This is a genomic window from Pseudomonas sp. HP_12 (assembly GCF_055283955.1).
Genome location: NZ_JBTOQG010000025.1, coordinates 1 through 50,702, shown reverse-complemented (window position 1 = coordinate 50,702; position 50,702 = coordinate 1). Strand labels below are relative to the sequence as shown.

The window sequence follows — 50,702 nt, the reverse complement described above, 5'->3', positions numbered from 1 at the left end:
AGACATCAAGCTTGAAGGCTGCATCGAATTTTCTGTATTTCTTGGTCATGATCGTTCCTCAATGGGTACAGTTTCCCCCATTGAGGTGTCCGGGGTCATTAGGCCAGCTCAGGCGTCGGATGGCGAGCGGCAGAATTAAGGGTGAATGCACGGGCCTATTCCCGGCTGAAGCCGGTCCCACTAAAAAGCATTGCGTGCATTCAGAAGGATCGCGTGCGCCGCGAATTGTGGGACCGGCTTTAGCCGGGAAAGCGTCGGGTGGCGCGCTGCAGAATTGTGGGTGAATGCACGGGCCTCTTCCCGGCTGAAGCCGGTCCCACTAAAAAGCACTGCATGCATCCAGTGCGGTGAGCTGCAGACTCGCCCGAGCATGCTTCATGTTCAGCTCCGATTAAGTATCCGGGCGCTAACTTAGCGGAACGGGCATCTGTGAGTGCCAAATAACTTGGATGGAGCGGTTAAAAAACATTGGCCAATTCGGCTGTTTATAGCCCTCTGTCGACAACTATCGAAATGCTGAACCCAAGCTGTCTGAACATTAAATAACAGCCCGTTTGTTAATACATCAGCCGAAACAAAAACAATACTCGAACAACCGTCACATTCAGCTGATAGCCCCGTAGCGACTGGCTATGACGTACTGAAGAACACACACGGAAAACTGACGCAGCGCCCACGTTATTTTCATATTGGCGAGATTAACCTCCGGATAACGCAATACCCGAACTACTTGATCAGATCTGGTCATCTGATGAACAAGTCGTCTATGTGACGCGGTGCCCATTACGGCACTGTGATGAATACCTGCACGCGATTTAAATGACTTTCCAGCCGGTGCACAGTGGCGCCAGCGGACGGGTGTGTTCAAAACTTGAACTTCAGTGGGACGTCCTCTTTATGAATGAGGCTTTTCTTCCTTTTTCCCGCCCCAGTATCGGCGATGAAGAAGTGGCGGCGGTGACCCGCGTGCTGCGCTCCGGCTGGATCACCACGGGCGCCGAATGCCAGCAGCTTGAAGCGCAGTTCGCCGAACGGGTCGGTGCCCGGCATGCCGTCGCGGTTTCATCGGCGACAGGCGCCATGCACATCGCCTTGCTCGCCCTGGGCGTCGGCCCCGGTGATGAAGTGATCACGCCCTCGCAAACCTGGGTCTCGACCGCCAACATGATCTGCCTGCTGGGCGCCACCCCGGTGTTTGTCGATGTCGACCGCGACACGCTGATGACCGACGCGACGCTGATCGAACAGGCCATCACCCCACGCACCAAAGCCATTGTCCCGGTGCATTACGCCGGCGCGGCCTGTGACCTCGACCCGATTTATGCCCTCGCGGAGCGCCACGGCATCGCCGTCATCGAAGACGCCGCCCACGCGGCGGGCACGGCCTATAACGGCCGGCCGGTGGGCAGCTGTGGCACGGCGATTTTTTCCTTCCATGCGATCAAGAACATGACCTGCGCAGAAGGCGCGATGTTCGTCACCGATCTGGCCGTATTGGCAGATCGGGTGCGTCAGCTGAAATTCCACGGCCTCGGCGTCGATGCCTACGACCGCCTGACCCTGGGCCGCAAACCCCAGGCCGAAGTCATCGAACCCGGCTTCAAATACAACCTGGCGGACATCAACGCCAGCCTGGCCCTCGTGCAACTGCACCGGCTCGATCACATGAACGCGCAACGCCGTCGGCTCGCCGAGCACTATCTGCAGCGACTGGGAAACAGCCCGGTCATGCCGCTCTCTCAGCCCGTCTACCCGCAACAACACGCCTGGCACCTGTTCATCCTGCGCATCGACCCCGAGCGCTGCGGTCTGGACCGCGACGGGTTTATGAAAGCCCTGCAAGAGCGCGGCATTGGCACCGGCATTCACTTCATCGCTACCCATCTGCACCGCTATTACCGCCAGCGTTTCCCGGACGTGCATTTGCCGAACACCGAGTGGAATTCGTCGCGGCTGTGTTCGATTCCGCTGTTCCCGGACATGACCCGCGACGATATCGAGCGCGTCGTCGGTGCCATTGAATCCATCGTCGGAGCGCGCCCTTGAAAGCCTATCCCGTCCGCTGTGTGTCCGTTGTGATCCCGGTCTACAACGAGGAGCAGAGCCTGCCCGAGTTGCTGCGCCGCACCGAGGCCGCTTGCGCCCTGTTGACCTGCGCCTACGAAATCGTCCTGGTCGACGATGGCAGCCGCGACGCCTCGGCCGAGCTGCTTCAAGAGGCCGCCGAGCGACAAGGCAGCCACGTGGTGGCGGTCATTCTCAACCGCAATTACGGCCAGCACGCGGCAATCATGGCGGGGTTCGAGCAGTGCAAGGGCGACGTGGTGATCACCCTGGACGCCGACCTGCAGAACCCGCCCGAAGAGATTCCGCGTCTGGTGCGCCTCGCCGAACAGGGCTACGACGTGGTCGGCACGGTGCGCAACCAGCGGCAGGATTCCGCCTGGCGGCGCTGGCCGTCGAAACTGATCAACCTGGCCGTGCAGCGCTCCACCGGCGTGGCGATGAACGACTACGGCTGCATGCTCCGCGCCTACCGACGCAACATCGTCGACGCCATGCTCGCCTGCCGGGAGCGCAGCACTTTCATTCCGATTCTGGCCAACAGCTTCGCCCGGCACACCACGGAAATCCTGGTCGAGCACGCCGAGCGCGAGCACGGCGACTCCAAATACAGCCCCATGCGCCTGATCAACCTGATGTTCGACCTGATCACCTGCATGACCACCACGCCCCTGCGTCTGCTGAGCATCGTCGGTTTCGGCATGGCGCTGCTCGGCGTGCTGTTCGCTTTGGCGCTGGTCGCCCTGCGGCTGATCTTCGGCGCGCCGTGGGCCGGGCACGGCACTTTCGTCCTGTTTGCGGTGCTGTTCGTGTTCACCGGCGGGCAGTTCATCGGCATGGGCCTGCTCGGCGAATACCTCGGCCGCATGTACAGCGACGTGCGCGCGCGGCCGCGCTTTTTCATTGAGAAAGTCGTCCATGGATCCCCCGTGATTGCGCTCGACGCCCCCGCTTCTGCCCCCGCTTACGCCCACAAGGTTGCGCCATGAACAAGAAAGCTGTCGTTTTCGCTTACCACGATATTGGCTGCGTTGGCCTGCAGGCCCTGCTCGACGCCGGGTATGAGATCGCTGCGGTGTTCACCCACGCCGACGACCCCAAGGAAAAAACCTTCTTCGGCTCGGTGGCCCAGCTGTGCGCTCGACACGAGATTGCCGTGCACGCCCCGGAAGACCCCAATCACCCGCTGTGGCTTGAGCGCATCGCCCGGCTTGAACCCGATTTCATCTTCTCCTTTTACTACCGCCAGTTGCTCAGCGAACCGCTGCTGGCCTGCGCGAAAGATGGTGCGTTCAACCTGCACGGTTCGCTGCTGCCCAGGTATCGGGGCCGGGCGCCGGCCAATTGGGTGCTGGTGAACGGCGAAAGCGAAACCGGCGTGACCTTGCATCAGATGGTCAAGCGCGCCGACGCAGGGCCCATCTTCGCCCAGCAACGCATCGCCATCAGCCCGACAGAAACGGCGCTGACCCTGCACGGCAAGTTGCGTGAAGCCGCGGCGGACCTGCTCTCGGAAACCCTGCCATTGCTTGCCCGGGGTCAGTTGTCGGGGACACCCCAGGATGAATCCGCCGCCACCTGTTACGGCCGGCGCACCGCTGCCGACGGTTTGATCGACTGGTCGCTCCCCGCAACCCGGCTGGGCAATCTGGTGCGGGCAGTGACCCAGCCCTACCCCGGCGCCTTTTGCCCGGTCGGCGAACACAAACTGATTGTCTGGGCCGCGCGAGCAGACACCGGTTACACCGGCGAGGCGCCCGGTACGGTGCTCGGTTGCGAGCCGTTGCGCATTGCCTGCGGCGAAGGCTCTCTGGTGATCAGCGCCGGCCAGCGCGGCGACGACGGCCTGTACCTGAGCGGCGCGCAACTGGCTCGCGAGTTCGGTCTGGTGGAGGGTTCGCGCTTGCAGGGCGTCGACCCGCGTCGTCCGGTTCGGCGCACCCGCGTGCTGATCCTCGGGGTCAACGGCTTCATCGGCAATCACCTGTCCGAGCGTTTGCTGCAGGACGACCGTTACGAAATCTATGGCATGGACATCGGTTCGGACGCCATCGAACGCCTGCGCGCCAGGCCGAATTTCCACTTCATCGAAGGCGACATCAGCATCCACTCCGAGTGGATCGAGTACCACATCAAAAAGTGCGACGTGGTGCTGCCGCTGGTGGCCATCGCCACGCCCATCGAATACACGCGCAACCCGCTGCGGGTGTTCGAGCTGGACTTCGAAGAAAACCTGAAAATCGTCCGTTACTGCGTCAAGTACAACAAGCGCGTGATCTTCCCCTCGACGTCCGAGGTGTACGGCATGTGCCAGGACGCCAGCTTTGACGAGGACACCTCGAACCTGGTGGTCGGCCCGATCAACAAGCAGCGCTGGATCTACTCGGTGTCCAAGCAGTTGCTCGACCGGGTGATCTGGGCCTACGGGCAGAAGGGTTTGCAGTTCACCCTGTTCCGCCCGTTCAACTGGATGGGGCCGCGGCTGGACCGCCTGGACTCCGCGCGCATCGGCAGTTCGCGGGCCATCACTCAGCTGATTCTTCACCTGGTCGAGGGCACGCCGATCCGGCTGGTGGACGGCGGTGCGCAAAAGCGCTGCTTCACCGATGTCGTCGACGGCATCGAAGCCCTGGCGCGGATCATCGAAAACAAGGGCGGCCACTGCAACGGCCAGATCATCAACATCGGCAACCCCGACAATGAGGCCAGCATTCGCCAATTGGGAACCGAGTTGCTGCGCCAGTTCGAGGCCCACCCGCTGCGCGATAACTTCCCGCCCTTCGCCGGGTTCCGTGAGGTTGAAAGCCAGTCGTTCTACGGCAAGGGCTACCAGGACGTGAGCCACCGCAAGCCGAGCATCGCCAACGCCCAGCGGCTGATCGGCTGGACGCCGACCATCGAACTGAGCGAAACCATCGGCAAGACCCTGGACTTCTTCCTGCGGGAAGCCATGGCCGAAAAGGCCGAACTGACCGTCACCACCGGCGCGCGCGGCTGATGAAGGCCGGCCTGCGCATCGACGTCGACACTTGGCGCGGCACTCGCGACGGTGTGCCGCGACTGCTGGACCTGCTCGACGAAGCGCAGGTCAAGGCGACGTTTTTCTTCAGCGTCGGCCCGGACAACATGGGCCGCCATTTGTGGCGCCTGGCGCGTCCGCAATTCCTCTGGAAAATGCTGCGCTCCCGGGCGGCCAGTCTGTACGGCTGGGACATTCTGCTGGCCGGCACCGCGTGGCCGGGCAAACCGATTGGCCGCGACCTCGGGCCGCTGATGCGCCGCGCCCGGGACGCCGGTCATGAAGTGGGCTTGCACGCCTGGGATCACCATGCCTGGCAGGCCAATGCCGGTCGCTGGAGCGAGGCTCAACTGAGTGATCAGATCCAGCGCGGCGTTGACGTTCTCAGCGATATTCTCGGCCACCCGGTGACCTGCTCCGCCGCCGCCGGCTGGCGCGCCGATGAACGTGTGGTGCAGGCGAAAGAGGCCTTCGGTTTTCGCTACAACAGCGACTGCCGGGGCACGTCGATTTTTCGCCCGATGCTGGCCGACGGCATCCTGGGCACGCCGCAGATTCCGGTGGACCTGCCGACTTACGACGAACTGGTTTCGCCCCAGCTGGACGCGCGGGCGTTCAATGACGACATCCTCGGGCGCTTCGCGGCATCGAAGCTGAACGTCTACACCGTTCATGCCGAGGTCGAAGGCATCGTCATGGCCCCGGCTTTTCGCACGCTGTTGAGTGAGGCGAAAAACCGTGGGATCGACTTTCAGCCCCTCGGCGAGCTGCTGCCGAATTCACTGGATCACCTGCCTTCAGGCCAGTTGGTGCGTGGCGCTTTGCGCGGGCGCGAAGGCTGGCTGGGGGTGCAGCGATGATCAAAGCCGAACAGCGCAACATCGCCCTGCTGGTGCTGGCCTTCGCCGCGTTCTACCTGCTGCCGCTGGGGTTCCACGGTTTGTGGATTCCCGATGAGACCCGCTACGCCCAGATCAGCCAGGAGATGCTGCACAGCGGTCACTGGGCCGCGCCACATTTCATGGGCCTGCGCTATTTCGAAAAACCCGCTGCGGGCTATTGGCTGATTGCCGTGGGTCAGGCGGTTTTTGGCGAAAACCTGTTCGGCGTGCGCATCGTGTCGGCGTTGAGCAGTGGTCTGAGCGTGGCGCTCGCGTACTGGCTCGCCGCGCGGATGTGGAACGAGCCACGCAAGAGTTTCGCCAGTGCGCTGCTGTTCATGAGCTTTGCGTTCATTGCCGGGCAAGCCGGTTACGCCAACCTCGATCCTCAGTTCACCCTGTGGGCCAACCTGACGCTGGTGGGATTCTGGTGCGCCGTTCACAGCAGCGGGCGTGCGCGACTGGGCGCCTGGGCCGTGGTCGGTCTGGCCTGCGGCATAGGCTTCATGACCAAAGGGTTTCTTGCCTGGGCGCTGCCGGTGATGATCGCCCTGCCCTACATGCTCTGGCAGCGACGCCTCGGCGAGCTGCTTCGCTACGGGCCGCTGGCGGTGTTGATTGCCATCGTCGTGAGCCTGCCGTGGGTGCTCGCGGTGCATGTTCAGGAACCCGATTTCTGGCGGTTCTTCTTCTGGCACGAGCACGTGCGGCGATTCGCCGGGGCCGATGCCCAGCACGCCGAACCCTGGTGGTTTTACCTGCCGCTGCTGGTGGTGTCCTGCCTGCCATGGGCCGGGTTGTTGCCGGTCACGTTCCGCCAGGCCTGGCAGCACCGGCGTCGACCCGACATCGGCTTCCTGCTGTTGTGGCTGCTGGTGCCACTGGCGTTTCTCAGCGTCAGCAACGGCAAGCTGCCGACCTACATTCTGCCGTGCCTTATGCCGGTGGCATTGTTGATGGCCGATGGGCTGATCGAGCGCCTCAAGCAAGGTCAGCTCACCGCGTTGCGCGTCAACGGATGGCTCAACGCCGCCGTTGGTCTGCTCGGATTCGGGGCGCTGCTGTACCTGCAAATCAAACAGCCGCTGTACGACCACGAACCGCTGCACCTGCTGCTGGCGCTCATCGTCCTGACCGGCTGGTGTGCGAGCAACGCCCTGCAAGGCCTGCGACCGGTGAAGTATTGGACGGCGCCGGCATTGGGCGGTTGGCTGCTGGTGGCGCTGTTGCCGGTAGCACTTCCCTATGACGTCGTGCACAACAAGACGCCTGACCCGTTCGTGCTTGCCCATCAGGCGCAATTGGCGGCCAGCACCCACCTGTTGAGCAATGACCTGGGCGCTGCCTCGGCACTGGCCTGGCGCCTGAACAGGACCGACGTGTCGTTTTTCAACACCTGGAACGAGCTGGAATACGGCTTGGGTTATCCCGGCGTGAAGGGTCGCGAAGTCACTCTTAAGGGGGTTGATGAGTGGATGACCCAGGCCCGGCGAGAGGGTCAGGTGGGTGTGGTCATGCGCGGCAGAAGCGACGAGGAGCTGCGCGAGCTTGAGCTGCTGCCCAAGGACGCCGAGCGCTTCGACGAAGGCAATCTGATCATCCTCATTTACGCGAAGACGGCGCCATGACTTGGCTGCTGCTGTTGGGCACCTGCGGGCTGACGTGTCTGGGCCAGGTCGCGCAGAAGTGCGCGGTGGAGCGTTGGCACGGCACATTTCCGGGGGTGCTTGGCGCATTGCGCTCGCTCTGGCTGTGGCTGGCAGTGGCGTGTCTGGGCCTGGGTTTGCTGAGCTGGCTGCTGGTGTTGCAGCGCCTGGAGGTCGGCATCGCCTACCCGATGCTGGGGCTCAACGTGGTGCTGATCACTTTGGCCAGCCGCTTTGTGTTCAAGGAATCCATCGACGCCGTGCACTGGCTGGGTGTCGCGCTGATTCTGGCCGGCGTTGTGCTGCTCGGGCGCCAGGCATGAGCCGGCAGAATGCGACCGTCTGGGCAATGGGCAGCGTGCTGCTGGTGAGTTCGGCGCAGTTGGGCATGCGCTGGGGCATGAGTCGTCTGCCCTCGCCTGCGCTTTGGTTTGAGCCGGAGAGTCTGGCGCGGTTCGAGCCCGCAGCCGTGCTGGTGATCGGCGCCGCGATCATCGCTTACGCCCTGTCGATGCTCGCCTGGCTGCTGGCCCTGCGCGACCTTCCGCTGAGTCGTGCCTATTCACTGCTCAGCGTCAGCTACGGGCTGGTGTATGCGCTCGCCGCGGTTCTGCCATTTTTCCACGAGACGTTCACGGGATCGAAAACTTTGGGCGTCATGCTGATCGTGATGGGCGTGCTGACCATCAACCTTCGGCGCATTTCCAGCACTCCTCCACAGGGCTTTTCTTCATGAAAATCAGCGTTTTCGGTAGCGGGTATGTCGGGCTGGTGCAAGCCACCGTCCTTGCTGAAGTCGGCCACGACGTGGTCTGCATGGACATCGATCAGGCCAAGGTCGAGCAGTTGCGGCAGGGTCAGGTGCATATTTTCGAACCGGGGCTGGCCAGCCTGGTGCGGGAGAATCTGGAAAACAAACGCCTGCAGTTCACCACCGACACCCGGCTGGCGGTCGAGCACGCCGAGGTGTTGTTCATCGCCGTCGGCACCCCGTCCCGCGACGATGGTTCCGCGGACCTGAGGGGCTTTTTCGCGGTTGGCGAGGCCATCGCCACTTACCGCTCCGAACCGCTGATCATCGTTGAAAAGTCCACCGTGCCAGTGGGCAGTGGCGATGCCCTGCGTGCACACATCGACAAAGCCCTGCGCCAGGCCGGGCGCTTGCTGCAGTTCGATATCGTCTCCAATCCCGAGTTTCTCAAAGAGGGTTCGGCGGTCAACGACTGCCGACGCCCGGACCGGATCGTCATCGGCTGCGACAGCGATGCCGTACGCAGGGTGATGCGTGAGCTGTACGCGCCGTTCAACCGCAACCATGACCGGATCATGTTCATGGACCTGCGCAGCGCCGAGCTGACCAAGTACGCGGCCAACTGCATGCTGGCGACCAAGATCAGCTTCATCAACCAGATCGCCGAACTGGCCGAACACCTGGGCGCGGACGTTGAATCGGTGCGGCTGGGCATCGGCGCGGATTCACGGATCGGCTACGACTTCATCTACCCCGGCTGCGGTTACGGTGGATCGTGCTTCGGCAAGGACATCCGCGCCTTGATCCACAGCGCCCGGGAAGCCCACTGTTCCAACGACCTGTTGGCGGTGGTCGAAGCCATCAACGAGCGGCAGAAGAACAAACTGTTCGAGCGGGTCAAAGCGTTTTACGAAGGGGATCTGCGCGGCAAGACCTTTGCCCTGTGGGGCCTGGCGTTCAAGCCGAACACCGACGACATGCGCGACGCGCCGAGCCGGGTGCTGATGGAAGCCTTGTGGGATGCCGGCGCCACGGTGCGGGCATTTGACCCCGAGGCCATGCAAGAGACGCAGCGCCTCTACGGCAACCGCAAGGATTTGATTCTGATGGGCACGCCGGAGTCAACGCTGAACGATGCCGACGCGCTGATCATCTGTACCGAGTGGCAACAGTTCAAGGCCCCGGATTTCGAGCTGATCCAGCAACGCCTCGCCGCACCGGTGATCTTCGACGGCCGCAACCTGTACGACACCGAGCGGCTGGCGCGCAGCGGATTTCACTACTACCCGATCGGGCGTGGGGACTCCTGCGAATTGCCGATCCCGCAGAAGCAGTGGCTGCCATACAAAAACGTCGCGGGTGGAGCGATGGTGTAGCGGCCGACGCCTTCCCGGCTGAAGCCGGTCCCACACTAGGGCCCGGCGTCAGTCCCACGAGTTCTTCACACCCCTCAGACCAATTTTTGACAATCGCGGCCCTACTATCCCGCCACTGTCGCGAGGGTGGGATCATTTATATGCTGGTTGTTGAAGATCTGGTGCTGGATACCGGGAAGTACCGGGCGTTCCGCGCGGACAAACACCTGAAACTCAACCCGACCAACATCGACATACTGGCGCTGCTGATGCTGAGAAGTCCCGCCATTGTCAGTAAGGAAGAAATCGCCGAAATGCTCTGGGGCGAACAAGGCGCTCACAAGAGCACCGGCCTCGGCACTCGCGTGCATCAAATCAGAAAAGTAGTCGACGACGGTTTTGCCTTCCCGCTGGTCCATACGGTGTATGGCGTCGGCTATCAGCTTTGTAAATAGCCGCACACGTCGGCTTACTTACCTTCCTTCATCGCCAATTGCTTCCAGTCCTCGGGATTAAGCACACCCCGGATAACCGGCCGACTGCGCTTATCCAGCGATATAAATACCGCACTGTCATATTCGCTGTTATCGGCATGGGGATAACCCTGCTCTTTTTCTATCTGGCCGATACAACCGCTGTGGGTCACCACCACCAGATTACGGTCGTTTGCCTTGTGCGCCATGACCCGGCCAAGGTTCATCTTCTCGCAGTCAAACAGCCAGTCCTGTGACGCAACCGGATGACCGAACAAGGCTGCGGCGGTTTGCTCCGTGCGCGTGGACGGGCTGGCGATGACATCGGTCTGGCCCAGCCCCAACTGGCTTAACGATCGTCCCACCTCGGCAGACACCTGGTTGCCGTTGCGGGTGATCCCGTCTTCTGGCCCGAAGCATTCCTTGTCAGAGCGGTCGCAGCGCTCGCCGTGGCGCACCAACACGACCACCTCGCCTTTCTTCCAGCTTGCGTAAAGCCCCGCCCTGTTCATGTTCTCACCGCTGGCGAGGGCAATCGGCGAACGCGGCCAATAGGTGTAACCCGTCAACAGCAGGAGCGACACGCCGATGGCCGCAGCGGTCAGCAGCACTCTAACTGTGTGACGGCTTCGAGGTAACTTGCCCGCCCTGAGTGCAAGCAGAACATTGGAATGATCGCGCATCGTGTTACTCCGACTATGAGCCCATCGGCAGATGGAAGTCTGTGTCCTTGAATGGGAGCAAGCGTAAACAGCGATGCATGATTGTTTGGTTAACGGCAGGTGAAAAAAACAGTGGCATTAAGAAGTCATTCATTCCGGGCAGATAGTTAAATCTTCACGCTTACGCGCGCGCTTCAACTAACGAATTACACATTCCTCAAATCTGAATAGAGTTTTCACATTCCCTTCACTGCCGCTTGACCTGCATGTGTCTATGTTCCACCAGCGGCCGGCAATAGCCGGGCAAAGTTAATAATCACGCTTATCGGGACATTCCAACGTGCGAAGTGAACGATCACGATTTTATGCCTGGAACCTGGGTTTACCGATCGCCATTGCGCTGGCGATATTCGTGGTCTTCGACCTCACTTCCCTGGACGAGATGATCAGCAACTGGCTGTACTACCCCAATCACGAGTTTCCCTACGGCCACAACCGCCTGTTCGAAAACCTGACCCACCGCTGGCCGCGGATCATTCCCGACCTCACCGGGGAAGCCGCGATCATTGGCTCAATCCTGTCGTTTATCTGGCCACTGTTCAAACCCGGGCGGCACGACCGGCTGATCAGGTCGCTGGAGACATTGCGCATCGCCCCGGTGCTGCGCTTCACGGCTCGCCACCGGCGGGACTTCCTGTACATCGTCGTGTCGTTTGCAATCATCACCGGCATGATCCATTTCTTTAAAAGCCACACCAGCATCTACTGCCCCGTGGAAACCACGCTGTACGGCGGGACGATGGAGAAAAGGGAGTGGTTCGAGAATTTCAGCCTGTTCCATGAAGCTGGCGCCGGTCGCTGCTGGCCGGGTGGGCATGCTTCCGGCGGCTTCACCATGGTCGCGCTGTACTTCGTCGCGCGGCGTCATCAGTGGCGCCACGCCCGGGCGATACTTTACGCGTCGATGGTTCTGGGCGCGATCTACGGCACCACGCGCGTCCTGCAGGGCTGGCACTTCATGTCGCACACGTTCTGGGCCGGGGTGATTGTGTGGGTAGGTGCGCTGTTCACCGCCCTTGCCTTCTATGGCTGGCGACAGCTCGCCCCTGCGCCCGTCGACGAGGTCAGGCCCGCGCTACGGAAGCGGCCGGTGCCTGGCCCCAATCAGGTCACTGATCTGTAAGTGTGGCATGAGCGCGTCAGCCAGCCAGGCGTCGATCCAGCCGCGCATCAGCGTCGCGGGCATTGGCTTGGCGATCCCGAACCCCTGGATGACCTCACAACCAAGCTGCAAAAGGCGTGAGGCCTGGGCGGGGCTGTTGACGCCCTCGGCGATGACTTCGCGACCGAACGCACTGGCCAGGCCCAGTATCGCCTGCAGGATCGAGATATCACCGGGGGCGTCGAGCATGCCGTGAATGAACGTCTGGTCGATCTTCAGTTGCGCCACCGGCAAGCGCTTCAAGTAGCTAAGGGATGAATACCCTGTACCGAAATCGTCCAGGGCAAAGCGCACGCCCAGTTGTTCGCAGGCACGCAGCGTGCGCGAGACCCCTTCGACGTCTTCCAGCGCGCTGGTTTCGAGAATCTCGATCATCAGCATTTCCGGCCCGACATCAGGGTGAGCCGCGAGCCGTTCGGTCAGGTTGGCCACGAAATCAGGGTGTTGAAGTTGCCGTGCCCCAACGTTGATGCTCACGGGCAGACGAAGCCCCTCCCGCTGCCAGCACTCGATCTGGCTCAAGGAACTTTCGAGCACCCACTCCCCGACCACTTCCGCCAGTGAGCTGCTTTCGATCAGCGGCAGAAAACTGCCCGGCAACAGCAGTCCGCGCTCCGGATGCTCCCAACGCAGCAAGGCTTCCGCACCGACGACCGCGCCCGTGCGCAGGTTGACCTTGGGCTGAAAATACAGGCGCAGTTCCTTCTCGCGAATGGCCTGATCGATACGGTCCAGTCGCGCGTTGTGCCCACGCATCTCCTGGTCATGCTGCGCATCGAACACGCGGAAGCGATTCTTGCCCTCGAGTTTCGCCTGATACATCGCCTGATCGGCCTGGCGCAGCAACTGATCGGCGCTGATCTCGTTGTCCTGCGGGTAGTAACTGACGCCGATGCTCGCCGAGAGCGTCAGGTTCAGCGCGCCCACCTGCACCATTTCGCTGGCGGCCGCCAGCAGTCGCTCAAGCATCGGCGCGCTGTCGCAGACTTGATCGAGATCGACAACCAGCGCCACAAACTCATCTCCGCCCAGGCGTGCCAGCGTGCAGGCATCGCTTAGCGCTTGCTGCATACGTCGCGACACGCTGGACAGCACCCGATCACCCACGTCATGCCCGTGCAGATCGTTGATCGCCTTGAAGCCGTCAAGGTCCAGGTAGCCCAGCGCCAGCCGGGTGCCGTTTCTCAAAGCATCGGCCATCGCCTGCTGCATGCGCGAGGCCAGCAGGACGCGGTTCGGCAAATGGGTCAGCGGGTCGTAATGGGCCACGTATTCCAGCTGACGCTGATAGCTGTGCAGTTCGGTGACGTCGGTGAACAGCGACACATAATGCTGAGTGACGCCACGGGCATCGACGATGGCGGTAATGGTCTGCCGCGCGGCGTACTCCGATCCGTCACGTCGACGGTTCCACAAGTCGCCCTGCCAGTAACGCTCCGAGAGCAGGCTGTGCCAGAGGCTGACGTACTGCGCACGCGGGGTCCTGCCGGAGGCGAGGAAGCGCGGGTTCTCGCCCATCGACTCCTCGCGTCCATAGCCGGTGATGGTAGTGAAAGCGTCGTTGACTTCGATGATCGCACCGGCCGGGTCGGTGATCATGATGCCTTCCCGCGCGTGGGTGAACACGCTGGCGGCGAGGTTGAGTCGCTGCTCGATCTGGCGGCGCGCGGTGAGGTCGGTGAGGGTCACCCGAATGCCACTTGACTCGCCGCCGGGGCGCGCGCAGTTCAGCCGCGCCTGCCAGTGCGTACCGTCGGTGCGCTCCAGGCTCAGATCGCACTCTTGCGCCTGGCCGGTGCGACAGACCCGGGCGAATACTTGCTGCCAATGGTCGCGGTCCCGGCTGACGACACGGCCGGCAAAACGGCGCTGCAGCAGGCGATGACGCGGGTAGGTCAACAGTGTCTCGCCGGTGCGGTTGACGGCTTCAATGACCCCTTGCGGGGTCAGCGTCAGGTAGCCCACCGGCGCGTTCTCATACAAATCCAGATAGAGATCGCGCGAGGCTTCCAGAGCGGATTGCGCAGCGCGCAGTTCCTCGTTCTGAGTCTGCAATTCAACCTGATGCAATTGCAGGTCAAGCAGCAGCCGGGCGTTGTCATCTAGGTCGTCGAGCGGGTCGGCGGATTGGGCGATATGGGGCGCAGAGGGCGGCGTCTTCATGGTCCTCCCGCGCCTCAGGTCTGCGAACGTTCAGGCTGCATCGCCAGCAGAATCAGGTGCGGACGCGTGCCGTCCCCTACCACCCGACGGGCATTCAGGGTGATCGCCCGCGGCCCTGAGCCGGTCAGCTCATGCTCCACGACGAAACCGTCGAAGCTGGTGTCACTTTCCAGAATCGTGCCGAGCTTTTGCCGCAGCGCCGGGATATCCCACTGTCGGTTGTTGAGTTCGAAGAGCTTGCGGCCGGTGGTCAACGGCTCGGTCGTCGGGAAGGTGCGGTAATAGGAACGACTGGCGGACACGACGCAGAGGTTTTCATCCAGCACCAGCAACGGCTCGATCACCGTGTCGACGATGGCCTCCGCCAGTTCCCGCGCAGCCTGCACAGCCTTCTGGTTAGCGATGCGGCTGTTGATGTCGTGAAAGGTCATCACCACGCCGTCGATGACGTTGTCCAGCGTGCGGTACGGTGCCAGCCGCGCCAGGAACCAGTTGCCCGAGACAGTGCACAGCTCGATCTCTTGCGGGATCAGCATGTCGAGCACCTCCTGTGCGGGGACCAGCAGGTCCAGGGAGTGAATGTACGAAGAGATATCGGCCAGTGGCCGCCCCACATCCTTGGGAATCAGGCGGTAGATCTTCACGGCATCGCGCGTGAAGCGGCGAATAATCAGCTTTGTGTCAAGAAATATAGTCCCGATATTGATGCTGTCGAGGAGGTTCTTCATGTCGTTTTGCATGTCGCCGAGCTGCTCGATTTTCGCCTGCAGCTCGGCATTCACGGTGACCAGTTCCTCATTGACCGATTGCAGCTCCTCGCGGGAGGTTTCCAGCTCCTCGTTGGATGACTGCAGCTCTTCATTGGTCGATTGCATCTCTTCGTTGGCCGCGCCCAGCTCCTCGTTCAGGTGCTGCAATTCATCGATGGTCGCCTGCAGATTCTCCCGCGTGTAAGCCAGGTCGTGCTCCAGCAGCCTGACCCGTTCGGGCGCCAGATGTGCGGCCGTGGCGGGCAATGCGTCCGGCGGGATATCTACGCCGCTGGCCGGTTCCTGGAACGTGATCAGCAGCAATTGCTCGCCCTGAGCCGTGTTGCCCATCCGACGCACGCTGAGGCTGACCCAGCGCGTCGCGCCATCGCTGCTGACCTGCAACGGCTGGGTCGAGGTCGGTTCGGCGCTGAGGGCGGCACGTTGCACCGCACCGCGCAGGTCCAGCTGCAGGCCTTCGCGGGCCATTTCAACCACGTTGAGGCTGGCCTGCCCCGGCGCCGGACGCAGGTAGCGTCCCGTGTCGCCGTGGACGTACAGAATGTTGCCGGTCAGATCGGTGACCACCGAGGCAGGGCCGAAGTCCTGCAGCAGCGCCCGGCGGGTCAGTTCGGCAATGTTGGTTTCCTTGGTCATGGTCGCAGGGCGGTCCGCAGGTCGGCTGATGGGTTTGGGCAGCCACGACAGCGTGCTGTCCATCGGCATGGATTTGGGGGTTCGGGTCTTCACGGCCCGGTAGAATTTCCATTTGCGCTGCAACGGCGTGAACAGCGTGGCATGGCCGCCGATGCTCTCGGAGGGTGACAGAAACAGCACGCCGTCAGGCTTGAGCGCGTAGTGAAAGGTCGGAATCAGGCGGTTCTGCAGCGCATGCCCCAGGTAGATCATCAGGTTGCGGCAGCACAACAGATCGATGCGGGTGAAGGGCGGATCCTTGATCACGTTCTGCACCGCGAAGACGATCATCTCGCGGATTTCCTTCTTCACCCGGTAGCCGCCTTCAACGGGGCTGAAATAACGCTCCAGGCGTTCGGCGCTGACGTCACTGGCGATGGTCTGCCGATAAAAACCGGCGCGGGCGGTACTGATGGCGTCGGCGTCCAGGTCGGTGGCGAACACCTGAATGCCCGGCAACACACCGGCGGCCTGCCCCTGCGCGTGCAGCAGTTCATGCAGAACAATGGCCACCGAGTAAGCCTCCTCGCCGCTGGCGCAACCGGCGATCCACACTCGCAGCGGCTCATTGGGAGCCTTGGCGTCGATCATCGGCTGGAGGATCTGCCGTTGCATGACCGTGAACGCAGCAGGGTCACGAAAGAACTGAGTGACGTTGATCAGCAACTCGTTGAACAGCGACTTGCACTCCTCTGCCGAGTTCTTCAGCAGCCACAGGTAATCATCCTCACCAGCGAGGTGCATGATCTGCAGACGCCGCTCGATCCGCCGGGCGATGGTGCTCTTTTTATACTGCGTGAAATCATGGCCGGTCATGCTGCGCAGGTGCAGAAGAATCTGCTGCATGGCGTCCCCCTGCCTGATCGACGGTGCAGGACCGTCCGGGTCCCTGGCGCCGGTAAGTACCCCAGGCATTTGCTCGACGCTCAGGACATGACTGGCGTTGCCCGCCTGGATCGCGCTGTTGGGCATGCCGCTGTAGGTCGCCTCCTCCGGCCATTGCACCAAGGTTCGGCCGCCATGGTCGAGGATTGCCCGGCAGCCGGCGGTACCGTCCGTACCGGTCCCGGACAGAATCACGCCGACTGCCCTCGCCCCGTGATGCTCGGCCATCGACGCGAAGCAGGCGTCGATGGGCAGATGGTGGCCGCGCTCGCCCTCGTAGCGGGTCAGGACCAGCGCATTGGCCGTGACGCTCAGGGCGTACTGCGGCGGGATCACGTACAGGGTGTCGGCGTCGAGGGTCGCGCCATGGGTGGCCTCGACGACTGTCATGGAGGTCGAACGGGCGAGGATTTCGGTGAGCAGGCTGGGCGTGGTCGGCGCAAGATGCTGGATGACCAGAAAGCTGATCCCGGAGTCGCTTGGCATCAATCGCAGGAAGCGCTGCAACACTTCCAGGCCGCCCGCTGACGCGCCAAGCCCGACGAGCAGGCGGCCTTGCGGGCGGTTGTGCAGCGCGGTGTCGGGCACGGGACGCCTCCATGTGTCGAATGGACGGGGATGATGCCCGCTGCCAGCCCACCCGGCAATGGCGGATATGCCACCATCGCCCGCCGGACACGCGATAGGCCAGACAGGCGAACGCATTGATGTCACACTGGCGCCCGCCCAGACCCTGATAGCTCAGTGCCATACTAGTGCAGCACGGGTCACGGCGTGGCGCCTGATTGCCGTTCATCCAGAAGCGGAAATCTCTTCCTGCGTCCCCAGTCCATCCATTCTCTGAACCACTGCGTCGAGACGTCACCCATGAAGTCGGACACCGTACAAATTGCCCCCCTGGATTTTCTCCTGGGCGGCGGCGAAATGGGGCAGCTGATCCGGGACTTCGACTGGGCGTCGACATCGTTGGGCGAGCCCGCGGGCTGGCCGCAGTCCCTGCGCTCGGCCATCAGCATCTGCCTGCATTCGAGTTTCCCGACGGCTATCTATTGGGGCGAGGATTTCTGCCTGCTGTACAACGACGCCTGGGCGCCGATTCCGGCAGACCGTCCTCCGGCCGCGCTCGGCCGCCCGGCGCGTGAAGTCTGGTCGGCCATCTGGGACGTCGTCGGCCCGCAGTTCGAGGCGGCCTACCGAGACGCCCAAGGCTTTTCGACGTTCGACCAACTGTTGATGATGGAACGCGGCGGGCGGGCGCAGGAAAGCTGGTGGAACTACAGCCTCACGCCCATTCGCGGCGAAAACGGCCGTATCGCGGGCATCCTCAATCAGGGCCACGAGGTGACTGACCGTATTCTGGCCGAGCGTCGCCGGGCGCAAGAACTCGTCCGCCAGCGCAAGATGTTCGAGCAGGCGCCCGGCTTCATCACCGTGCTCAACGGCCCCGAGCACCGCTTTGAATTCGTCAACCAGTCCTACACCCGGCTGTTCGGCGAGCGCGACTACGTGGGCAAGACCATTTACGAAGCGTTCCCGGAGCTGGTGGGCCAAGGGTTTTACGAATGGCTGGATGCGGTCTACAGCACCGGCGAGCGGCTGGTGCAGCAACGCACCCCGATCCAGCTCAGTCATCCCGACGCCCCGTGCGAAGTGCGTTATCTGGATTTCATCTATGAGCCGCTGCTCGATGAGACCGGTCAGGTCACCGGTATCTTTTGTGAAGGCTACGACGTGACCGAGGCGCATATCTCCCGAGCCGCGCTGGAGGCCAGCGAAGCGGCGTTGCGCGAGGAAACCCGCACCCTGGAAACGCTGAACCGGGTCAATACCGAGCTGGCCCTGGAGCTGGACCTCAAACGCCTGGTGCAGACCGTGACCGATGCCGGCCGCGAGATGACGGGCGCGGAGATCGGCGGGTATTTCCACAATGCCACCAGCGGTCATTTTGACCTCTTCACGCTGTCGGGCGCTCCGTCGTCCGAACTGGCGCACTTGCCAGGGCCACGGGCCTGTCCGGTGTTCGCACCGGCGTTCCTCACCGAGGGCGTGATGCGCTCTGACGACATCCTGCCGGACCCGCGCTATGGCGGCATCACGCCGCATTTTGGCTTGCCGGCCGGCCATGCGCCGGTGCGCAGCTACCTGGCGGTCTCGGTGGTGTCGCGCTCGGGTGACGTGCTGGGCGGCCTGTTCTACGGCCACACCGAGCCCGCTCAATTTACCCCACGCCACGAAAACCTGATGTCAGCCCTGGCCGCTCAGGCCGCCATTGCGATCGACAACGCGACGCTGTTCCAGCAGGTGCAGAGCGCCAACGAAACCCTTGAACAACGGGTGCAGGCTCGCTCGCAGGAATTGTCCGAAGCCCATTCGGCCCTGCGCCAGGCGCACAAGATGGAAGCCATCGGGCAGCTCACCGGCGGCATCGCCCACGACTTCAACAACCTGCTCGCCGGCATCATCGGCAGCCTGGAAATGATCGAGCGGCGCATCGCCAACGGCCGGGTCGACGGCCTGGATCGCTACGTCAATGCCGCCCACGATTCGGCCAATCGCGCCGCCACCCTCACCCAGCGGCTGCTGGCGTTCTCCCGTCGCCAGACCCTCGACCCCAAGCCCACCGACGTCAATCGGCTGGTGGCGGGCATGGGTCAGCTCATCGCGTCCACCATCGGCCCGTCCATCAGCATCAGCACCATTGCCAGCGGCGACCTGTGGCTCAGCAAGATCGACGCGCCGCAGCTGGAAAGCGCGCTGGTCAATCTGACGCTCAATGCCCGCGACGCCATGCCCAACGGCGGCGTACTCACCGTGCAGACCCGCAACGTCTCCGCTGACCACGTCGCCGGGATCGCGGCGCAACTGCCCTCGGGTGACTTCGTTGAACTCAGCGTGAGCGACAGCGGTACCGGCATCGCACCGGAGATCCTCGACAGGATTTTCGACCCGTTCTTCACCACCAAACCCATCGGCCAGGGCACAGGCCTGGGGTTGTCGATGATTCACGGTTTTGTGCACCAGTCCGGCGGCACCATTCAGGCGCGCTCCACCCACGGCGCGGGCACGACGATCTCGCTGTACTTGCCGCGCCATCTGGGTGACCGCGAACAAGCGACTGCCCGCTGCCCGTCGCAGCCCCACAGCCGTGGCGAAAGCGTGCTGGTCATCGACGACGAGCCCCACGTGCGCATGCTGATGTGCGACGCCCTGCGCGAACGCGGTTATCAGGTCAGCGAAGCCATGGACGGGCCGTCGGGGTTGCAAATGCTCCGCTCGATGGCATCGATTGATCTGCTGGTGACCGACGTCGGCCTGCCCGGCGGGATGAATGGCCGACAGGTCGCCGACGCCGCCCGCGCCCTGCTGCCCTCACTGGATGTGCTGTTCGTCACCGGTTACGCGCAAAACTCGGCGGTGGGCGGCGATCAACTGGAAACCGGTATGGCCGTATTGCTCAAGCCCTTTGGCATGAACGTCTTCGCGCAGAAGGTCGGCGAGATGCTCCAGGCTGGCGCTCTCGCTCACGACTGATCGGTCAGGTTTTTTCGCCCTCTCACGGAACTCACAGGCCCGGCATGCCCCTAAGCACGACGTCAGCGAACCGGCACAACGCCAGTTCCACGAGAGGTTTAGGTTTCCATGTCTTCCAGCACCCCATCCGCCGCCATAGGCCAACCAGACGAGCAGCGCACTTCGCCGCGTCGTCTGATCTTCATCTCGGTCCTTGTCGCCACCATGGGCGCACTCGCTTTCGGTTACGACACGGGCATCATCGCGGGCGCTCTGCCCTTCATGACCTTGCCGCTCGATCAGGGCGGTCTTGGCCTGAACCCCGTCAGCGAAGGGCTGATCACTGCATCGCTGATCGTCGGCGCTGCCTTCGGCTCGCTGGCCAGCGGTTACCTGTCCGACCGTTTTGGCCGACGCGTGACCCTGCGCATGCTGTCGCTGTTGTTCATCGTCGGCGCCCTCGGTACAGCCACTGCGCCGTCGGTGCCGTTCATGGTCGCCGCGCGCTTTCTGCTGGGCATCGCCGTTGGCGGTGGTTCGGCCACGGTGCCGGTCTTCATTGCCGAAATCGCCGGGCCCTCGCGCCGCGCGAGGCTGGTCAGCCGCAACGAGCTGATGATCGTCAGCGGCCAGTTGCTGGCCTACGTGCTGAGCGCCGTGCTCGCCGCGCTGCTGCACACCCCCGGCATCTGGCGCTACATGCTGGCGATCGCTATGGTCCCGGGCGTTTTGCTGCTGATCGGTACGTTCTTCGTGCCGCCGTCGCCGCGCTGGCTGGCCTCGAAAGGTCGTTTCGATGAAGCGCAAGACGTGCTCGAACAACTGCGTGACACCAAGGACGCCGCCAAGCGCGAAGTCGAGGAAATGAAAACCCAGGAAAAACAGGCCCACAAGCGCGTCGCCGCTCGCGAGTTGCTGCGTCAGCCGTGGGTGTTGAAGCTGTTGCTGATCGGTGTCGGGCTGGGGTTTACCGCGCAGTTCACCGGCGTCAATGCGTTCATGTACTACACGCCGATCATCCTCAAGCACACCGGCATGGGCACCAACGCCGCACTGACCGCGACCATCGGCAATGGCATCGTCTCGGTCATCGCGACCTTGCTGGGGATCTGGGCCATCGGCCGTTACGGGCGTCGTCACCTGCTGATGACCGGTCTGGTCATCGTGATCATGATGCAGGCGGCGCTGGGTTGCGTGCTGATGTTCATGCCGCAGAACCTGACCCAGAGCTATGCCGCGCTGGCGTGCATTCTGGTGTTCCTGCTGTTCATGCAGATGTGCATCTCGCCGGTGTACTGGCTGCTGATGTCCGAGCTGTTCCCGATGCAGGTCCGTGGCTTGCTGACCGGCACCGCGGTGTCGATGCAGTGGCTGTTCAACGCGACCGTCGCGTTCCTGTTCCCGATCGCGGTGGACACGATCGGCAACCCGACCTTCTTCGTGTTTGCGGCCATCAACATCGGCTCGCTGATCTTCGTATTCCTGTGCCTGCCGGAGACCAAGGGCAAGTCTTTGGAGCAGATCGAAAAGCACATGAAGAAAGAGCTTTAAGACGAGGTTTCGGATCCCGGGCCTTGCGTCCGGGACCTGAAACAGGAGGGGTGATACCGCGCACATTCAGCCGAGCAATTCGGTGATCCAGCGCACCTGCTGCGCGGTGTCGCGAAGCTTGTCTTCCGGCACCGCCTGCCGCGCACGTTGCAAGTTGGCCAACGTGCGCTGCCTGTAACGCAGCAGGCGCCGCCACTTGTCGAGAAACGCCGGGCTGCGCGCCGCCATCAACAACGGGCCGAAGTACAACGCTTCAGGGCTGTACACCACCGGCCCGCTGCGTTCGGCGACGATGATTTCGTAGTCGAAGCGGTTCTCCCGCAGCACGTCCTCATGGACGATGCGATAACCGTTGTCCATCAACCACCGGCGCAGTTCAGGCTCGCCGCCGTTGGGCTGCAGAATCAGTTGTTCCTTTCCATTCAGACGCGATTTCCCGGCCTCGAAGATGTCGCGAATCGTCTCGCCGCCCATGCCGCAGAGGCTGATCGCGGTAATGCCGTCCTCCGCTTCAATCGCCGCCAGGCCATCGGCCAGACGCACGCGGATGTGCTCCTCGAAGCCGTTCTCGCGCACCGTACGTTCGGCCGCCGTGAACGGCGTCGTCGCCACCTCCCCCGCCACGGCCATCGCGATGAGCCCACGGCGCATCAACGCCACCGGCAGGTACGCGTGATCGGAGCCGATGTCAGCCAGTCGCGCGTCGGCCGGCACCCGCGCCGCCACCCGCTCCAGGCGCCTGGACAATGTGTGTTCGTTCAACCTTGCCGCCCCTTATCTCGCCACCGCCCGGCACGACCTGCCGAAACGGGCCGTGAGTCTGTCGGGCTGTGGCGTGGATTTCAACTGCGGCGGCACTCGGCTGGCAGGTTGACCAGACAGCGCTAGGGCAACTTCGCGATGACCTTGATCTCGAAATCAAAGCCATACAGCCAGGTCACGCCTACGGCGGTGATGGTCGGGTGCGGCGCTTCGCCCCAGAACTCCGGCACCACTTCCCAGGCCTTTTCGAAGGTCGACTGCGGATCGACCATGAACACGGTGACGTCAATCACGTCATCGAAGGTGCAGCCGGCGGCATTGAGAATGGCATTGAGATTGGTGAACGCCAGGCGGACCTGGGCGCGCAGATCGGGCTCGGGCGAGCCATCTTCGCGGCTGCCCACTTGTCCCGAGACAAACAGCAAGCCGGCGGATTTGATCGCCGGCGAGTAGCGATTGCGCTCGTACAATGCGTGGCGGCCGGGCGGGAATACAACGTCACGAACAGTCATGGGCTTTCTCCTTCAGCGGAGCGGGATACTCCGTCGTTTCGATGGGCAGACTGTAGGGCGGCGGATTCGCTGGATAAACCAGCAGCCTTGATCAAGACTGTTTGCATTTCCCAAACAATCAGGTGGCGCGATGGACCGTTTCGACGCGATGCAGGCGTTCGTTCGAGTGGTGGAAACCGGCAGTTTCACCAAGGCCGCCGGCACGTTGCACATGAGCAAGACCACGGTGACGCAACTGGTGCAACAGCTCGAAGCGCGGTTGCGGGTCAAGCTGCTCAACCGCACCACGCGCAAGGTCAACGTCACGGCCGACGGCGCGGTGTTCTACGAACGTGCACTACGCGTGCTGGCGGATCTGGACGACGCGGAAACAGGGCTGTCCAGCGCCGCCAACGCCCCACGAGGTCGTCTGCGCGTCGACGTGCCTAGCCCCTTCGCCCGCATGGTGCTGATCCCCGCGCTGCCAGACTTCAATGCCCGCTACCCCGACATCCAGATCGACCTGGGCGTGAGCGACCGGATGATCGACCTCATCGGCGAGAACGTCGATTGCGTGGTGCGCGGCGGCGAGCTCACCGACCAGTCGCTGATGGCCCGGCACATCACCGACCTGAAGCTGGGCGTCTACGCGTCGCCGGCCTATCTGCAGCGCGCAGGCACGCCGGCTCATCCCCGTGACCTCGAAGACCCGCAGCACCGCATCATCGGTTATCGCTGGGCCCGCACCGGACAGCTGTTCCCGATGGTGCTGCAGCGGGACGGCGAGAGGGTTCAGGTGCAGAGCCGCTACTTGCTCTCGGTGGACGACGGCAACGCGTACCTCGCGGCAGGTCTCGCCGGCATGGGCGCCCTCTGGCTGCCGCAGTACATGGCCCAGCCGTCGGTGCTCAGCGGTGAACTGCTGGCGTTGTTCGACGACTGGCAGCTGGAATCGATGCCGATGTACGTGGCCTTCCCGCCCAACCGGCACATCAGCATCAAGCTGCGGGTGTTCATCGACTGGGTTGTGGAGTTGATGGGCGACGGGTACAAGAGCCGATCTTCCGCAACGGTTGTACAAGGAGCGACGCGCAATGGATGAAGTGATCAGTTATCGAAAAGCAACGGCCGAGGATGTGGCGGCGATCTGCGAACTGGGGCAGTTGCTCAACGCCATTCACCACGCGGAGCGTCCCGATATTTACACAGATGAAACCCTCGATCACACCCGCGATGCCCCTCACTGGCTGAGCTTTCTGAACAACCCGGAGCAGGTGGTTTTCCTGGCGTTCGTCGGGGATCGAGCGGCGGGGTTTGTCAGCGCGGGGATGTTTTCAGCAGGTGGGCCTTTGATGCAGCCGATGGCATTCGCGCGGATTGGCTCGGTGTGCGTGGCCCAGGTTTTCTGGGGGAAAGGCTTGGGCCGTGGGCTGATCGAGCACGTGCAAGCATGGGCGCTGGAACGCGGTGCCCAGGATATTCGGCTGACGGTGTGGGGCTTCAACACCCACGCGCGGCGGCTGTATGAAGAGCTCGGGTTTGAGACACGGGCTTATGAAATGGGGATGCGGTTGATGTGACTGCCGTTCATCGCACCGGACAGAGACCCTTGTAGACGACCGGTCAGTTTTGTCATAAGGTGCTGCGCATTATGAAGAAACCCAACCTGGAAATGCGCCAACACATCATCGACGTCGCCAAGTCGCTGATGACCCACAAGGGCTACACCGCCGTGGGCCTGGCTGAAGTAGTAAGCGCGGCGGGCGTGCCCAAGGGCTCGTTTTACTATTACTTCAAATCGAAGGAAGAGTTCGGCGCTGCGTTGCTCGATGAGTACTTCTCCGAGTACCTCGGCCGTGTCGACACCGTCATGACACGGTCGGGCACCGGAGCTGAAAAGCTGCTGGCCTACTTCGATTACTGGATCGAGACCCAGGGCACCGATCATCCGGAAGGCAAATGCCTGGTGGTCAAGCTGGGCCCGGAAGTCTGCGACCTGTCCGAGGACATGCGCAGGGTGCTGGAGGCCGGCACGGCGAAGATAATCCAGCGCATCACCGCCTGCGTGGACATGGGCCTGGCAGACGGCAGCCTGCACATCGAAGAAGGCAGCGAAGCCTTCGCCGAAACGCTGTATCAACTGTGGCTGGGCGCTTCCCTTCTGGTGAAAGTGAACAAGTCCACCACGCCCTTCGACACGGCCATGAGCCTGACCCAACGCCTGCTGCGGTAGCAGGCGCTTTTTTTTCAAAGATTGGTAGACGACCGGTCAAATATGCGAGTAATTATCAATGAGTGATATCAGTAACAGCACCGACTTGTTTTCTCCCGTACAGATGGGCGCCATCGAAATGGCCAACCGCATCGTCATGGCCCCCGTCACCCGCAGCCGATACGAAGAAGACGGCGTGCCCGGTGAACTGCACGCCACCTATTACGCCCAGCGTGCCACTGCCGGATTGATCGTGGCCGAAGCCACCAACATCTCGGCCCAGGGACGCGGCTATGCGGCGACGCCCGGGATCTGGGGCGAAGCGCAGGTCGCCGGCTGGCGCAAAGTCACCGACGCCGTGCACGCGGCCGGCGGCAAGATCGTCAGCCAGCTCTGGCATGTGGGGCGGTTCTCAAGCGTCGACCTGCAGCCCAACGGCGAAGCCCCGGTCGCGCCGTCCGCGATTCAGGCCGAGGGCAACACCTACACGGCCAACGGCTTCGTCCCGGTGTCGATGCCCCGCGCCCTGGAAACCGACGAAATCCCCGGCATCATCGAGCAGTACAAACACGCTGCCGAGAACGCCAGGCGCGCAGGGTTCGACGGCGTCGAGGTTCACTCGGCCAACAGCTATTTGCTCGACCAGTTCCTGCGCGATTCCACCAACCAGCGCACCGACCGATACGGTGGCTCGATCGAAAACCGTGCCCGGCTGACGCTGGAAGTTACCCAGGCCATCGTCGACATCTGGGGCAACGACCGCGTGGGGATTCGCCTGTCGCCGGTGACGCCGGATGCGGGCAACACGCCGCCGGACAGCAACGTGATGGCGTTGCACGGTTACCTGATTCAGCAGTTGAACCGCTTCAACCTGGCGTACCTGCACTTTGTCGAAGGCGCGACCGCCACCTCCCGTGAAGTGCCAGAAGGCGTCGACATGGATGGCTTGAGCGCCCAGTTCAACGGCCCGTTCATTGGTAACAACAACTACGACCTGGACATGGCCATCGAGCGCCGCGCCCAGGGCAAGATCGACGCCGTCGCGTTCGGTCGCCTGTTCATCTCCAACCCGGACCTGGTCGCGAGGCTGCGCCACGGCGCCGAGCTGACCATCGCCCCCCGCGAAAGCTATTACGGCGGCGGCGCCAAGGGCTACACCGACTGGCCGCTGGGCACTTACTAACAGCGCTGGCAACCGCACCGCTTTCAAGCACCGCATTCAATAACGGCTGAACGGCAAGGCTTTCCCAGGAAAGCCGACGCTGCCCGCACGCCTTGAATTTGAGGAAACATGAAGATGAATTATCTGGACAAGAAAACCGCCATTGTCACCGGGGCGTCATCAGGGATCGGCGCCGCGACGGCCAAAGCATTGGCCGCTCAAGGGGTCAACGTTGTGGCTGCTGCGCTGGATGAGAAAGGCCTCGCAGCCCTTGTCAGTGAACTCCGCGCGGCGGGCTTTGAGGCGTCCAGCTTTGTCACCGACGTCACCGACGCTGAACAGACCCGCGCCCTGGCGCAGTTCACCAAAGACACCTACGGCTCGGTCGACATCCTCGTCAACAACGCTGGCCTGATGCTGTTCTCCCACTGGGTCGATCTCGTGACCCAGGACTGGAACGCCATGATCGACGTCAACATCAAGGGCTACCTGAACACCATTGCCGCCGCCCTGCCCTTCATGCTCGAACAGAAATCCGGACAGATCCTCAACATGGATTCGGTGGCCGGCCACCAGGTCGGCCCCGGCGCCGGCGTCTACAGCGCAACCAAATTCTTCGTGCAGGCCATGACCGAATCCATGCGCAAAGAACTGGGCGTGCACCACGGCATCCGCGTCAACACCGTCAGCCCCGGCGTGATCAACACCGGCTGGGCAGACAAAGTCACCGACCCCGCCGGGCGCAAAGCCGCACAAGCGCTCAACGAAATCGCCATCGCGCCGGAAGACATCAGCCGCGCCGTGATCTACGCGCTGAATCAGCCGGCCAACGTCACCGTCAACGACCTGATCATTTCACCCACCCGACAGGACTGGTGATTGCGCGGCTGTTGGTCATTGAAGCTATCGCCTAACTAACTCAAACCCTGGAGTCATAAACATGAGCAAGAACATCAAAGCCGTTGCCACCCACGACTACAACGCCGTGATCGAGACCGCCAGCCGCTACGTTGAGGGTCTGCGCGAAGGCAGCGTTGCGACGATCAAGCAGGCCTTTCATGAAGAGGCGGTGATGTACGGTTTTACCAACGGCCAACTGCTGGGTGGGCCGATCAGCAACTTGTATGACTTTGTTGAGAGCAACGGTAAAGCGGCGGACATCACGACGCGTCTGGATGTGTTGGCGATTACACCGACCACGGCCGTGGTGCGAGTGGATATGGAGAAGGACGCGATTGGCGCGGATTACAACGACTACCTGACGTTGATCAAGATCGATGGGGACTGGAAGGTGATTGCCAAGGTTTATCACCAGTTTGAGGGGTAGGTTTTACAGCGAGGTTTTTTATGGGCGCAGGTCTTGGGTTTTGGCTTCGGGGCCTGCCTGCCGGGTTATAGCGGCTGGGTATTGAGCGTTTTTTGAGTCGTAGCGTTGCTTATTTTTGGAGTAAGACGTGATGGTTTTAGTGGAGTACAGCGCTGGTTTGCCGTGCAGTACGGATCAGGCGTGGAAGGTGCTTCGGGACTTTGGCGGGATCGCGGCATGGCATCCGGCGATTGTGAAGAGTGGCATCGAGAGTGAAGTTGGGATTTTACGGGTGAGTGCGGTCAGGCGGCTGGAGCTTGCGGACGGTGCGGTGTTGCGGGAGCGGTTGATTGCGTTTGATGATGGACTCAGGGCGTTGGTTTATGTGTTTGAGGAGTCGCCGTTGCCGGTGGATGGGTATCGGGCGGAGGTTCGGGTGGATGAGATTGCGGGGTTGGTCGAACGGTGTGTGGTGCGATGGAGTGCTGGGTTTGAGGTTCGGGAGGCTGGCACGGATGGGGCATTTGAGGAGTTGGTCAGGGGGTTGATTGTGCAGGGGCATGAGGGTTTGGAGAGGGTGGTTCGGGGTTGATGGTGGGCGTTCGGGAGTGAATTGGGTGGATGGGCAAGCCGGAACGCGATCAAGGCAAGGCGCGCCGGGTTCCGACGCCCATTGGGGATCGAGTGTGACTGGCCAGGCAGAATCCTGATTAATGGCGCCGGGAAGCAAGCCAGTTGAACAGCCTGCCCAGCCACCACCGGCTGCGTGCTGCGCGTATTTCATCGATCTGCATGAACGTGTAAGGCGTGAGCCTGCTCTTTTCTCTCTTGCGCAGTGTGCGTAAGCCCCTGATACGGTCGCGAGCGTGGATCAGCGTGCAAACGGTGGCAAACAGGAAAATCAGAATGATCAAAATGCCCGTGGTGAACGGAGTGACTGATTTAATCACTGCACCTGCGGCCAAGGTCCCAACACCGGCAATCAACCCTTCCGCTCCCGCGGATGTGGAAGATACGGAAAATGAAACCCTGTTATCGGATACGTCGAACGCGAACCCTCGAGGAGGCGTTAGATAAAGGCCAGCATACAGCGTCGCGATGATACCCAATAACAACCCGGCGATTATGCGTCCTTGAGTGGGAGATCCTCCCAAGTCATCAGTGACCACGGTGTAACTGACCCACGCGGGGGCAAGGGCCAAGAGAAAAATCATTAAAGTGAAGTAACTCAGGGCGAATGTCGTATAACGCTCACACCAATATCTCATGTACAGCGTGTAACCTGAGAGCAGGAAAAACAGCAGCCCGTACACCCATCCGTCTGTGGCTGAGCGCAAGAGACCAACGGCACCCAAGCCAATGGCAACTATGAAAAGCGTCCGTGTCAGCGAGTTGATCGTTCGCGCATCGGGATCGTAGATAGTGCTCATTTCGACGGTCGTTCCTGGCTTTTTGTAATCGAGTAGATAAACACGGGACATCGCACGGTGAGCTGATCTTTCCCACACCTATTCTGATGATAATGTCTTTGATGCTGATGCACAGAGCCAGCATGGCTAGCGGCCTATGAATGAGGCGGCACGCCGTGCGCGTATGCCCTCCACCTCCATGAACGTGTAGCTCACCCGCTCCTTGATTTCCTGCTCTTTCAAACTGCGAAGAGACGAAATACTGACCCGATGATAAAAGAGCATGAACAGTGAGATTGCGAAAAAGATACAGGCAAGCAATAAAGCGGGAGAGTCGTAGGAATGGACCATAGGGTAGATCACGGTCGAAAGCGCAGCCCCTATTCCGCCCTGCAAGGACTGGTTCTGGAACGGAGGCACGGTCACCTCGACGCGATTTCCCCGGGCAACCAGTACGGTCGTTCGACTTCTCCACCTGTCCAGCGCCAGGTAAATGACGAATGCGATGAGCAGTGGAATGCACGCCAATGAAAGTGATGTGACGGGTCCTAATTTCAACTGTTTAGACGCTGCGATCAATACCAGAAGAAATGTAAAACCTGGCGCAAAGCCGAGATTCAGAAAAAGCCTGAGATTGGCATATCGGGTGAATTTTTCGGTGCGGTAAGCGCAATCGAAGCACCACCAACTCAGCCACACCTCCGCCGCGCACATTGGGAAAAATAAAAGGCTGGGCAAAATACCTGCAGAAACAACCGCTTGCATCGTGAACAACAGCCAAGTGCTGAAGATGATGGACGTGAAACGGTGTGGATCTGTGTCAAACATCAGGTATTCCCTACTGCTTATTTGAGCGTCAATAGTCGGACGATACACTCACTGAGAAAGAGCCGAAGCCGGCACCTCAAGCCTGCGGTCTACTGCTGAAGCCGCTAGAGGGCTAGCACGACGCCTCCCGCCCGTCCTTTCTGCCTACCACGTAGCAATTCTCGGATCGCGTGTTCAAGATGTAAAAGGACTGCCCCAGAAACGCCAAGGATATGTTTCTCCGGCCGTGATGGTCGCCCACAAAAGGTTTCTCAAGGGCATAGTCAGTTTAGTCGCAGAGGACGTATCGAGTTTCGTTAGCAGCCTACTGATCAATGCATCAGATTCCTGATTCATTCAGGTCTCTAGATTGTCGGGCGGATACGGCGGGCTTGCGTGGCTGGAGGATGGCCCGGATGCAGCCCTTGGAATGACGACGTCAGCTAGGGCGCACTTCGACTTATACACGACTTACCATCAATTCCACCATATATTCGAGCAGGCTCGAAAAACTATCAAATTCTTCATATACGTTATCAAACGCTTGCTTATCTCTAACTTGGTAGCGTCCCTCAGCAAGGTCTAAAACGTAAGCGTCCTGATCGCTGTCTCCAAACAAAACATATTGATCCATCCATTCAAGTTCTCGCGATAACTTATTCATTTCGATGAAGGCCAGAGAGTATCCATTACCGCCGACAAGTTTTTTTGGTTTTGTTGAATAGAGAAAAACCCCTTCAACTACTAGACCATTAAATCTTTTTAGAATCTCAAGGTAATCACTCGGAGGGCTGAACCCCAGCTCTATCTCGCTAGACCTGACAAACGACTTGATTTCATGCTCGTGCGCACCTTCATTAAAGAAAAATCCGTCCACCTCATACGTCTTTTTTACATATGCTATCTTTTCTTCCAAGTTTTCCATGCAAACCTCTAGAGTAAGGGCGGAGGGTAGACATCAAGATCAATGATTGGCCAGTCCAACGTTTGACTATCACCGGGCTTCATGCTGCGGGTCACGGTGCTTTGGTAATTAGTAATAACTTTATGATAGGGATCGTTCTTAATGAGTGTCAGGTTATTAAAGCTATTTGTCCCACCGTCATCCAGAGGTAGATCATGGTGGACTTGCCAGTCACGGCTAGGCAGTTTGCCCTGTTGCATTCGCGAAATACCAGAGTCATGAATGCCGGCGTTTTTCAGTTGCTGGATATTCTCAGGATTCTCAGACAGTGATTTTAAATAATCGGGGCGCACCTTGCGATCAAACACATTCCTCAATTCTCTGGTTTCGGCGGGCGGACGTTTAGTGTAGACAATTTCCTCAGTGCGGACACCTGGAAGCCCGACAGCAATAGGGCGAGCATCATAGAAAAGGAAGCTATTAAAGAACACCACACCTGCTTTAACTTACAAAGCTAATTAAATGACCATACTCGGCCAACACTTTTCTATACTTATTAACATTAACGCCTTGAAGTAGCATAGAATTTTCGATGTCCAATCTTTCAGCTAATACCTTTATTGAAAAGTCTAGGCCAAGCCCTTTCTTAACCCCCAAAACTTCAGATGACTTAGCCTTGACTTTGGAAATAGACACAATATTTCCTATATCCGGATCATAGTCAGAATCCTCTCCTTCAATAATATTCTCGACCAAGCTTTCCATAGCGTGATATATTTCAGCATCGTCAATAAACGGATCGCCAGAATCTATAAAATAGAACTCACTCGAACCGACTTTTGGAATCAGGATCAAACCTCCTCCAGAGTCATCTCCTACTAGAACATGATCAGGAAAATTCATATTTATCTGGTAAGTTTCGTTACGCTCTGCTATGTGCGCAGTTGAATATATCAGCACACGGTCATTAAGCATTGCGCCATCGTGAACCTTCCAAAACTCAACGAGCCAACCACTCTTATCAATATTCAACTGACCACAAGCGACGGTAATATTATCGTCTGAAGCAGGCGGATTCGTTTCAGTATACGCAATCACTCGAAGGCTCCTAATGAGTCAAAATATTTATACGACCTGCTTGCAACTTTTTTCGCGGCATCAGGACTTACTCCCGCGTCCAACAGCTCCCTGTATGCTACTCCAAATTCATTTTTGATTGACCCTCCAAACCCACCAGCTCTACGCCTAACTGCTTGGAGCGCCGATACAGTAGCATGTGACTCTCCTGATGAGCTTTTCAACAAAATCGCCGGAGCCTTATTAGTACTGTAACCAGCTATATTCTTTTTCGCCCAAGCATCCTGAATAAAGTGGTGAGATTGAACTCGCTGATCATCAAATACATTTTTGTGACCGCTTGCGCGGTTGACGCCTGGCGACAAATTACCATGAGTGTCTACGTCCCCGGTCTTGTATCCGCCGGGGCGATTGCATACCCAGCCCCAAGGATCAACCCACCCATTAGTATTCGGAGCGTAAGCGTAAAGATTATCCCCACCCAACAACCCAATCGGATCCTGGGTAATAAACCGTCCCACCTCCGGGTCGTAGTATCGGAACGTGTTGTAGTGCAGCCCCGTTTCGTCGTCAAAGTACTGGCCTTGGAAACGCAGATTCTGCTCAACCTCACTGACGGCAAGTGTCTCAACTTCCCCCCATGACTTGTGCGTCGCCTGCCAAACAATCTGACCGTCGACATCCGTCATCTCAAGCGGCGTGCCGATCTGGTCGGTATGGAAGTAGTAAAGCTTCTGCTCTGCCTCACCTTCGTTTTGATCGACCCGTGCTAGCGGGGCGTAGCTACCTGGCTCGTAGATGTAGAGGCTGCTCTGTCCCGCCGACTCCTCGCGTAACATCCGCAGGCCTTGCCAGAGGAATTGCTTGTGGTCGATTCGCCCTTGAATCTCAGACGTCTTTCCAACCCGCCGACCTAGGCTGTCATACCGATACGTGCCGACGCTGTGCGTCTGGCTGTTGACCATTGTCTCCGCGCGAACAAGCCGGTTTTCGCAGTCGTAGGTAAACGTCTGCAGCTTGCCCAGCCCTACCCGCTTCTCAATCAGGTTGCCCCAAGCGTCATAGGTATATTCCTGGTCGCGCCATTGCTTGATTCGGTTGTCTTTGACCTGATCGAATTGGCTGGTGTTGAAGTTCAGCCGGTTGGCCGCAGCGTCATATCTGAACTCTTCGCTATCCACCAGTCGCCCAGTGTCCCGACTGTGCAGTTGGCCGTTGGCTTCATATTCGTACTTGATCTCGCCACGCAGCTTGTCGAGCGTGCGGGTCAGCTCTCCCGCCGGGTCGTATTCATAGCGCCGATGAATCGGGTTGTACGCATGATTGACCAGCAACGAGGTATTGATGCCTGGGTTCTGGATCTGCGACAGCTTCTCAGCAGGCAACGTCGACGCAAACTGCCAACTCTTCCGGCCCATCGCGTCGTAACCAAAGCAACTGGTGAGTTTGCCCTGAGACCGATAAACCTCCCGATGCAGGTCATCGCGCTCCATGTCGCTGATCAGCATTCCATCGAGGTTCAGCTGATGCAGGTGGCCGCTGCCGTAGTACAAGTGATTCAGGTGCTGGCCAGTCGGCAACGTCAGCGTGGTCAGGTTGCTTAGCGGATCGTACTCGTAGGCCAGCGCGCCTTGTGGCGTGGTCTCTTTGATCAGGCGACCCAACAGGTCATAACTGAAGTCGAGTGTCTCTTCCTCAACGCCCAGTTTCTTGCCAATACTCGAAGGCTGGCGGTGGATGCTGAGCAACCGGTCTGCTTCGTCATAACCGTAATCCTGCCGCGCATCCTGACTGACCTTGGCCAGCAGCCGCCCAATCACATCACGCTCAAATTCCGTGCTGCGTTGCGGCCGCTCTGCCCTGTCCCCGTAGCCGATTTCCTCAACCCGCGTCAGATGCCCGCCCAGGTTGTAGTTGAATCTGCGCGTCAGATTGTCGATTCGTTTCTCTTCGATCAGCCGATCCGAGGCATCGTAGGCAAAGCGATAAGCCGCGTTGTTTTCGTTGACGAGGGCAGTCAGGCGAATCGCCTTGTCGTACTCGTAGCTGATGCGCTGGCCCTTGGCGTCCTGGCGGCTGGCAGGCAGTCCGCGCGCAGTACGCAGCAGACGCGTAATCTGGCCCTTGCCATCAGTGTGCGTCAGGACCTGGCCAAGTGCGTTGTAGGTAAACCTCTCGGCTGTGCCATCGGGGTGCTCGATGCGCACCACTTCACCGTCGGGTTTGCGCTCAAGTCTTGTCGTCTGATTCAGCGCGTCGGTGACTGCGACCAGATGGGACCGATCATCGTAGGTGTAGAAGGTGTTTTTGCCCGAGCAATCCTGAAAGCGCTCAACCTGCGCCAGCTCGTTCCACCACAGGTATTTGGATTTGTATGTGGCGTCGATGATGGTGTGCGGCAAGCCGTCGTCGCTGTTGAGGTACTCCGTCTTGTGGCCGAGTGCATCAACTTCAGCGATAAGGTTGCCTTTATCGTCGTATCGGGCTTTCCAGACGCTGCCGTCAGGATAAGTCGCTTCGGTCACCAACCTCGTACCAAGGTGGTGTTTGTAGCGGATCTTGCGGCCCAGCGGATCGGTCTCTTCGATCAGGCGGGAGAAGTCGTCGTACTTGAAGGCCAGCTTATTGCCATCAGGTAGCGTGATGCCGGTCAGGTTACTGGCTTCGTCCAGGTCCATGGCGAACCGTTCACCGCCATAATCGCGGCTGGCGATGACAAGGCGATCCTCGTTGTAATGCACTTCAAGCTCACGGCCGAGGACGTCTACCGCCCAAGAAGTTCTGTTCTTGAAGTCGTAGCGGAAATGAAAGTGCTCGCCATCGCTAGTCCAGTGCTCGACCACCCGCGGCTGACCGTCGATAATTTCCCAGCGGTAATTGCAGCTCAAGCCCAGGGCATTGCTGTGGCTGATCATCACGCCTTCGGCATAACTGAAGCGGCGCATCGTATCGCCGTTGCGGTTGATCACTTCGCTCAACTGGCCGTCGTCGCTGTAGCGATACTGAACGAGGGTTTCGACGGCTTCATTGCCCACTACGCGCTTGACGTCGGTTAGGCGGCCAAGCGGATCGTCACGGTGCAGGTGCAGGTGCACGCCGCCAATCTTGCTGATATTGGCGGGCGTGCCGTAAGGAGTGTTATAAAAACTGCTAGTGGCTGAGACAAGGCTGGTAGCCGTCATGCCAACTAACCTTTTGAAAAGAATGCAACAAGTAACAAATCTGTCTAACCGCCACACCCCGAGTACTAGTTAAATTTATTCAAAACTCTTTTGGCTTTGAAGGAAAAAGCGTCCACCGGAAGCACTCTCAGGCTTCTCAACGAAAACTAAAATTCACCGCCATCATTGATCCATAATCTTCTTTAAACCTTCAGAAAGGCGTTTGATGTTATTCACATCCCCACCCTTATCCAGATAGGAGAACCAGCCGGGGATGACTTTCTTGAAGAGCTCAACGCAATCTGGCTTAGCATCATTTTTTTTCAAAATGAAATCCAGATCCAAACTACCGTCCGCTTTAAAGGGATCGACAGAAATAAGATCATTTTTTTTTAAAAACTCTAACAGCACAGTAAGCTTCAGCACTATCCGCTCTTGATACTCCTTGCTTTTATTCCGACTATACAGCATGGGAACACTACACAAGGTAAAATTTAGATCTTCCACAATAACTCCCCTATTTGGCTCGGATGACTGTTGACACATCGGTGACTTCGATCAGCTTCTTCGTCCCAGGCTCCCGCACAAATAACCCACCCGCGTCGCGAATTCTTTCCTCCTTAAGGAGTTGTCCAGTCTTATCTGCCGTGAGGCTGGTGATTTCTTTTGCGGTGCCGGTACCATCCGCATTTTTAATGACAAAATCGACTCGCCTTCCCTCACCAGTTAAAGGATCTTTAACGATTTTACCCTCGGCGTTGCGCAAGTACCTTTCGCTCAGAACATTCCGCTTGCCATATCGTTTCACGAACAGAGCCTTTGCCCTATTCTCACGCGCAGTCCCGGCCACTTTGTTAGGGATGCAGTTCCAACCCCACGGGTCGATCCAACCAAGCGGGCTGGGGGCGTACTGATAAAGATTATACCCACCCAACAATCCAATCGGATCCTGCGTAATGAACCGCCCAATTTCCGGATCGTAGTACCTAAACGTGTTGTAGTGCAGCCCCGTCTCATCGTCGAAGTACTGACCCTGGAACCGCAGGTTCTGCTCAACCTCGCTCACCGCAAGCGTTTCGACTTCACCCCACGCCTTGTACGTCGCCTGCCAAACGATCTGGCCGTCGACATCCGTCATCTCAAGCGGCGTGCCGATCTGGTCGGTATGGAAGTAGTAAAGCTTCTGCTCTGCCTCACCTTCGTTTTGATCGACCCGTGCTAGCGGGGCGTAGCTACCTGGCTCGTAGATGTAGAGGCTGCTCTGTCCCGCCGACTCCTCGCGTAACATCCGCAGGCCTTGCCAGAGGAATTGCTTGTGGTCGATTCGCCCTTGAATCTCAGACGTCTTTCCAACCCGCCGACCTAGGCTGTCATACCGATACGTGCCGACGCTGTGCGTCTGGCTGTTGACCATTGTCTCCGCGCGAACAAGCCGGTTTTCGCAGTCGTAGGTAAACGTCTGCAGCTTGCCCAGCCCTACCCGCTTCTCAATCAGGTTGCCCCAAGCGTCATAGGTATATTCCTGGTCGCGCCATTGCTTGATTCGGTTGTCTTTGACCTGATCGAATTGGCTGGTGTTGAAGTTCAGCCGGTTGGCCGCAGCGTCATATCTGAACTCTTCGCTATCCACCAGTCGCCCAGTGTCCCGACTGTGCAGTTGGCCGTTGGCTTCATATTCGTACTTGATCTCGCCACGCAGCTTGTCGAGCGTGCGGGTCAGCTCTCCCGCCGGGTCGTATTCATAGCGCCGATGAATCGGGTTGTACGCATGATTGACCAGCAACGAGGTATTGATGCCTGGGTTCTGGATCTGCGACAGCTTCTCAGCAGGCAACGTCGACGCAAACTGCCAACTCTTCCGGCCCATCGCGTCGTAACCAAAGCAACTGGTGAGTTTGCCCTGAGACCGATAAACCTCCCGATGCAGGTCATCGCGCTCCATGTCGCTGATCAGCATTCCATCGAGGTTCAGCTGATGCAGGTGGCCGCTGCCGTAGTACAAGTGATTCAGGTGCTGGCCAGTCGGCAACGTCAGCGTGGTCAGGTTGCTTAGCGGATCGTACTCGTAGGCCAGCGCGCCTTGTGGCGTGGTCTCTTTGATCAGGCGACCCAACAGGTCATAACTGAAGTCGAGTGTCTCTTCCTCAACGCCCAGTTTCTTGCCAATACTCGAAGGCTGGCGGTGGATGCTGAGCAACCGGTCTGCTTCGTCATAACCGTAATCCTGCCGCGCATCCTGACTGACCTTGGCCAGCAGCCGCCCAATCACATCACGCTCAAATTCCGTGCTGCGTTGCGGCCGCTCTGCCCTGTCCCCGTAGCCGATTTCCTCAACCCGCGTCAGATGCCCGCCCAGGTTGTAGTTGAATCTGCGCGTCAGATTGTCGATTCGTTTCTCTTCGATCAGCCGATCCGAGGCATCGTAGGCAAAGCGATAAGCCGCGTTGTTTTCGTTGACGAGGGCAGTCAGGCGAATCGCCTTGTCGTACTCGTAGCTGATGCGCTGGCCCTTGGCGTCCTGGCGGCTGGCAGGCAGTCCGCGCGCAGTACGCAGCAGACGCGTAATCTGGCCCTTGCCATCAGTGTGCGTCAGGACCTGGCCAAGTGCGTTGTAGGTAAACCTCTCGGCTGTGCCATCGGGGTGCTCGATGCGCACCACTTCACCGTCGGGTTTGCGCTCAAGTCTTGTCGTCTGATTCAGCGCGTCGGTGACTGCGACCAGATGGGACCGATCATCGTAGGTGTAGAAGGTGTTTTTGCCCGAGCAATCCTGAAAGCGCTCAACCTGCGCCAGCTCGTTCCACCACAGGTATTTGGATTTGTATGTGGCGTCGATGATGGTGTGCGGCAAGCCGTCGTCGCTGTTGAGGTACTCCGTCTTGTGGCCGAGTGCATCAACTTCAGCGATAAGGTTGCCTTTATCGTCGTATCGGGCTTTCCAGACGCTGCCGTCAGGATAAGTCGCTTCGGTCACCAACCTCGTACCAAGGTGGTGTTTGTAGCGGATCTTGCGGCCCAGCGGATCGGTCTCTTCGATCAGGCGGGAGAAGTCGTCGTACTTGAAGGCCAGCTTATTGCCATCAGGTAGCGTGATGCCGGTCAGGTTACTGGCTTCGTCCAGGTCCATGGCGAACCGTTCACCGCCATAATCGCGGCTGGCGATGACAAGGCGATCCTCGTTGTAATGCACTTCAAGCTCACGGCCGAGGACGTCTACCGCCCAAGAAGTTCTGTTCTTGAAGTCGTAGCGGAAATGAAAGTGCTCGCCATCGCTAGTCCAGTGCTCGACCACCCGCGGCTGACCGTCGATAATTTCCCAGCGGTAATTGCAGCTCAAGCCCAGGGCATTGCTGTGGCTGATCATCACGCCTTCGGCATAACTGAAGCGGCGCATCGTATCGCCGTTGCGGTTGATCACTTCGCTCAACTGGCCGTCGTCGCTGTAGCGATACTGAACGAGGGTTTCGACGGCTTCATTGCCCACTACGCGCTTGACGTCAGTCAGGCGGCCCAAAGGATTGTCGTAGTGCAAATGCACCCGCACGCCGCCGGGGGCGCTGATGTCGGTAAGCGTACCGTCGGCGGTTCGGGAGAAATGCAGGTAATGCCCGAGTGCATTTTCCAGACGATGCAAGGGTACGGAAGTATTGTCGTCCGGCACTTCGCCGAAGTAGAAGAAGGTGTTATCAAGGGTTTGCAGGAGGTAGTGACCGCCGGGCGATCGGACCAGATAAATCTGTTCGTAGGCGTTGTAGACACTTTCGCCAGGCTGGATGTCGACAAAGGGCACGCTGCGGCCCTGGTTGTCGGTGAGGTAAACAAAGCTGCCACTGCGGCGCAGGCTTTGCTCCCAGGGCAGCACCCAACCTCGTCCCAGAACGCTTTCAACCGCAAGATCGCTAGCATAGAAGCGGGACCACTCAATCGGCATCAGCCCTGGCAACACAAAATCAGTTTCGCCTGACTCAAACAGTAATTTTCGACCGCTGGTGAGGTCCACCGGATTGCCGGTCGCAGCACCTAGTGCGCCTCCAATCGCTGGCCCGGCGATGAAGCGACCGACCAGGTAAGTACCCGTCACCCAGCCCATAAATTTTAAAGCACAAGGGCCAGCAGCTTTCAGCCCCTTGGTCAGACCGAGGCGGAAAACATTACCCATTGCCCGCCACCCGCCCGCTGCAATGATCGCTATGTCGACACCAAAGCGCAGCTCGTCAGATATTTCCTCATCCACATCAAGATAACGCGTGGTGCCGCCGCCGATAAAGACGTTGTTTGACCCGGTTGCGATTCTCGCATCGCAGGTCACCTTATCGCCTTTACGCGAAGCCGCGACATTATTGATGAACACGTTACTGGAACCTTCAGCGACTTTCACTGGAGGCGGATGCTTGTCGCAGGTGGCCATGCTCAGTATGGCATGAGCGGCATTGCGGCTATTGATATACACATCTGTTGAACAACCTGCCAACAGGATGCCCCCGGCAGGAGATGTTCGCGAAGATCCCCACGCTTCTCCGAGAGCAGGCACTACGCCGGACCCCACCGAAAGTACGCCTATCAGGAGGATGGTGCCGAGGCCTAACGTGCAGGTCATCAACGCGCCAGCGGCAACTGCCATCGCGATCCCAATGACCGCACCCGCCAAGAAACCGCCCAAAGCCCCGGTATGTTCTATTCCGTCCCCCCAACGCGCCGCTTCGAACATGGGTTATTCCTGTTCGGTGTTGGTTGAGGCAACAATGCCCTCACGCGGCTGAAAGCTCGTAAGGAGCTTCAGCCAGTTTTCATCCTGCACAGCGCTGAAGTCGGCCTGGCTGGTCGTGGAAAAAACAAGAATGCGCCTTGGCTGAATCTCGAACGCTGCCTGCCGCTGGTACACCGGCCGACCATCGTTCATGTAATAGGCATCGACCTGAATTCCGGCAAATGTCTGGCCGGTGGATAGTTCCGCCGCCTTCTTGCCCAGTAAGGTGTAACCGCGCAACTTCGATGTGATGAGCTTGATCTGGCGGCTGATGTAAGCGTTCAGATCTTCGGCTGGAAGCATGTTGTCACGGCCGACCGTGATGTTCAGCGGAGCGGGAACGCTGTTACCGACCACGAACATATTGACAGTGCGGTCCTGAACGCCTTCCGGCAATGTGATCGATCCTTCTTGAAGCTGATAGTCCATTGAGGTGTGTCCGTAAAATTATAAAGAAGGGATTCAGAAAGCCGCGATGTTCTCGAGCATTTCGTCGAACTCGATCAGCCAGCTCGCCAGCGCGGCATGTTCTGGATTGATCACAGTCGACACGCTAAACCACTGGCGCTCGTTATCGTGGGCAGGCGCGATGATGGCGCTGGTTGCACGACCGTGGCGGCGCTCCTCCCCTGCCATGAACGCATAATCCAGCGAAACCGCCGGGCTGCCCGCCAACAGGCAGTCGCTCTGGCGCACAACGGTGACATCGCCATGATGCTTGCGCAGGTTGTCCACGTAGAGCTCGGCGGAGCGCTGCAGTGTCAGCCCCTCCGGCGCCGGGCGACGCTTCGCGCTGAACGTGACAGGTTGGCCCTCTCTGTCGAGGGTCATGTCAAGGTCGCGAAACGTCAGCGCGTGAGGCATCAGCAACGCCAAGCCGGCGATCTTCAATTCGTTGCGCGAAGGTTGCAGCGGTACCACCGCTGCGGGTTCAGGCTCTATGACGATCGCTGGAGCACTGGCCGCCTCCTCCGCCTGCTGCCGGGCCAGTGCCTCGGCGGCCAGGCGCTTTTCCGAGATGCGGTCGTACATGCTGGTTCTGGTGCTGGGAATCGACGAATTTCTCATTTGTTGATATCGACCCGTTTGCCGTGAATGAAGGTGTCATTCTTGCCAAAAATATCGACCGAATTGCTCGTGATCTCGATACGGCCATCCATGATTTTGATGCTGCTCTCACCGACCGTGAGGACGATTTCGGTGTTGGCAGTGATATGAACGAACTGTTTGTCGACCTCAATCGCCAACGAACCCTCTAGAACCTTCATCCGGGTGTCGTTCTTGATCGTTTCGGTGTGGGTGCCGCCTACGGTGATGGTCCTGTTATTCCCCACCTCGTGCTTTTCATCCACCTCAATCTCGGTGTCCAAGTTGCGTTCGGCGTGCATATGGATCTGCTCGGCGCCGGACTTATCCTCAAAGCGGAAGAAGTTCGCCGTGGCCGCACTGCCCTTGGTCGAGCGCGTAAGAAAACCACTCTGGGTCTTGTTCGCCGGCAACGACCACGGCGGGGTGTTCTTGCTGTTGTAGACGCTGCCCATGATCAACGGGCGGTCCGGATTGCCGTCCAGGAAAACCACGACAACTTCATCGCCCACGCGCGGGATCTGGATGCTGCCGAAGCCACCGCTGGCACCGGACTGGGCAACGCGGACCCAGCACGAACTGTGGTCGTTGTATTTGCCGTTGCGGTCCCAGTGGAACTGGACTTTCACGCGGCCGAGTTCGTCGGTGAAGATTTCTTCGCCCGGCGGGCCGACGATGATGGCGGTCTGTGGCCCGGCGATAGTCGGGCGTGGCGTGGACAGTTGCGGGCGGAAGGGAATCTTTTTGCGCACGCAGGAGAAGGTGTTGTAGTAGCCCGCCTGATGGCCGTTCAAGTAGTTGTTGTGGCCTTCGCTTTCGACGCCCATTAGCAGGAACTGGCGATCGTCGGCGGAGCCCTGATCGTGGTCGTAGTGCTGCACCAGCTCGAAGGTGAAGCCGGGCTTCATCGCACGGCAATTGCTCGCGCCTTCGAACTTTTTGCCGCGGATTTCCAGGGCTTCCATGCGCAGACGCAACAGCGTTTCGCCCTCGTCGTAGGTGCCGTGGGTGTACTGGCCGGGGAAGTCGTAGATCTCGAAGGTCTCGACGTCGCCCTGCTTGTTCAGGCTGTTCATCCCGACGGGCAGACGGTTGTTGGGCTGACGGTAGTCGAAGGTCTGCACGGCCATTTTGCCCGCCTGCAACTGGCGGTTGCCGCTCCACTGAGTGATGGAGTCTGCGGTCTCGGTGACGGACGCGGTATGGAAACGGATCTGCGGTTGTTCCGGCAGCGGCTGCAGCATGCTGGAGTCGTCGCAGATGATCATGGTGTGGCCTTCGGCGGTGTGCTCGAAGTAGTAAAACATCCCTTCTTCCTCAAGCAAACGCTGGACGAAGTTGAAGTCGGTTTCACGGTATTGGGTGATGTAGGTGTAGCGCTTTTGCGGCTTGGTCAGGCGGAATTCATGGCGGGAGAACGCCGGGCAAAGGGCGAACACCTGGGTCACCACTTCCTCGACGGTATTGCCCTGAAAGATCCGCGTGTCGAAGCGGTTTTTCAGCATCGAGAACCAGGGGTTGAGCGTCGCGGTGTAGCGGGCCATGCCGCCATCGCTGCCGGTGCTGGCGAAGCGCGTGAGGTAACCGGCGATGTAGCGCGGCGTGCTGTCGGCCAGTTCGATTTCGATGGTGACCAACTGCCCCATCATCGACTTGAGCTCGACGCCGGAGTCTTCGCAGATAAGCAGCAGCTCGAAGCTGTACGCCTGGGACAGCGCTTCCCGACCTTTGAAGGTTTCGAGCAGCAGTTGCTGTTCCGGGTTGGCGAGGTTATTGAACTTGAACAGGCGCCGGTTCTGGGGCGAGAGCAACGCGGCAAGGTCCATCATCATGAAAATCTCCTGGATGGCACGGGGTAGAACGCTACCGCCATGCTCAGCAACAACAGGTTACGAGCCGACAAGGGGGCCGGAGCCCTTGTTGCATCGTCGCTATCGGATGGATGACGCGCCATGGGGCGGGTTCGTCATCGGCCGTGGGGTCATTCCTACAATCACGTAGGACCCGAGCTACAGACGCTTCGTTAAAGCATTCCTCGCAAGCAACAACGGCTGGGCCGCAGGCACATGTGCACCCGTCCAACGACGCCGTTGAGTCAGGCGCTGAAAACTCGATTGCTGAACACTGCGACCGCTTCGTGATTCGAAAGTGCTACCAGGCACTGTAAATCCGCGTACGACATCACAGTCTCAGAATCGTTACAGATGTTTCACAGCGGCAAAGGAGACACTTATGCGCCTCCCGCTGTCAACCCGGTGAATCGATTTTGCGAAACGTCGCGCAGCATGGTGGATCCCATTTGAAATTTCCCAATCGGTGGCTGAATATCTCGGAATGCTCGCAATCATGGGCGCTTGCTTGGGGTTATAGGCGTGAGACGGGTAAGTGCAGGTGTTCTGCCATCATTGCCGGGTGTAAAAAACCTGAGAAAAATGCGCGTCGCTGGAAATTAAATCGTACTTTAGCGGTCGATAGCGGACTTGACGACTCCTGCTGGCAACGTGCTAGCTACCACGGTCAGCCGCAACCGACACGCTCATTCGAGACGCTGTACAGCGCTCCCCCTCAAGGACTGTGATGTGTAAATGGACCTTTTAGCCAACGTACCCAGCTGGGATGACATCGAGCGAAACCTGGACCACAAATTCAGCGCGCTGAACAAAAGCATTGATCAGGGTCTCCAGAGCGCCAATGACGGTTGGGACGGTATGAGCCGCCGAGTCAGCAACGGCGTCAGCCAGGCTTACGGCTATATGGGCGGCGATCGGATTGATCACGTCCGGCAGGCCATGGCCCTCTCCTACCCGATCATGCAGTCCGACCTCACCCGCAAGTGGGCGTCGATCAACATCAATGAAATCTTGCCGGTGCTGATCAAGCTGGTGCAAGAAGTGGTGATGATCCTTGGGGGCAGTGTCGCGGTAGGCGGCGCCATTGGCGGCGCTGCAGGCGTCTGGGCTTTTGGTATTGGTGTGGCACCCGGGGCGGCGGCTGGAGCGGGGATCGGCCTGCAAGTGGGCAACTTGATTCTCTTGGCACTGGGTCTGTCGGCCATTGCGGAATATTTCTACAAGGGCCTGCCCGCCTGTTTGTCCACATTGCAGGAAGGGCTAGCCACCGCCTGGCACGCCGAAGATGGTCTGAAGCCCGCAGGCCTTGACCCGACTGGCGGTTCGGCTGCGCAGGTCCAGGAACGCACTGAACGCGCCGCTCGGCAGTTGGCTCGCGGGCAAGAGCAACTGGTGATGCTGTTGCTGACCGCCATCGTGACTTATCTTACGCGCGGGCAGATGAAGGCCGGCGTGACGAACAGTCTGGAGAGCATCGCTACTCGCAGCGCCAAGCTACAGGCCGACATTTCAAACAAGGAATTTGCGGCGTGGTTAGCGCGCAATGAACAGAAGATTCTGGCTCAGCCGGAATTGCAGCCGAAAGATGTGACGCCCTTGAAAAAGGCGGAGCCTGAAGCACCTCCGGAGGGACGCGGTGAGCGGAGTGCTACTCCTAAGATAGAGATGTTTAAAAAGGGATGGACTGCAGAGGATGTTCTGGCGATACCGAAAGGATCGAGGCCTGATCCTTCAGTCTATCTGACGCCTGAATACATGGAGTATCACCTTGCGCAGTTTAAGAACGGCGCTTCGCGTGTGATGCCAGTGCGTAACTTTGAAAAATACGGAATAGGTCAAACAGACGGAACTTCATTCATTATGCCTCACCATGAAGTGGACGAAATCTTCGCGAAGGCTGCGGGTGACAAAAGAATTCTGGAACAAAAACTCGGTCTTCCTGAAGGGTTCCTAGAGAAGGAGAAGATCGTACGTATTGATATCCCGACTCCTAAGGAGCTAGGCCTGCGTATTCCATCCGGTAATGAAGCGGGGGCTAACGAATTCTGGCTTCCGGGAGGGAAATTACCAGATGGTAACCTTGAAGCCATTATTGATGCCGGTAAGATATCCCGGGATCGATTGATAACAACTCCAATACCGTAGAGGACATTATGGAATTTAGAGACATCTACTTTAACCGCGAGGAACGCTTCTCCTTGGGAATTGAGGAAACGTCCGGAAAGTTCTACGCTTCATTCCCTGTCAGAAATGACATGATTGAGTATGAGGAATATTACGAAATTAGCCGTGCGCAGTTTGACTTGTTTCAAACGGACCTCAATGCCGCTCTGGCCTTCGTCAACCGATGCCGCCGCAGAGAGCTAGACGAATTGTTGATTCAGAAGCCTGGCAGTAGAAGAGGGTCAGCTATCTAACTCAGGGAATTTATCCCCGGATATTCCGGCCGCTGCTGGGACCGAAAACGTCCAGCAGCGAGGCCGAGCCGCCCAAGTTGTTGCGTGACTCACCACCACTGGAGGTGAGCGGCAGTCAGCAAAATGCAAACATGACGCCAACAAGGAACGTTAATTTGACACACATAAACCGACGCTTGCTCGCCTCCGCGATGATGCTCTTGTGCATCACACCGACGTACGCTCAGGACAGTGAACAAGCGCTAGAAGCCGTTATTGCCGAGCAACAGAAACAGCTTCCCATCATGCTCGACCCTATAACCCGCATCGACAACATCAGCCACACCAATCACAACGTGCTCTACAAAATCACGCTTTACGGCTATGAAAATCGTCCAGGTGAGCGGGTGTACTACGAGAGCTACCTGGCTCAGCAGATCCCAAAGGCACTGTGCAGTCAGACGGCCTATTTGCTCCTGCTTGGGCTGGGCAACAAGATCACTTACAGCTACTCAAGCAGCCAGGCCGAGCCAATCACTGAAGTGACCTTCGGACCAGAGACTTGCCGAAAACATGTAGGCGGTGATCCATCGTGATCATCTGGGGTTGAAGCGACAGCATCAGGACCTCCGAAGTGACGAATATCGTTCCGATAAGCGCAATCATGACCCGCATGTCTACGTTACTGCGCGTCGGGAATAAATACGAATGGGCTGAGCGTCTTGATCAATATCGAGCAGCTCTACCCCACGGCTATGACTTTGCCCTCTCACAAATCATAGGACTGTATGGAGGAATGGGGTCCCTGACTGACATCGTTTTGTACTGCGACGGCCAGCCCTTGATCGACGAGAACAATGAGTTTGCCAAATTGCGCACCCGGCTATATGAGCTCTGCATACAACACTAACTGTCTCTGAACCCCATTGCTCCACTAGCTAGAAAAAGCACCATCCACCCCGCCCCGCGCCCAAGCCCGCCCATACATCCCAAAGATAAGGACGTAAACACTCATGCAACCAAACAACTTCCACACTTCTTCCGACACCGGCGAGCTGATCGCGACGTTCCGCCAAGGCAAGGCCTTTTTAATTTTCGGCCTGATATTGGCCGTTGTATTTTTGGGCCTCGCCGCGTTCGTCTTTTATCTGAGCACGATTGTGCCGATGGGCCATAACGGCCCGGTCACGCTTCACACCTCCCGAGGTATGAACCTAAATTTCGCCAGCCAGGATGTCGTATTTAGTTTCACGACCGGCTTGTTGGCCCTTATCGGTCTATGCCTGTTGGGTACCACCGCTTGGCACAAGAAGCTGCGTAAAACCGACTACGACGTTTTTGAAAACGGTATCGTGCGGATCACTAAAGACCAGCGCGTCTACACGGCGTTTGCCGAGATAGAGGACCTGTACCTGTTTAGCTCCGGGCAAACTGTATTGACCGGCCTGATCACAAACCTGGCCTATCGTCGTAATGCCTCAGAGCCCTTTCATCGAGTGGTCGATACCTTGAAAGGCTTCCAGGCATTTCAGGAACTGGTCCGTGACTTACACGTCCGCGCACGCCTGCCGGCTTTGGCCGAAGCGCTGGAGGCGGGCCAGTCGGTCACCTTTAACTGCATCAGTTCAAAGCAGGTCTGGGGCAAGCGAGTAACGGGCAACTTCCTTAAAGTGACAACGGCGCCAATTCTTGTGAGCCGGGACTTTTTCGAGTACCAGGGCAACAAAGTGCCTATGTCGTCGTTGCGCACAGTGGATCTAGGCACTTGGACCGAAAACGTGGTGATCAAGGACGAAAACGGCAAGCCCGTATTGTCGACCATCGCCACCGGCATCCTGAGCCATGACCTGTTGCTCAACACGCTCGATGTCTTATTGGCGGTTGAAGAGCAGGAACGCGAGCCAGCGTCTAATGTCTTCGAGATGAACATCCAACGATGATCTATCGCGGCGCAGGCTGGATGACGTTGTTCACACCACTAGCCATGGTGCTGTTAATGATTTGGTTATGGCCGGGTCCGAGCGTGAAGCCCGGCAATACATCGCTTACGCACCTCTTGATTGGGGTGGGTATCGGTTCAGCCATCAACGTTGTGCTGGGCTTTGTGTTGAATCGCGAGCTTCACCCCGATGGCGTTCGCCACCACTTCTTTTTTATACCGATGCAATGGCCGGCGCTGTTGATCATGCTGGCCTGCGCAGTGATCGCCTTGTTGAAATAAGCTCACCGACCGCTCGGCAAGGGCGGTCGGGTTTCGACTTGTTCAAGGCTTACACGGTAAGTGGTGTAAGTGTCCCCGTCTTTCAGGTAAAGGTCGCTGCTGTAATCCGAGATGGCTCCTTTCAGCTTGATATGCAGGCCGTTGGGGACACGTTGGATTTCCACGTCTTTCAAGTCGGTGTCCGAGACCAGGAAGGGCGGGGTCTTGCCCAAATACACCTTCATGGTTTCGTCAGTCGATTCACGATGATCCATGTAGAACTTTAGCCACTTGGGATCTGAACGGTCCCTCCCCTCCTCCACGATATAAAGCCACTCCCCTGGTATGAAGTTTTGCTTCAGGACTATTTGAGGAGGAAGCTCAGGTTTGTGGATGTAGCCATAGATAAGTGCCCCTCCGAGGCAGACCAGGAAGAAAATCGCGAAGTACTTTTTAAGCCTGAGCTTGAGAGCTTGCCATTCTGTTTTATTCATAGACTTCAACATTTGGCGTCAATGGTTGTCTTGATAAGCGCCCAGCGTGGCGCAATGGCGACATCTGAACAGGTAGGCGGTAGGGCCATGATCCTTATCCAGAGCATTGAAAAACGCTTGCCACTGCGGCCCCTCCTCCAATCCCGTTGAGTCCTGAACGGCGGCGATGGCTGCTGACCCCATTTCAAGCAATTCTGCACGGCCGGCCTTACCGATAAACTCAGCCGCGTCGACGCAGTGAGTGAACCAACATTCTTGCTGCCACCCACTGAAACCTGGCGTGCGCTGACAGACTTCGGCGATCTGCGCGTCGCTCAGCGTGTCTTCGCCATCCAGGCCAATGCTCTCGTCATCCACAAACGTCGCGCCCAGGCGCTGGTGCGCACTCCCGTCGGCGATGCACCAAGGGCAGATGCAGTTTTCGTATTCCTCAATGGCGTATACCGGCCCTGCGTAGATGTAGCCGCGGGCCTGATTGCAACTTACGCACGTGGCGGAAGAAGGTTGCACCGAACCGGTACCGACGGGATGGGGATGATAAATAAAATGGGGCAGTGTCATAAACGCATCCTTCGTCATTGGTTGATCGCATTCTTGCACGCTATTCGAATAGAGCCAAAAAATCCCTGGTAATGTCTAGCGAGACCTTCAGTTTTGAAGAGGCCCACGATGAATAAAAACAAACTCCAGGCATCCGCTCGTGAGCTACGGCGCGTGCTGGATAAGTATGCGGTCATTGACTCTGCCGCAGCGTCGCTGTCGGGTCAGCTCCAAGACCTTCTCGAGAGGGCCGAGCGATTCAGCATTCTTCAGGCGGTGGATATCGGAGATATCCCAGGGTACAAGCTGCTCTCGGAGACCGGGCTCCAGGGCTACGCTGATTTGTCCGAGGCGTACGCTGCGTTCTACATTGAGCTCACCGGCGGCGAATCCGAGGCTCTCAAAGCCTTCGAAGCGAGACGCGGCCAATAACAAGCACGAACGCCGGCCCTGAAATGGATGCGTGAACTCAGGTCTCAAAACGATTAGGCGCTGATGGGGGGTGGTTGGCTTGAGCCACGCCCGCCCTCCTCAACCGGCGCCCATCACCGGTATGCTGCCGACAGTTTTGGTCACGTGGGCTGGCGGCGCCCACTGGGTCATTTGGTCAGGAGCGGCAACATGAAAGCGATCAGCAAAAGACTTTCCGAAGTACTCGGCGCTCGTTGCGCACACCCAACTCCTCACCAGATTCACGAACCTCTGCCGGAGGGAGGCGTCATTGAGATTGACGAGCTATTGCTGGATCTCATAACCGATCTCGGCGGAGCCGTCGTCTTCACCCGAGGTGCACAACTGGCGACCCCGGCCGGGACTTACAGCCTTGACATCATCTATGGTCTATCAGCCGACGGACACAACATCGTCCACAGGAACGACATGTATTGCGGCCGTATCCCCGACAACACCTACACCTTCGGCGAAACGCCCACGGGCGACCAGTTTTGCATCGATAAGGCAACTGGGGCCGTTCATTACTGGGCACATGACGCAGCGGATGGTGACCGGGGATATGCTTTGATTTCGTCCAGTCTGGAAGACTTCCTCAACCGGTTAAAAGCAGAAGAGACAAGCGATGGGGAAGCGCTGGAAAAGAGCAAAAAGATTGTCAGCATCGATTTGTCCTTCTGAGGTATCACTCTTCAGAATGGGTCGCCGAGGTAACATGCTCAGCACATATTCAGCATCTGGCGCAGCGGCTCCACGATCAGCCGCCGCACATAGACGACGTCGCAAATCCATAGGTCCTTCAGCATGAAATTCATCGACACTTACGTAAACCGAGAAGAGAGATTCTCACTAGGCATCGAGGAAACCTCAGGCCAGTTCTTTGCATCCTTCCCTGTATTCAACGGCTTGATCGAGTACGAAGGATATTACGCAATAGATCAACAGATGTCCGAACGCTTCCACCACGATCTCCCTCAGCGCTTGAATTCGTCAACCGTTGCCGCCGGCGAGAGATGGACGAGTTGCTGCTTCAAGAGCCAGGATCAAAACGAGGCTTCGCTTGCTAGCAATGCGGCGAATCCAAAGTTCACCGCCTACAGCATTGGCGACCAGATTGCCCGCGGCTTGAAAATCCAGCTCCCCGACGGCCAGCCCCTGGAAAGCCTTCACCGCCCATCTCCCCAATCTCAGGAGTGAATTGATTGACGTCCACCGACCTGCAGCACCTCTACAACAAAGCCTGGCTGTTCGCCTCCCACGCCCACGTCGGGCAGATGATGAAGGGGTCAGATCTGCCGTACACCACCCATGTCGCGATGGTCGCCAACGAGCTGATTTTCGCGGACCGGGAAAGTGACATCGGTGATCTGGCCATCGCGATGCCCGCCGCGCTGCTGCACGACGTGATCGAGGACACCGCGATCTCGGAGGAGGCATTGGCTGAAGTGTTCGGCGCCGTTGTCGCATCGACTGTCGCCTGCCTGAGCAAGAACCTGATCGTGCCGTTCTCGGACGAGCGCTATTTCCAGGCGATCGCCGCGCATTCCCGGGAAGCGGCAGCGATCAAGTTATGCGACCGGATCACCAATCTCCAATCCGCGCCATCGACGTGGTCGCTGGAAAAGCGCGCGTCCTATCACGAGGAATCTGCGCAGATCCTGGCAGCGCTTGGGCATACCAATGACTATTTGAAGCGCCGACTCACCGATGCCATGGCGCGCTACAAATCCTGGTACGTCGATGAGCAGCGGGACATCTGAAGACCTCTACGTGAGCAAGGTGAAGCGCCACTCCGGTCACTCCCACAAGTTTTCCGAAACTGGCCAACATATCGGATCAGCCCACCATGCCGTGGGAGCGAGCTTGCTCGCGAATGGTATTCCAGCCGACGGATATCTGCTGAACGCACCGGCCTCTTCACACCCTGAGGTCATCCGTCAATCTGCAGCCAGCTCAGCCAAGCGCTCTGACAAAGGCGATCCGTGCCTGCTCAAGGCTTTCAAATAGATCTGCTCCTCATA

At 58.9% G+C, this 50,702-nt stretch carries 45 protein-coding genes and 2 pseudogenes; 29 read left to right on the top strand and 18 right to left on the bottom strand.

Going from position 1 to position 50,702, the window contains the following annotated elements:
* The first annotated feature begins 897 nt into the window (after positions 1-897).
* From arnB to ACYASU_RS17430, 9 genes and pseudogenes are all read left to right on the top strand, one after another.
* The gene (gene arnB / locus ACYASU_RS17470; protein WP_463583519.1) at positions 898-2,046 is read left to right on the top strand and encodes a UDP-4-amino-4-deoxy-L-arabinose aminotransferase; all 1,149 of its coding nucleotides are present in this window, start codon (positions 898-900) and stop codon (positions 2,044-2,046) included.
* Positions 2,043-3,053 carry an undecaprenyl-phosphate 4-deoxy-4-formamido-L-arabinose transferase gene (gene arnC, locus ACYASU_RS17465; protein WP_463583518.1) on the top strand — a complete coding sequence of 337 codons (1,011 nt, stop codon included), beginning with the start codon at positions 2,043-2,045 and terminating at the stop codon, positions 3,051-3,053. Before arnB ends, arnC begins: the two co-directional genes overlap by 4 nt.
* Positions 3,050-5,062 (top strand): bifunctional UDP-4-amino-4-deoxy-L-arabinose formyltransferase/UDP-glucuronic acid oxidase ArnA, encoded by a 2,013-nt coding sequence (gene arnA, locus ACYASU_RS17460; protein ID WP_463583517.1) that lies wholly within the window; start codon positions 3,050-3,052, stop codon positions 5,060-5,062. The genes arnC and arnA overlap by 4 nt, the downstream gene beginning before the upstream one ends.
* Complete coding sequence (gene arnD / locus ACYASU_RS17455) at positions 5,062-5,943, top strand: 4-deoxy-4-formamido-L-arabinose-phosphoundecaprenol deformylase (protein WP_463583516.1); 882 nt, start codon at positions 5,062-5,064, stop codon at positions 5,941-5,943. The genes arnA and arnD overlap by 1 nt, the downstream gene beginning before the upstream one ends.
* Positions 5,940-7,592, top strand: coding sequence for a lipid IV(A) 4-amino-4-deoxy-L-arabinosyltransferase (gene arnT, locus ACYASU_RS17450; protein WP_463583515.1), 1,653 nt, complete (start codon positions 5,940-5,942; stop codon positions 7,590-7,592). The genes arnD and arnT overlap by 4 nt, the downstream gene beginning before the upstream one ends.
* Positions 7,589-7,933 carry an EamA family transporter gene (locus tag ACYASU_RS17445; protein ID WP_463583514.1) on the top strand — a complete coding sequence of 115 codons (345 nt, stop codon included), beginning with the start codon at positions 7,589-7,591 and terminating at the stop codon, positions 7,931-7,933. Before arnT ends, ACYASU_RS17445 begins: the two co-directional genes overlap by 4 nt.
* A 26-nt stretch (positions 7,934-7,959) precedes the next feature.
* A pseudogene (gene arnF / locus ACYASU_RS17440) lies at positions 7,960-8,365 on the top strand (4-amino-4-deoxy-L-arabinose-phosphoundecaprenol flippase subunit ArnF).
* The gene (locus ACYASU_RS17435; RefSeq protein WP_463583513.1) at positions 8,343-9,737 is read left to right on the top strand and encodes a UDP-glucose dehydrogenase family protein; all 1,395 of its coding nucleotides are present in this window, start codon (positions 8,343-8,345) and stop codon (positions 9,735-9,737) included. The pseudogene arnF and the gene ACYASU_RS17435 overlap by 23 nt, the downstream one beginning before the upstream one ends.
* Positions 9,738-9,877: 140 nt before the next feature.
* On the top strand, positions 9,878-10,171 hold the full coding sequence (locus ACYASU_RS17430; RefSeq protein ID WP_463583512.1) for a winged helix-turn-helix domain-containing protein: 294 nt from the start codon (positions 9,878-9,880) through the stop codon (positions 10,169-10,171).
* Positions 10,172-10,185: 14 nt separating this feature from the next.
* Here ACYASU_RS17430 and pmrG read toward each other — a convergent pair whose 3' ends face one another.
* A complete protein-coding gene (gene pmrG, locus ACYASU_RS17425; RefSeq protein ID WP_463583511.1) occupies positions 10,186-10,872 on the bottom strand; it encodes a lipopolysaccharide core heptose(II)-phosphate phosphatase PmrG in 687 nt (228 codons plus the stop codon).
* 319 nt (positions 10,873-11,191) lie between these two features.
* Here pmrG and ACYASU_RS17420 point away from each other — a divergent pair, with 319 nt between their 5' ends.
* Positions 11,192-12,034, top strand: a complete 843-nt coding sequence (locus ACYASU_RS17420; RefSeq protein WP_463583510.1) for a phosphatase PAP2 family protein — start codon at positions 11,192-11,194, stop codon at positions 12,032-12,034.
* Here ACYASU_RS17420 and ACYASU_RS17415 read toward each other — a convergent pair.
* Entirely contained in the window at positions 11,987-14,236 is a 2,250-nt protein-coding gene (locus ACYASU_RS17415; protein ID WP_463583509.1) for a putative bifunctional diguanylate cyclase/phosphodiesterase, read from the bottom strand. The genes ACYASU_RS17420 and ACYASU_RS17415 overlap by 48 nt on opposite strands.
* 14 nt (positions 14,237-14,250) lie before the next feature.
* On the bottom strand, positions 14,251-17,154 hold the full coding sequence (locus ACYASU_RS17410) for a chemotaxis protein CheB (protein WP_463583508.1): 2,904 nt from the start codon (positions 17,152-17,154) through the stop codon (positions 14,251-14,253).
* 279 nt (positions 17,155-17,433) lie between these two features.
* On the opposite strand from ACYASU_RS17410, the gene ACYASU_RS17405 reads away from it, so the two are divergent.
* Positions 17,434-20,097: an ATP-binding protein gene (locus ACYASU_RS17405; protein WP_463583507.1), complete on the top strand. Its 2,664-nt coding sequence runs from the start codon at positions 17,434-17,436 to the stop codon at positions 20,095-20,097.
* Positions 20,098-20,205: 108 nt separating this feature from the next.
* Positions 20,206-21,627 (top strand): sugar porter family MFS transporter, encoded by a 1,422-nt coding sequence (locus ACYASU_RS17400; protein WP_463583506.1) that lies wholly within the window; start codon positions 20,206-20,208, stop codon positions 21,625-21,627.
* Between the two features lie 66 nt (positions 21,628-21,693).
* On the opposite strand, the gene ACYASU_RS17395 is transcribed toward ACYASU_RS17400, so the two are convergent.
* Both ACYASU_RS17395 and ACYASU_RS17390 read right to left on the bottom strand, forming a co-directional pair.
* Positions 21,694-22,389, bottom strand: coding sequence for a tRNA (adenine(22)-N(1))-methyltransferase (locus ACYASU_RS17395; RefSeq protein ID WP_463583505.1), 696 nt, complete (start codon positions 22,387-22,389; stop codon positions 21,694-21,696).
* Between the two features lie 122 nt (positions 22,390-22,511).
* Complete coding sequence (locus tag ACYASU_RS17390) at positions 22,512-22,901, bottom strand: RidA family protein (protein WP_108119461.1); 390 nt, start codon at positions 22,899-22,901, stop codon at positions 22,512-22,514.
* A gap of 130 nt (positions 22,902-23,031) precedes the next feature.
* Here ACYASU_RS17390 and ACYASU_RS17385 point away from each other — a divergent pair, with 130 nt between their 5' ends.
* From ACYASU_RS17385 to ACYASU_RS17355, 7 genes are all read left to right on the top strand, one after another.
* Entirely contained in the window at positions 23,032-23,982 is a 951-nt protein-coding gene (locus tag ACYASU_RS17385; protein ID WP_463583504.1) for a LysR family transcriptional regulator, read from the top strand.
* Complete coding sequence (locus tag ACYASU_RS17380) at positions 23,975-24,460, top strand: GNAT family N-acetyltransferase (RefSeq protein ID WP_463583503.1); 486 nt, start codon at positions 23,975-23,977, stop codon at positions 24,458-24,460. Before ACYASU_RS17385 ends, ACYASU_RS17380 begins: the two co-directional genes overlap by 8 nt.
* 71 nt (positions 24,461-24,531) lie before the next feature.
* The gene (locus ACYASU_RS17375) at positions 24,532-25,113 is read left to right on the top strand and encodes a TetR/AcrR family transcriptional regulator (RefSeq protein ID WP_463583502.1); all 582 of its coding nucleotides are present in this window, start codon (positions 24,532-24,534) and stop codon (positions 25,111-25,113) included.
* A gap of 58 nt (positions 25,114-25,171) precedes the next feature.
* Positions 25,172-26,275, top strand: coding sequence for an alkene reductase (locus ACYASU_RS17370; RefSeq protein ID WP_463583501.1), 1,104 nt, complete (start codon positions 25,172-25,174; stop codon positions 26,273-26,275).
* 114 nt (positions 26,276-26,389) lie between these two features.
* Complete coding sequence (locus ACYASU_RS17365) at positions 26,390-27,133, top strand: SDR family oxidoreductase (protein ID WP_463583500.1); 744 nt, start codon at positions 26,390-26,392, stop codon at positions 27,131-27,133.
* Positions 27,134-27,194: 61 nt separating this feature from the next.
* Positions 27,195-27,581, top strand: a complete 387-nt coding sequence (locus ACYASU_RS17360; protein WP_369305258.1) for a nuclear transport factor 2 family protein — start codon at positions 27,195-27,197, stop codon at positions 27,579-27,581.
* Positions 27,582-27,711: 130 nt separating this feature from the next.
* A complete protein-coding gene (locus ACYASU_RS17355; protein ID WP_463583521.1) occupies positions 27,712-28,152 on the top strand; it encodes an SRPBCC family protein in 441 nt (146 codons plus the stop codon).
* A gap of 118 nt (positions 28,153-28,270) precedes the next feature.
* On the opposite strand, the gene ACYASU_RS17350 is transcribed toward ACYASU_RS17355, so the two are convergent.
* The 11 genes and pseudogenes from ACYASU_RS17350 to ACYASU_RS17300 form a co-directional block, all read right to left on the bottom strand.
* Entirely contained in the window at positions 28,271-28,990 is a 720-nt protein-coding gene (locus tag ACYASU_RS17350; RefSeq protein WP_463583499.1) for a hypothetical protein, read from the bottom strand.
* A 126-nt stretch (positions 28,991-29,116) separates the two neighbouring features.
* Positions 29,117-29,797, bottom strand: coding sequence for a hypothetical protein (locus tag ACYASU_RS17345; protein ID WP_463583498.1), 681 nt, complete (start codon positions 29,795-29,797; stop codon positions 29,117-29,119).
* A 439-nt stretch (positions 29,798-30,236) separates the two neighbouring features.
* A complete protein-coding gene (locus tag ACYASU_RS17340) occupies positions 30,237-30,701 on the bottom strand; it encodes a YrhA family protein (RefSeq protein ID WP_463583497.1) in 465 nt (154 codons plus the stop codon).
* A gap of 8 nt (positions 30,702-30,709) precedes the next feature.
* On the bottom strand, positions 30,710-31,171 hold the full coding sequence (locus tag ACYASU_RS17335; RefSeq protein WP_463583496.1) for a hypothetical protein: 462 nt from the start codon (positions 31,169-31,171) through the stop codon (positions 30,710-30,712).
* Between the two features lie 10 nt (positions 31,172-31,181).
* Positions 31,182-31,778 (bottom strand): SMI1/KNR4 family protein, encoded by a 597-nt coding sequence (locus ACYASU_RS17330; RefSeq protein WP_463583495.1) that lies wholly within the window; start codon positions 31,776-31,778, stop codon positions 31,182-31,184.
* Positions 31,775-34,903, bottom strand: a pseudogene (locus ACYASU_RS17325) (RHS repeat-associated core domain-containing protein); the annotation flags it as partial. The pseudogene ACYASU_RS17325 and the gene ACYASU_RS17330, both read right to left, overlap by 4 nt.
* A 198-nt stretch (positions 34,904-35,101) precedes the next feature.
* The gene (locus tag ACYASU_RS17320; RefSeq protein WP_463583494.1) at positions 35,102-35,344 is read right to left on the bottom strand and encodes a hypothetical protein; all 243 of its coding nucleotides are present in this window, start codon (positions 35,342-35,344) and stop codon (positions 35,102-35,104) included.
* Positions 35,345-35,435: 91 nt separating this feature from the next.
* Positions 35,436-39,626, bottom strand: coding sequence for an RHS repeat-associated core domain-containing protein (locus ACYASU_RS17315; RefSeq protein WP_463583493.1), 4,191 nt, complete (start codon positions 39,624-39,626; stop codon positions 35,436-35,438).
* A 3-nt stretch (positions 39,627-39,629) separates the two neighbouring features.
* Positions 39,630-40,094 carry a DcrB-related protein gene (locus ACYASU_RS17310; protein ID WP_192173550.1) on the bottom strand — a complete coding sequence of 155 codons (465 nt, stop codon included), beginning with the start codon at positions 40,092-40,094 and terminating at the stop codon, positions 39,630-39,632.
* A gap of 33 nt (positions 40,095-40,127) precedes the next feature.
* A complete protein-coding gene (locus ACYASU_RS17305) occupies positions 40,128-40,697 on the bottom strand; it encodes a hypothetical protein (RefSeq protein ID WP_463583492.1) in 570 nt (189 codons plus the stop codon).
* Between the two features lie 32 nt (positions 40,698-40,729).
* Positions 40,730-42,583, bottom strand: coding sequence for a type VI secretion system Vgr family protein (locus tag ACYASU_RS17300; RefSeq protein ID WP_463583491.1), 1,854 nt, complete (start codon positions 42,581-42,583; stop codon positions 40,730-40,732).
* A 753-nt stretch (positions 42,584-43,336) separates the two neighbouring features.
* Between ACYASU_RS17300 and ACYASU_RS17295 the strand changes: the two genes are divergently transcribed.
* The 6 genes from ACYASU_RS17295 (at position 43,337) to ACYASU_RS17270 (ending at position 47,218) form a co-directional block, all read left to right on the top strand.
* A complete protein-coding gene (locus ACYASU_RS17295) occupies positions 43,337-44,746 on the top strand; it encodes a DUF6861 domain-containing protein (protein WP_463583490.1) in 1,410 nt (469 codons plus the stop codon).
* Positions 44,747-44,754: 8 nt separating this feature from the next.
* Positions 44,755-45,018, top strand: a complete 264-nt coding sequence (locus tag ACYASU_RS17290) for a hypothetical protein (protein ID WP_463583489.1) — start codon at positions 44,755-44,757, stop codon at positions 45,016-45,018.
* Between the two features lie 155 nt (positions 45,019-45,173).
* Positions 45,174-45,593 (top strand): hypothetical protein, encoded by a 420-nt coding sequence (locus ACYASU_RS17285; protein ID WP_463583488.1) that lies wholly within the window; start codon positions 45,174-45,176, stop codon positions 45,591-45,593.
* Between the two features lie 68 nt (positions 45,594-45,661).
* Positions 45,662-45,907, top strand: coding sequence for a DUF6966 domain-containing protein (locus ACYASU_RS17280; RefSeq protein ID WP_463583520.1), 246 nt, complete (start codon positions 45,662-45,664; stop codon positions 45,905-45,907).
* A gap of 103 nt (positions 45,908-46,010) precedes the next feature.
* Complete coding sequence (locus ACYASU_RS17275; RefSeq protein ID WP_463583487.1) at positions 46,011-46,937, top strand: hypothetical protein; 927 nt, start codon at positions 46,011-46,013, stop codon at positions 46,935-46,937.
* On the top strand, positions 46,934-47,218 hold the full coding sequence (locus ACYASU_RS17270; RefSeq protein WP_463583486.1) for a hypothetical protein: 285 nt from the start codon (positions 46,934-46,936) through the stop codon (positions 47,216-47,218). The genes ACYASU_RS17275 and ACYASU_RS17270 overlap by 4 nt, the downstream gene beginning before the upstream one ends.
* A 2-nt stretch (positions 47,219-47,220) precedes the next feature.
* Here the strand turns inward: ACYASU_RS17270 and ACYASU_RS17265 are convergent, their stop codons facing one another.
* Complete coding sequence (locus ACYASU_RS17265; RefSeq protein ID WP_463583485.1) at positions 47,221-47,691, bottom strand: hypothetical protein; 471 nt, start codon at positions 47,689-47,691, stop codon at positions 47,221-47,223.
* An 18-nt stretch (positions 47,692-47,709) separates the two neighbouring features.
* Positions 47,710-48,252 carry a CbrC family protein gene (locus tag ACYASU_RS17260; RefSeq protein ID WP_463583484.1) on the bottom strand — a complete coding sequence of 181 codons (543 nt, stop codon included), beginning with the start codon at positions 48,250-48,252 and terminating at the stop codon, positions 47,710-47,712.
* Between the two features lie 108 nt (positions 48,253-48,360).
* Between ACYASU_RS17260 and ACYASU_RS17255 the strand changes: the two genes are divergently transcribed.
* The 4 genes from ACYASU_RS17255 to ACYASU_RS17240 all read left to right on the top strand — a co-directional run bounded on the left by ACYASU_RS17255 (position 48,361) and on the right by ACYASU_RS17240 (position 50,441).
* Positions 48,361-48,663: a hypothetical protein gene (locus ACYASU_RS17255; protein WP_463583483.1), complete on the top strand. Its 303-nt coding sequence runs from the start codon at positions 48,361-48,363 to the stop codon at positions 48,661-48,663.
* 189 nt (positions 48,664-48,852) lie between these two features.
* Positions 48,853-49,362 carry an SMI1/KNR4 family protein gene (locus ACYASU_RS17250; protein WP_463583482.1) on the top strand — a complete coding sequence of 170 codons (510 nt, stop codon included), beginning with the start codon at positions 48,853-48,855 and terminating at the stop codon, positions 49,360-49,362.
* A 123-nt stretch (positions 49,363-49,485) separates the two neighbouring features.
* Positions 49,486-49,878: a hypothetical protein gene (locus ACYASU_RS17245; protein ID WP_463583481.1), complete on the top strand. Its 393-nt coding sequence runs from the start codon at positions 49,486-49,488 to the stop codon at positions 49,876-49,878.
* 5 nt (positions 49,879-49,883) lie between these two features.
* Positions 49,884-50,441 (top strand): HD domain-containing protein, encoded by a 558-nt coding sequence (locus ACYASU_RS17240; RefSeq protein WP_463583480.1) that lies wholly within the window; start codon positions 49,884-49,886, stop codon positions 50,439-50,441.
* Positions 50,442-50,702 lie beyond the last annotated feature (261 nt).

Coding starts and splice junctions, on each gene's coding strand:
- arnB (WP_463583519.1), top strand. CDS start 898: ATGAATGAGGCTTTTCTTCCTTTTTCCCGCCCCAGTATCGGCGATGAA.
- arnA (WP_463583517.1), top strand. CDS start 3,050: ATGAACAAGAAAGCTGTCGTTTTCGCTTACCACGATATTGGCTGCGTT.
- arnD (WP_463583516.1), top strand. CDS start 5,062: ATGAAGGCCGGCCTGCGCATCGACGTCGACACTTGGCGCGGCACTCGC.
- arnT (WP_463583515.1), top strand. CDS start 5,940: ATGATCAAAGCCGAACAGCGCAACATCGCCCTGCTGGTGCTGGCCTTC.
- ACYASU_RS17445 (WP_463583514.1), top strand. CDS start 7,589: ATGACTTGGCTGCTGCTGTTGGGCACCTGCGGGCTGACGTGTCTGGGC.
- ACYASU_RS17435 (WP_463583513.1), top strand. CDS start 8,343: ATGAAAATCAGCGTTTTCGGTAGCGGGTATGTCGGGCTGGTGCAAGCC.
- ACYASU_RS17430 (WP_463583512.1), top strand. CDS start 9,878: ATGCTGGTTGTTGAAGATCTGGTGCTGGATACCGGGAAGTACCGGGCG.
- pmrG (WP_463583511.1), bottom strand. CDS start 10,872: ATGCGCGATCATTCCAATGTTCTGCTTGCACTCAGGGCGGGCAAGTTA.
- ACYASU_RS17415 (WP_463583509.1), bottom strand. CDS start 14,236: ATGAAGACGCCGCCCTCTGCGCCCCATATCGCCCAATCCGCCGACCCG.
- ACYASU_RS17405 (WP_463583507.1), top strand. CDS start 17,434: ATGAAGTCGGACACCGTACAAATTGCCCCCCTGGATTTTCTCCTGGGC.
- ACYASU_RS17400 (WP_463583506.1), top strand. CDS start 20,206: ATGTCTTCCAGCACCCCATCCGCCGCCATAGGCCAACCAGACGAGCAG.
- ACYASU_RS17390 (WP_108119461.1), bottom strand. CDS start 22,901: ATGACTGTTCGTGACGTTGTATTCCCGCCCGGCCGCCACGCATTGTAC.
- ACYASU_RS17385 (WP_463583504.1), top strand. CDS start 23,032: ATGGACCGTTTCGACGCGATGCAGGCGTTCGTTCGAGTGGTGGAAACC.
- ACYASU_RS17380 (WP_463583503.1), top strand. CDS start 23,975: ATGGATGAAGTGATCAGTTATCGAAAAGCAACGGCCGAGGATGTGGCG.
- ACYASU_RS17375 (WP_463583502.1), top strand. CDS start 24,532: ATGAAGAAACCCAACCTGGAAATGCGCCAACACATCATCGACGTCGCC.
- ACYASU_RS17370 (WP_463583501.1), top strand. CDS start 25,172: ATGAGTGATATCAGTAACAGCACCGACTTGTTTTCTCCCGTACAGATG.
- ACYASU_RS17365 (WP_463583500.1), top strand. CDS start 26,390: ATGAATTATCTGGACAAGAAAACCGCCATTGTCACCGGGGCGTCATCA.
- ACYASU_RS17360 (WP_369305258.1), top strand. CDS start 27,195: ATGAGCAAGAACATCAAAGCCGTTGCCACCCACGACTACAACGCCGTG.
- ACYASU_RS17355 (WP_463583521.1), top strand. CDS start 27,712: ATGGTTTTAGTGGAGTACAGCGCTGGTTTGCCGTGCAGTACGGATCAG.
- ACYASU_RS17350 (WP_463583499.1), bottom strand. CDS start 28,990: ATGAGCACTATCTACGATCCCGATGCGCGAACGATCAACTCGCTGACA.
- ACYASU_RS17345 (WP_463583498.1), bottom strand. CDS start 29,797: ATGTTTGACACAGATCCACACCGTTTCACGTCCATCATCTTCAGCACT.
- ACYASU_RS17340 (WP_463583497.1), bottom strand. CDS start 30,701: ATGGAAAACTTGGAAGAAAAGATAGCATATGTAAAAAAGACGTATGAG.
- ACYASU_RS17315 (WP_463583493.1), bottom strand. CDS start 39,626: ATGTTCGAAGCGGCGCGTTGGGGGGACGGAATAGAACATACCGGGGCT.
- ACYASU_RS17310 (WP_192173550.1), bottom strand. CDS start 40,094: ATGGACTATCAGCTTCAAGAAGGATCGATCACATTGCCGGAAGGCGTT.
- ACYASU_RS17305 (WP_463583492.1), bottom strand. CDS start 40,697: ATGTACGACCGCATCTCGGAAAAGCGCCTGGCCGCCGAGGCACTGGCC.
- ACYASU_RS17300 (WP_463583491.1), bottom strand. CDS start 42,583: ATGATGATGGACCTTGCCGCGTTGCTCTCGCCCCAGAACCGGCGCCTG.
- ACYASU_RS17295 (WP_463583490.1), top strand. CDS start 43,337: ATGGACCTTTTAGCCAACGTACCCAGCTGGGATGACATCGAGCGAAAC.
- ACYASU_RS17290 (WP_463583489.1), top strand. CDS start 44,755: ATGGAATTTAGAGACATCTACTTTAACCGCGAGGAACGCTTCTCCTTG.
- ACYASU_RS17280 (WP_463583520.1), top strand. CDS start 45,662: ATGACCCGCATGTCTACGTTACTGCGCGTCGGGAATAAATACGAATGG.
- ACYASU_RS17275 (WP_463583487.1), top strand. CDS start 46,011: ATGCAACCAAACAACTTCCACACTTCTTCCGACACCGGCGAGCTGATC.
- ACYASU_RS17270 (WP_463583486.1), top strand. CDS start 46,934: ATGATCTATCGCGGCGCAGGCTGGATGACGTTGTTCACACCACTAGCC.
- ACYASU_RS17265 (WP_463583485.1), bottom strand. CDS start 47,691: ATGAATAAAACAGAATGGCAAGCTCTCAAGCTCAGGCTTAAAAAGTAC.
- ACYASU_RS17260 (WP_463583484.1), bottom strand. CDS start 48,252: ATGACACTGCCCCATTTTATTTATCATCCCCATCCCGTCGGTACCGGT.
- ACYASU_RS17255 (WP_463583483.1), top strand. CDS start 48,361: ATGAATAAAAACAAACTCCAGGCATCCGCTCGTGAGCTACGGCGCGTG.
- ACYASU_RS17250 (WP_463583482.1), top strand. CDS start 48,853: ATGAAAGCGATCAGCAAAAGACTTTCCGAAGTACTCGGCGCTCGTTGC.
- ACYASU_RS17245 (WP_463583481.1), top strand. CDS start 49,486: ATGAAATTCATCGACACTTACGTAAACCGAGAAGAGAGATTCTCACTA.